The 57,325-nt window shown below is 58.9% G+C and carries 48 protein-coding genes (1 of these 48 running past the window's edge); 22 read left to right on the forward strand and 26 right to left on the reverse strand.

The genetic code is table 11. The annotated features are described in order from the left end of the window. Positions 1-76 precede the first annotated feature (76 nt). Positions 77-2,224, reverse strand: coding sequence for an AsmA family protein (locus HMPREF9371_RS00795; protein WP_009117881.1), 2,148 nt, complete (start codon positions 2,222-2,224; stop codon positions 77-79). Positions 2,225-2,610: 386 nt separating this feature from the next. Between HMPREF9371_RS00795 and zupT the strand changes: the two genes are divergently transcribed. Both zupT and dnaE read left to right on the forward strand, forming a co-directional pair. Then, positions 2,611-3,420: a zinc transporter ZupT gene (gene zupT, locus HMPREF9371_RS00800; protein ID WP_040660576.1), complete on the forward strand. Its 810-nt coding sequence runs from the start codon at positions 2,611-2,613 to the stop codon at positions 3,418-3,420. Between the two features lie 105 nt (positions 3,421-3,525). Then, positions 3,526-6,963: a DNA polymerase III subunit alpha gene (gene dnaE / locus HMPREF9371_RS00805; protein ID WP_009117883.1), complete on the forward strand. Its 3,438-nt coding sequence runs from the start codon at positions 3,526-3,528 to the stop codon at positions 6,961-6,963. A gap of 146 nt (positions 6,964-7,109) precedes the next feature. Here the strand turns inward: dnaE and HMPREF9371_RS00810 are convergent, their stop codons facing one another. Beyond that, on the reverse strand, positions 7,110-7,577 hold the full coding sequence (locus tag HMPREF9371_RS00810) for an Lrp/AsnC family transcriptional regulator (protein ID WP_009117884.1): 468 nt from the start codon (positions 7,575-7,577) through the stop codon (positions 7,110-7,112). 167 nt (positions 7,578-7,744) lie between these two features. Here HMPREF9371_RS00810 and rarD point away from each other — a divergent pair, with 167 nt between their 5' ends. The 3 genes from rarD (at position 7,745) to HMPREF9371_RS00825 (ending at position 10,633) form a co-directional block, all read left to right on the forward strand. Further along, entirely contained in the window at positions 7,745-8,641 is an 897-nt protein-coding gene (gene rarD, locus HMPREF9371_RS00815) for an EamA family transporter RarD (protein ID WP_009117885.1), read from the forward strand. Positions 8,642-8,898: 257 nt separating this feature from the next. Next, positions 8,899-10,071 carry a radical SAM family heme chaperone HemW gene (gene hemW, locus HMPREF9371_RS00820; protein WP_009117887.1) on the forward strand — a complete coding sequence of 391 codons (1,173 nt, stop codon included), beginning with the start codon at positions 8,899-8,901 and terminating at the stop codon, positions 10,069-10,071. A 37-nt stretch (positions 10,072-10,108) separates the two neighbouring features. Then, complete coding sequence (locus HMPREF9371_RS00825) at positions 10,109-10,633, forward strand: hypothetical protein (RefSeq protein ID WP_009117888.1); 525 nt, start codon at positions 10,109-10,111, stop codon at positions 10,631-10,633. A gap of 382 nt (positions 10,634-11,015) precedes the next feature. Here HMPREF9371_RS00825 and miaB read toward each other — a convergent pair whose 3' ends face one another. Further along, a complete protein-coding gene (gene miaB / locus HMPREF9371_RS00830; RefSeq protein ID WP_009117890.1) occupies positions 11,016-12,347 on the reverse strand; it encodes a tRNA (N6-isopentenyl adenosine(37)-C2)-methylthiotransferase MiaB in 1,332 nt (443 codons plus the stop codon). A 416-nt stretch (positions 12,348-12,763) separates the two neighbouring features. On the opposite strand from miaB, the gene sucC reads away from it, so the two are divergent. Continuing rightward, the gene (gene sucC / locus HMPREF9371_RS00835; protein ID WP_009117892.1) at positions 12,764-13,930 is read left to right on the forward strand and encodes an ADP-forming succinate--CoA ligase subunit beta; all 1,167 of its coding nucleotides are present in this window, start codon (positions 12,764-12,766) and stop codon (positions 13,928-13,930) included. Between the two features lie 10 nt (positions 13,931-13,940). After that, positions 13,941-14,831: a succinate--CoA ligase subunit alpha gene (gene sucD, locus HMPREF9371_RS00840; RefSeq protein ID WP_009117893.1), complete on the forward strand. Its 891-nt coding sequence runs from the start codon at positions 13,941-13,943 to the stop codon at positions 14,829-14,831. Positions 14,832-14,897: 66 nt separating this feature from the next. On the opposite strand, the gene HMPREF9371_RS00845 is transcribed toward sucD, so the two are convergent. The 4 genes from HMPREF9371_RS00845 to greB form a co-directional block, all read right to left on the reverse strand. Next, positions 14,898-16,334: an efflux transporter outer membrane subunit gene (locus HMPREF9371_RS00845; protein ID WP_232203058.1), complete on the reverse strand. Its 1,437-nt coding sequence runs from the start codon at positions 16,332-16,334 to the stop codon at positions 14,898-14,900. 86 nt (positions 16,335-16,420) lie between these two features. After that, the gene (locus HMPREF9371_RS12355; RefSeq protein WP_009117895.1) at positions 16,421-17,518 is read right to left on the reverse strand and encodes an HlyD family secretion protein; all 1,098 of its coding nucleotides are present in this window, start codon (positions 17,516-17,518) and stop codon (positions 16,421-16,423) included. A 66-nt stretch (positions 17,519-17,584) separates the two neighbouring features. Next, entirely contained in the window at positions 17,585-19,249 is a 1,665-nt protein-coding gene (locus HMPREF9371_RS12360; RefSeq protein WP_009117896.1) for an MFS transporter, read from the reverse strand. Between the two features lie 27 nt (positions 19,250-19,276). Then, positions 19,277-19,765 (reverse strand): transcription elongation factor GreB, encoded by a 489-nt coding sequence (gene greB, locus HMPREF9371_RS00860; protein WP_009117897.1) that lies wholly within the window; start codon positions 19,763-19,765, stop codon positions 19,277-19,279. A gap of 438 nt (positions 19,766-20,203) precedes the next feature. Between greB and HMPREF9371_RS00865 the strand changes: the two genes are divergently transcribed. The 6 genes from HMPREF9371_RS00865 to HMPREF9371_RS00890 all read left to right on the forward strand — a co-directional run bounded on the left by HMPREF9371_RS00865 (position 20,204) and on the right by HMPREF9371_RS00890 (position 28,931). Then, complete coding sequence (locus HMPREF9371_RS00865) at positions 20,204-21,937, forward strand: AMP-binding protein (RefSeq protein ID WP_009117899.1); 1,734 nt, start codon at positions 20,204-20,206, stop codon at positions 21,935-21,937. Positions 21,938-22,097: 160 nt separating this feature from the next. Next, positions 22,098-23,708, forward strand: coding sequence for a carboxyl transferase domain-containing protein (locus tag HMPREF9371_RS00870; RefSeq protein ID WP_009117900.1), 1,611 nt, complete (start codon positions 22,098-22,100; stop codon positions 23,706-23,708). Between the two features lie 88 nt (positions 23,709-23,796). After that, complete coding sequence (locus HMPREF9371_RS00875) at positions 23,797-24,597, forward strand: enoyl-CoA hydratase/isomerase family protein (RefSeq protein WP_009117901.1); 801 nt, start codon at positions 23,797-23,799, stop codon at positions 24,595-24,597. 103 nt (positions 24,598-24,700) lie between these two features. Continuing rightward, positions 24,701-26,713 (forward strand): acetyl-CoA carboxylase biotin carboxylase subunit, encoded by a 2,013-nt coding sequence (locus HMPREF9371_RS00880; RefSeq protein WP_009117902.1) that lies wholly within the window; start codon positions 24,701-24,703, stop codon positions 26,711-26,713. Positions 26,714-26,780: 67 nt separating this feature from the next. Next, positions 26,781-27,692, forward strand: a complete 912-nt coding sequence (locus HMPREF9371_RS00885) for a hydroxymethylglutaryl-CoA lyase (protein WP_009117903.1) — start codon at positions 26,781-26,783, stop codon at positions 27,690-27,692. A gap of 57 nt (positions 27,693-27,749) precedes the next feature. Continuing rightward, positions 27,750-28,931 (forward strand): isovaleryl-CoA dehydrogenase, encoded by a 1,182-nt coding sequence (locus HMPREF9371_RS00890; protein ID WP_009117904.1) that lies wholly within the window; start codon positions 27,750-27,752, stop codon positions 28,929-28,931. Positions 28,932-29,093: 162 nt separating this feature from the next. On the opposite strand, the gene HMPREF9371_RS00895 is transcribed toward HMPREF9371_RS00890, so the two are convergent. The 3 genes from HMPREF9371_RS00895 to HMPREF9371_RS00905 form a co-directional block, all read right to left on the reverse strand. Beyond that, on the reverse strand, positions 29,094-29,654 hold the full coding sequence (locus tag HMPREF9371_RS00895) for a hypothetical protein (protein ID WP_009117905.1): 561 nt from the start codon (positions 29,652-29,654) through the stop codon (positions 29,094-29,096). A 142-nt stretch (positions 29,655-29,796) separates the two neighbouring features. After that, a complete protein-coding gene (locus HMPREF9371_RS00900) occupies positions 29,797-30,606 on the reverse strand; it encodes a symmetrical bis(5'-nucleosyl)-tetraphosphatase (RefSeq protein ID WP_009117907.1) in 810 nt (269 codons plus the stop codon). 80 nt (positions 30,607-30,686) lie between these two features. Then, entirely contained in the window at positions 30,687-31,073 is a 387-nt protein-coding gene (locus HMPREF9371_RS00905; RefSeq protein ID WP_009117908.1) for a RidA family protein, read from the reverse strand. A gap of 115 nt (positions 31,074-31,188) precedes the next feature. Here HMPREF9371_RS00905 and HMPREF9371_RS12935 point away from each other — a divergent pair, with 115 nt between their 5' ends. Further along, entirely contained in the window at positions 31,189-31,374 is a 186-nt protein-coding gene (locus tag HMPREF9371_RS12935; protein WP_232203107.1) for a lipoprotein signal peptidase, read from the forward strand. 23 nt (positions 31,375-31,397) lie between these two features. Here the strand turns inward: HMPREF9371_RS12935 and HMPREF9371_RS00910 are convergent, their stop codons facing one another. The 6 genes from HMPREF9371_RS00910 to ilvE form a co-directional block, all read right to left on the reverse strand. Continuing rightward, a complete protein-coding gene (locus HMPREF9371_RS00910; protein WP_009117910.1) occupies positions 31,398-32,564 on the reverse strand; it encodes an NAD(P)H-dependent flavin oxidoreductase in 1,167 nt (388 codons plus the stop codon). Positions 32,565-32,839: 275 nt separating this feature from the next. Next, positions 32,840-33,193 (reverse strand): hypothetical protein, encoded by a 354-nt coding sequence (locus HMPREF9371_RS00915; RefSeq protein WP_009117911.1) that lies wholly within the window; start codon positions 33,191-33,193, stop codon positions 32,840-32,842. Between the two features lie 354 nt (positions 33,194-33,547). After that, a complete protein-coding gene (locus HMPREF9371_RS00920) occupies positions 33,548-34,183 on the reverse strand; it encodes a 7-carboxy-7-deazaguanine synthase QueE (protein ID WP_009117913.1) in 636 nt (211 codons plus the stop codon). After that, positions 34,180-34,608 carry a 6-carboxytetrahydropterin synthase QueD gene (queD, locus tag HMPREF9371_RS00925; protein ID WP_009117914.1) on the reverse strand — a complete coding sequence of 143 codons (429 nt, stop codon included), beginning with the start codon at positions 34,606-34,608 and terminating at the stop codon, positions 34,180-34,182. The genes HMPREF9371_RS00920 and queD overlap by 4 nt, the downstream gene beginning before the upstream one ends. After that, positions 34,605-35,273 (reverse strand): 7-cyano-7-deazaguanine synthase QueC, encoded by a 669-nt coding sequence (gene queC / locus HMPREF9371_RS00930; protein ID WP_009117915.1) that lies wholly within the window; start codon positions 35,271-35,273, stop codon positions 34,605-34,607. Before queC ends, queD begins: the two co-directional genes overlap by 4 nt. Positions 35,274-35,542: 269 nt before the next feature. Then, positions 35,543-36,544, reverse strand: a complete 1,002-nt coding sequence (ilvE, locus tag HMPREF9371_RS00935; protein WP_009117916.1) for a branched-chain-amino-acid transaminase — start codon at positions 36,542-36,544, stop codon at positions 35,543-35,545. Positions 36,545-36,833: 289 nt separating this feature from the next. Between ilvE and HMPREF9371_RS00940 the strand changes: the two genes are divergently transcribed. From HMPREF9371_RS00940 to HMPREF9371_RS00965, 6 genes are all read left to right on the forward strand, one after another. Next, the gene (locus HMPREF9371_RS00940) at positions 36,834-38,264 is read left to right on the forward strand and encodes an alanine/glycine:cation symporter family protein (RefSeq protein WP_040659902.1); all 1,431 of its coding nucleotides are present in this window, start codon (positions 36,834-36,836) and stop codon (positions 38,262-38,264) included. Between the two features lie 152 nt (positions 38,265-38,416). Further along, entirely contained in the window at positions 38,417-39,637 is a 1,221-nt protein-coding gene (locus HMPREF9371_RS00945) for a uracil-xanthine permease family protein (RefSeq protein ID WP_009117918.1), read from the forward strand. An 84-nt stretch (positions 39,638-39,721) separates the two neighbouring features. After that, complete coding sequence (locus HMPREF9371_RS10945; protein ID WP_009117919.1) at positions 39,722-40,156, forward strand: DUF6636 domain-containing protein; 435 nt, start codon at positions 39,722-39,724, stop codon at positions 40,154-40,156. 63 nt (positions 40,157-40,219) lie between these two features. Next, positions 40,220-40,696 (forward strand): DUF3465 domain-containing protein, encoded by a 477-nt coding sequence (locus HMPREF9371_RS00955; RefSeq protein ID WP_156786958.1) that lies wholly within the window; start codon positions 40,220-40,222, stop codon positions 40,694-40,696. A gap of 11 nt (positions 40,697-40,707) precedes the next feature. Further along, complete coding sequence (locus HMPREF9371_RS00960) at positions 40,708-41,214, forward strand: DUF1841 family protein (protein ID WP_009117921.1); 507 nt, start codon at positions 40,708-40,710, stop codon at positions 41,212-41,214. A 170-nt stretch (positions 41,215-41,384) separates the two neighbouring features. Continuing rightward, entirely contained in the window at positions 41,385-41,777 is a 393-nt protein-coding gene (locus HMPREF9371_RS00965) for a hypothetical protein (RefSeq protein WP_009117922.1), read from the forward strand. Between the two features lie 79 nt (positions 41,778-41,856). Here HMPREF9371_RS00965 and hemH read toward each other — a convergent pair whose 3' ends face one another. The 7 genes from hemH to ccoG form a co-directional block, all read right to left on the reverse strand. Next, positions 41,857-42,867, reverse strand: coding sequence for a ferrochelatase (hemH, locus tag HMPREF9371_RS00970; RefSeq protein WP_009117923.1), 1,011 nt, complete (start codon positions 42,865-42,867; stop codon positions 41,857-41,859). A 66-nt stretch (positions 42,868-42,933) separates the two neighbouring features. After that, positions 42,934-43,380, reverse strand: coding sequence for a methyltransferase family protein (locus HMPREF9371_RS00975; RefSeq protein WP_009117924.1), 447 nt, complete (start codon positions 43,378-43,380; stop codon positions 42,934-42,936). A 54-nt stretch (positions 43,381-43,434) separates the two neighbouring features. Further along, entirely contained in the window at positions 43,435-45,828 is a 2,394-nt protein-coding gene (locus HMPREF9371_RS00980; protein ID WP_040660583.1) for a DNA translocase FtsK, read from the reverse strand. A gap of 357 nt (positions 45,829-46,185) precedes the next feature. Further along, complete coding sequence (locus HMPREF9371_RS00985; protein ID WP_009117926.1) at positions 46,186-46,887, reverse strand: class I SAM-dependent methyltransferase; 702 nt, start codon at positions 46,885-46,887, stop codon at positions 46,186-46,188. Between the two features lie 78 nt (positions 46,888-46,965). Next, positions 46,966-49,251, reverse strand: coding sequence for an NADP-dependent malic enzyme (locus tag HMPREF9371_RS00990; RefSeq protein WP_009117927.1), 2,286 nt, complete (start codon positions 49,249-49,251; stop codon positions 46,966-46,968). Positions 49,252-49,326: 75 nt separating this feature from the next. Next, complete coding sequence (locus HMPREF9371_RS00995; protein WP_009117928.1) at positions 49,327-49,887, reverse strand: FixH family protein; 561 nt, start codon at positions 49,885-49,887, stop codon at positions 49,327-49,329. After that, the gene (ccoG, locus tag HMPREF9371_RS01000; protein ID WP_009117929.1) at positions 49,884-51,323 is read right to left on the reverse strand and encodes a cytochrome c oxidase accessory protein CcoG; all 1,440 of its coding nucleotides are present in this window, start codon (positions 51,321-51,323) and stop codon (positions 49,884-49,886) included. Before ccoG ends, HMPREF9371_RS00995 begins: the two co-directional genes overlap by 4 nt. Positions 51,324-51,560: 237 nt before the next feature. Between ccoG and argC the strand changes: the two genes are divergently transcribed. Then, positions 51,561-52,607, forward strand: a complete 1,047-nt coding sequence (gene argC, locus HMPREF9371_RS01005) for an N-acetyl-gamma-glutamyl-phosphate reductase (RefSeq protein ID WP_009117931.1) — start codon at positions 51,561-51,563, stop codon at positions 52,605-52,607. 68 nt (positions 52,608-52,675) lie between these two features. On the opposite strand, the gene HMPREF9371_RS01010 is transcribed toward argC, so the two are convergent. Then, positions 52,676-53,563, reverse strand: a complete 888-nt coding sequence (locus HMPREF9371_RS01010; RefSeq protein WP_009117932.1) for a hypothetical protein — start codon at positions 53,561-53,563, stop codon at positions 52,676-52,678. A gap of 22 nt (positions 53,564-53,585) precedes the next feature. Continuing rightward, the gene (locus HMPREF9371_RS01015) at positions 53,586-54,446 is read right to left on the reverse strand and encodes a BPSS1780 family membrane protein (RefSeq protein ID WP_009117933.1); all 861 of its coding nucleotides are present in this window, start codon (positions 54,444-54,446) and stop codon (positions 53,586-53,588) included. Positions 54,447-54,733: 287 nt separating this feature from the next. Between HMPREF9371_RS01015 and HMPREF9371_RS01020 the strand changes: the two genes are divergently transcribed. After that, the gene (locus HMPREF9371_RS01020; protein WP_009117934.1) at positions 54,734-56,524 is read left to right on the forward strand and encodes a 2-isopropylmalate synthase; all 1,791 of its coding nucleotides are present in this window, start codon (positions 54,734-54,736) and stop codon (positions 56,522-56,524) included. A gap of 241 nt (positions 56,525-56,765) precedes the next feature. Here HMPREF9371_RS01020 and HMPREF9371_RS01025 read toward each other — a convergent pair whose 3' ends face one another. Then, positions 56,766-57,325, reverse strand: the final stretch of a protein-coding gene (locus HMPREF9371_RS01025; protein WP_009117936.1) for an adenylosuccinate synthase. 739 nt of this gene lie beyond the right edge of the window; the window shows 560 of its 1,299 coding nt (coding positions 740-1,299); its start codon lies beyond the right edge, outside the window; it ends in the stop codon at positions 56,766-56,768.

Raw genomic sequence — 57,325 nt, forward strand, 5'->3', positions numbered from 1 at the left:
GCAAAGGTCTCAGGCGGACAACACGGCTTTGCGGTTCATGGCGCGCTCCTAAGGACGATTCATTTTGAGGGGGAGATTAGGGTTGCGGCTGGCCGGTTTTGGCTGCGGGAGCCGGTTCGGGCAGCTTCTGTATCCATTGCCACTGTTGGTTGAACACTTCCTGCAGGGCTTGGCGTTTCTGCTCCGGGGTTTGCAGGCCGCCGGTGATGCGATCGTAATCGAGGGCGAAACTGGGGCGGTTGATGCTGCCGCCGATTTTAAACGGCAGCCACAGATTGCGGCCGGCGCTGGCCAGCAGGGCGTAGTTCAAAGTTTGTGCGCGAATGTCGAAGCTGCCTTGGCCGCTGAGGTTGAGGCTGCTGCTGCTCAGGCTGAGGGCGGGCGTGTGGCCGACGCCGTTTTTGAGGTCGGCTTCGATGCGGAAGCGGTTGAAGGGCGTGCGGCTGTCGGCGTTGTAGAAAAACAGGTTTTGCTCGGGCGCGCCTTCGGGGCGGTCGAGCAGCTTGCCCAGGTTGATGCCCTGCCAGGCGCCGTGTTCGAGGCTGAGCTCGGCGCGGCCGCCCAAGCCGGCCAGCCATTCTTGCGAGTTCAAGCCGGCGGAACTGAGGCTGAAGCGGGCTTCGCCGCGGCCGCTGAGGTGGTTGAAACGGAAGGCATCTTGCAGCAGGGGTTTGATTTGGATGTCGGAGAAGTGGATTTCTCCGGCCCATTCAGGAACGGGGCGGTTGTGCAAGACGGCATGGCCGAGTGCGCGCCCTTCGTACAGCGCCATCTCCACCGCCTCGGCCCGGATGTGTTCGGCATCGGCACTCAAGCGTGCTTGGAAGTCTTGGATGTGCAGGCCGGAGGTTTCCAACACGCCGATGTCGGCGGCCAGCTGCAGCCGGCGGCGGCCCATCAATTGGCGCCAAGATTGGAAGGTATCGGCAGAAAGGCTCACGGCGCGGGTGTTTTCAGGCAAATAGGGGGTGAGCGCCAATTTGTCCAGTTGCAGCCTACCGTCGAAGACCGGCAGGCCTTCTTGCTGGCGTGCGTGCAGTTGGAATTGGGCGGGTTGGTGGTCGAAACTGCCCTGTAGCTGCAGCTGCCAAACGTCGGCTGCCGGCCCTTCTATCTGTCCCTGCCAATGGCCGACGAAGGCGGGCAGGCTGCCGGGGCCTGCGGTGTGGCGGGTGTCGATGTGCAGATTGCCGATGCGGAAACGGCCTTCGGGGTAGCGGGTGAAGCTGCCGCTCAGATTGAGTGCGGTTTGGCTGTCGTGCTGGCTGAGGGCGGTTTCGGCTTGGAAACTGTCGATGTGGAGAATGTCGTTGTGGTAGGCGGCGCGGCGGATTTTGCCGCTGCCGTTGTGTTCCAGCGCTCCGTAGGCGGTGTGGAAGACGAAGCGGGTTTCGGGCAGCTCGGCGCCGGCGGCGGAAAGTTGCCAGCCTTGGGTTTGGGCATCCAAGTTGAAACCGGTGTCGGGAAGGTGAAAATTGAGGCTGCCGTTGCGGCTGGTCAGGCGGCCTGCTTCCGCCTCAATGTCGGCCGTTCCCTGCCAACGGAGGGTAAAGGGATGGCCGTTGGGCAGGAAAGAAGCGGCTTGGAACGCTACTTCTGCGCTTTGATCCACCAAGCGCCCGGACAGACTGAGGCGGGCTTCTTGCGGTGAAAACAGGCCGGCCTCCCAATGGAAGCTGCCGTCAGAGCGGTCGAAATGGCCTTCGGTTTGCAGCAGGCTGAAGCGTTGGTGTTGGGTTTGCAGGTGTAGCGTAGATTGGATCAGTTCGATGCGCTGCGGCAGGATAGTTTCGGTATCGTCGGCACTCAGCGGACGGTCGGCGATCTGCCAAGCACCTTGCTCGGTTTGGCGCAGATAAAGGTCGGCATCTTCGGCCCGTATGCGGCGGATGCTTGGATCGCCCCAAAGCGAGGACCAACTGAAGGCTACCTGAAGGGAGTCGGCACGGAAGGCGGTTTCGTTTGGCTGGTGCGGGCGACTGAGGCGCACGTCGTGCAGGGTAAAGAAAGGGTGGGGGAACCAGCCGCGTGTGATGTGCGTGCCGTTGAAGCTGAGTTCTTGGCCGGTGTCGGCAAAGGCTGCGGCGGCGGCTTCGCGAATGCGGGTTTCGCTGAAGAAGTAGTGCAGGCCGGAGTGCATACCGGCGATGAGGAGCAGCGGCAGCAACAGGCCCCAAGTCAGGCTTTTTAGCCAAAATTTACCGGATTGCAGCAGTCGGGTCATGGACGATGGCACATGGTGAAAACAGTAAACTAGGGTAACGGCCTTGAAGGTGTCTGGCAAGGCATTTGGTGTTTTTTGGCCGCTTTGGCTGGGCTGATCCGGCTTTCAGGTGGCCTGAGACCTGTGCAAAATCCCTGCGGAGCATTTGCGCCTTGTGCCTTGATACCCTCGGGATACTGCTCACTCGCTTGCGCATCTATTATGATGATATGTCTGTTTCACCGGGATTTCTGGTGTTCACGCTCATTGTGCCGTTACGCCTTAAACGGCATTCCTATCTGGGGGTTGTAAAGCCCGCCGCCTGCGCGGTTGTGCGGCGGCGAAATTCTGCTTGCCGAATTAAATGATAAAAATTATCATTTATATATTTAAGCATGGTGTATTTTATGGGCGATTTTTCTTCCGTGCAATTGGCGACGGCTTTCGGCATCACGCTGGCGGCGGGTTTGGCCACCGTGTTGGGCAGTATTTGGGTGTTTTTGTCGCGCGGGCCGAATCCGCGCCTTTTGGCTTTCGGTTTGGCGTTTGCCGGCGGCGCGATGGTGTATGTGTCGCTGACGGAGATTTTCGGCAAGTCGGTGGAGGCGTTTGCCGAGGCCTACGGGCAGCAGTCGGGCTTGGCCTATGCCACGCTTGCTTTCTTGGCCGGCTTGGCGGCGGTGGCGCTGATCGACAGGCTGATACCCAATCCGCACGCCAGCCTGGATGCCGGAGATCCGGCCTTTATGCAGCAGAGCCGCGGACATGTGGGCCGGGTGGGCATGATGGCGGCGCTGGCGATCACGGCACACAATTTTCCGGAAGGCTTGGCCACGTTTTTTGCCACGCTGGAAAACCCGGCCGTGGGCCTGCCGCTGGCTTTGGCGATTGCGGTGCACAATATTCCGGAGGGCATTTCGATTGCGGCGCCGGTGTATTTTGCCACCCGTAACCGTCTGCTCACGGTGTCGCTGTGTTTGCTGTCGGGCTTGGCCGAGCCATTGGGCGCGCTGCTGGGCTATGCGGTTTTGCAGCCGTATTTGTCGCCGGCGGTGTTCGGCAGCGTATTCGGCATGATTGCGGGGGTGATGGTGTTTCTGGCCTTGGACGAGTTGTTGCCGGCAGCCAAGCAATATGCGGACGGCCATGAAACGGTGTACGGCCTCACCACCGGCATGGCGGTGATTGCGGTGAGCTTGGTGTTGTTTCAGTTTTGAGCAACGGCTTTCAGGTAGCCTAAACGGCAGAAAATGGTGGCTCGGCAGGGGATGCGGTAAAATGCGTCCCTTTTTTGCGTCTCCCCGATAAGGCTACCTGAAAACATGACCGCGCCCCTGTATATCCCCTTGCGACAGCACACCGAATTTTCGATTACCGACGGCACTTTGCGCATCAAAGAGCTGGTGAAAAAAGCAGCGGCTTTCGGTTTGCCGGCTTTGGGCATCAGCGATTTGATGAACACTTTCGGCTTGGTCAAGTTTTACAAAGCCTGCCGCGGCGCCGGCATCAAGCCGGTGATGGGGGCGGATGTGTGGCTGGCGAACGCGGCGCAGCCGGAGCAGCCTTTCCGCGCCCTGCTGCTGGTGAAAAACGAAGCCGGCTACCGCCGTCTGTGCGAACTGCTGACCCGCGCCTATGTGGGCGAAGACCGCAACCGCAGCCATGCCGAGCTGGAGCCGGCCTGGCTGGCGGAGGGCGACAACAGCGGCCTGATTTGTTTGTCCGGCGCGCATTTGGGCGAAGTCGGCCGGCTGCTGCTCAACGGCCATGCGGCCGAAGCGAAGGCGGCGGCGCAGAAATACGCGGCCTGGTTTCCTGATGCGTTTTATCTGGAGCTGCAGCGGTTGCCGGAGCGGCCGGAATGGGAAGCGGCGGTGTCGGGCAGCGTGGCATTGGCGGCGGAATTGAATTTGCCGGTGGTGGCCACCCATCCGGCGCAGTTTCTCAACCCCGATGACTTCAAGGCCCACGATGCGCGGGTGTGCATTGCCGGCGGCTGGGTGCTGTCCGACAAAAAAAGGCCGCGCGATTTCGCGCCCGGCCAGTATTTCGCTTCGCCGGAAGAAGTCACCGCCCGTTTTGCCGATTTGCCCGAGGCGTTGCAGAACACGGTGGAGATTGCCAAACGCTGCAATCTCACGCTCACTTTGGGCAAAAACTTCCTGCCCCAGTTTCCCACGCCCGACGGCATGAGCTTGGACGATTATCTGATCCAGCTGGCCAACGAGGGCCTGCAGCAGCGCATGGCGCAGCTGTATCCTAACGAACAGGAGCGCGCCGACAGGCTACCTGAATACCAACAGCGCCTTGATTTCGAGCTGAAAACCATTATCCAGATGGGTTTTCCGGGCTATTTCCTCATCGTGCAGGACTTCATCAACTGGGCCAAACAAAACGGTTGCCCGGTGGGGCCCGGCCGCGGCTCGGGCGCCGGCTCGCTGGTGGCTTATGCCCTGAACATCACCGATTTGGATCCGCTCAAATACGCGCTGCTGTTCGAGCGCTTTCTCAATCCGGAGCGGGTGTCGATGCCCGACTTCGATATTGACTTCTGCCAGAGCAACCGCGGGCGGGTAATCGAGTATGTGCGCGACAAATACGGTTTTGCCGCGGTAAGCCAGATTGTGACTTTCGGCACGCTGTCGTCGAAAGCGGTGATCCGCGACGTCGGCCGGGTGCTGGAGCTGCCTTTCGGCCTGTGCGACAAACTCTCGAAGCTGATTCCTTTGGAGGCCAACAAACCGCTGAGTCTGGAAAAGGCGATGGCAGCTGAGCCGGAAATCGCCCAGCTGATTGAGGAAGAAGAAGCCGAAGAGCTGATGGAGCTGGCGAAAAAGCTGGAAGACCTCACGCGCGGGCTGGGCATGCACGCGGGTGGGGTGTTGATTGCGCCGGGAAAAATCGCCGATTTCTGCCCGGTGTATCAGGCCGACGAATCCGCCTCGCCGGTGTCGATGTACGACAAGGGCGACGTGGAAGACATCGGCTTGGTGAAGTTCGACTTCCTCGGCCTGCGCAACCTCACCATCATCGAGATGGCGCAGGAATTCATCCGCAGCACCACCGGCGAGGAGGTGGACGTCAACCGCATTTCGCTGGAAGACCAAACCGCTTACGAGGTATTCCGCAAAGCCAATACCACCGCCGTGTTTCAGTTTGAATCCACCGGCATGAAAAAAATGCTGAAAACGGCGCGCACCACCAAGTTTGAAGAGCTGATTGCCTTTGTGTCGCTCTACCGCCCCGGCCCGATGGACAATATCCCCGACTTTGTCGCCCGCATGAAGGGCGGGAAATTCGAATACCTGCACCCGCTGTTGGAGCCGGTGTTGGCACCCACTTACGGCATTATGGTGTATCAGGAACAGGTGATGCAGGCCGCGCAGGTGATCGGCGGTTATTCGCTCGGCGGCGCCGACCTGTTGCGCCGCGCGATGGGCAAGAAAAAGCCGGAAGAAATGGCCAAGCACCGCGAAATTTTTGCCGAGGGCGCGGCCAAGCAGGGCATCGACCGCGCAAAGGCCGACGAAATTTTCGACTACATGGAAAAGTTCGCCGGCTACGGCTTCAATAAATCGCATGCCGCCGCCTACGCGCTGATTTCCTACCAAACCGCCTGGCTGAAAGCGCATTATCCGGCCGAGTTTATGGCGGCCACCATGTCGAGCGAATTGGACAACACCGACCAGCTCAAGCATTTCTACGACGATGCCTGCGCCAACGGCATCCGCTTCCTGCCGCCGGATGTCAATGCTTCCGGCTACCGCTTTATCCCCAACAACCGCCGTGAAATCCGCTATGCGCTCGGCGCCATCAAAGGCACGGGCGAGGCGGCAGTGGAGGCGATTGTGGCGGCGCGCGACAGCGGCGGGCCGTTTGCCGGCCTGTTCGACTTCTGCGAGCGGGTGGGCAAGCAGCACATCAACCGCCGCACCATCGAAGCTTTGGTGCGCGCCGGCGCATTCGACCGTTTGGAGCCCAACCGCGCCAAGCTGCTGGCCAATATCGATCTGGCGATGACGCAGGCCGAGCAGAAAGCCGACAATGCCAACCAAGGCGGCCTGTTCGATTTCATCGAAGACGCGATTGCACCGGTGGAAATGGCGGAGGTACCGGCTTGGAGCGAGGCCACCCAGCTGATGGAAGAAAAGCAGGCCATGGGCTTTTATTTTTCCGGCCACCCCTTCGGGCCCTTTGCCGCCGAAGTCCGCCAGTTGGCGCCCACGCCCTTGGCCAAGCTCGAACCGAAAGACGGCGTGCGGGTGGCCGGTTTCGCCACTGCGGTGCGCAGCATGATGGGCAAGCGCGGCAAGATCACTTTTGTGACTTTGGAAGACGAAGGCGGCCGGGTGGAAGTGATGGTAACCGGCGAAACCTTGGAGCAAATCGGCCGCGACACCTTACGCGCCGACCAAGTGCTGATTGCCGAATGCCGGGTGAGTAAAGACGATTACGGCGGTGAGGACGGGCTGCGCATCGTGGCGAACCAAGTGCACACCCTGCAGGAAGCCCGCAGCCGTTACGCCCGCGTGTTGACCTTGAAACTGGAGCCGCAGCACGACATCCGCCGTTTGGCCGGCCTGTTGCGCGAACATCAGGGCGGCGAAGGCAAGCGCGTGCCGCTGCGTTTGCAATACTGTAACGCCACCGCCCGCGGCGAACTGATCCCGCAGGTGGAATGGCAGCCGGCGCTGACGCCCGAATTATTGGCGGCTCTCAGCGGCCTGTTGGGCGAACGGCAGGTGGGCGTGGGCTGGTAGCGGTTTTCAGGTAGCCCCAACATCGCAGTAAGCAATACAAACGGCGTGGTTTCCTTATATCAGGAGCCACGCCGTTTTATGAATGTGACTGAGGCTGGCCCTGCGGCTTTCAGGTCTCAGGCTACCTGAAAGCCGCAGGGCCAATCTTATAAACTGATTTTGGTTTCCACTTTGTTGAAATTCATCACAAACTGGCTTTTGAAGCTGCGCACATTGTTTTCGGATACCAACACGCGGCGGGTAAAGCGGTGGTAGTCGGCCATGTCGCGGGCGTGCACCAAAAGCATATAGTCGTGTTCGCCGGAGATTTCGTAGCAGCTTACCACATCGGCTTCTTTTTCCATGCTGCGCACAAAAGCGTCTTGGCGAGCAGCGCTTTGGCTGTCCATTTCCACTGCCACAAACACGCTCAGGCTGCGGCCGACCGCGGCAGGATTCACCAACACCACCTGTTTGGTGATCACGCCGTCGGCCTGCATGCGGCTGATACGGCGCTGGCAGGTGGCCACGGAAGAATTGAGCTGTTCGGCCAACACCTTCAGCGGCACGGTGGCATCGCTTTGCAGGGCGTTGAGAATCTGGCGGTCGAGTTTGTCTAATTCGTATTGGCTCATTTTCGGTAAATTTTTTCATCAGGTTTGAAAGATGGGGAAATTATTTCATAAATTGTCAGAATGAGAAAAATTTTCTCTGTTGTCCGCTTCTATAATGCCGCCTTTCCTAAGCAGCCGCTGCAGGCTACCTGAAAGCACACGGCTTCGGCATTGAAGATTGAGAAAACATGGATGTAATCAAACAAGGCGTTTGGGCGGCTTTATTGTCCAATATTCTGTTCGGCGTGCTGTATCTCTACAGCGGCTGGATGGCTCCGATGAACGGCACCGATGTGTTTGCCTGGCGTATGCTGGCCATGCTCGGCGCTTTGTGGCTGCTGCTGTTTGCCACCCGTTCGCAGGGCGACTTTTTCCGCTTTATCCGTCAAACCGGCTGCAATTGGCGCAAATGGCTGTTGATTGTGTTGCCCACGCCGATTATTGCCAGCCAGCTGTGGCTGTTTATGTGGGGGCCGGTAAACGGTTACGGTGTGGACGTGGCAATGGGCTATTTTCTGTTTCCGCTGATGATGGTGTTGTGCGGCTGGCTGTTTTTGCGCCAACAGGTGACGCCGGTGCAGTGGTTGGCGGTGGCCTTGGCCGGCGCGGGGGTGGCGCACGAATTGTGGCAGACCCATGCGTTTTCTTGGGCCACGCTGTGGGTGTGCCTTACCTATCCGGTGTATTATCTGCTGCGCCGCCAGCAGGGCGTGCCGGCTTTAACCGGCTTGTTGATTGATTTGAGCCTGATTGCGCCGTTTGCCTTGGTTTATCTGGTTCAGCAGGGCAGCTTGGGGCAGTTGGCCGCGCCGTCGAAATATTGGCTGTTGGTGCCGCTGCTGGGCCTGATCAGTGCCGCTTCCATGCAGTTGAACCTGCACGCCAGCCGGCTGCTGCCGGTGCCGCTGTTCGGCATGCTGAGCTATTTGGAGCCGGCGCTGTTGTTTGCCTTGTCGGTGACCTTGCTGAAAGTGCCGGTGGCCGAGCAGTCGCTGCTGACTTACGGTCTGATTTGGCTAGCCTTGTGCGTGAGCCTGTTTGACGGCTGGTTGAAAATGCGTCGGCCGCTGTGGCAGGCTACCTGAAGTCGGGCTATAATCGCTGCGTTTTTTAGTGCCTGTTCACAGTCTCGATGGCGGCGGTGTTTGGGGCGAAAATCTCCGCCTGCGGCTCGGGCAGGCTCGCAAGAAATTCCATCCTGCTGCGCCTTCTTTTTGGTATGCGTGGTTTTTGCCGCCTCAAACCGCTTTACAAGAAGACTGTGCACCGGCTCTTCAACAGATTGTTCCGGCAGGCTACCTGAAACTTTCAGGTAGCCTTTGCCGTTTTTCCAGAGTTTGTTATGCCGCTTTCCGCCGTTCACACGCCGCAACTGGCCGCCTTGCCGCCTTTGTCGCTGTATGTCCATATTCCTTGGTGCATCCAAAAATGCCCGTATTGCGACTTCAATTCGCACCAAATCCGGCAGGGCGTAGATGAGGCGGCTTATGTGCAGGCCTTGCTCACCGATTTGCAGCACGAGTTGCCCTATATCTGGGGCCGGGCGGTGGAGACGGTGTTTATCGGCGGCGGCACGCCCAGCGTGTTTTCCGCTGCGGCCATCGAGCACCTGCTCAACGGCATCCGTGCCTTGCTTAGGTTGCAGCCGGACGCGGAAATCACCATGGAGGCCAACCCCGGTACCTTTGAACGCGAGAAGTTCCGCGGTTTTGCAGACGCCGGCGTGACGCGGTTGTCCATCGGGGTGCAGAGTTTCGATTCCGCCAAGCTCGCCGCCCTCGGCCGCATCCACAACGGCGGCGAAGCGCTGGCGGCGGTTGAAGCGGCCTTAGGCATTTTTCCACAGGTCAACGCCGATTTGATGTATGCGCTGCCGGGGCAGAGCGTGGCCGAGGCGGTGCGTGATGTGGAAACGGCGGTGGCCACCGGCGTACGCCACATCAGCGCCTATCACCTGACCATGGAGCCGAATACCGCTTTCGGTCACCGGCCGCCGGCCGATCTGCCCGCCGACGATGCCGCCTTGGATATTGAAGAAGCCGTACACCGCACCTTGCTGCAGGCGGGTTTCGAACACTACGAAACCAGCGCCTTCGCCCGCGACGGCCAATACGGCCGTCACAATCTGAACTACTGGCAGTTCGGCGATTATGTGGGCATCGGTGCCGGTGCACACGGCAAAATCAGCAGCCATGCCGGCATCGAACGCACCACCCGCAGCCGCCACCCGAAAGACTATCTGGCCGCCATGCAGGGCCGCCCTGAAGCAGCGGTGGAGCGGTTTCAGGTAGCCGCAGGCGAGCTGCCATTTGAGTTCATGATGAACGCTTTGCGTCTGAAGCAAGGTGTGCCCGCCGCTCTGTTTGCCGAGCGCACCGGCCTGCCGTTGGCGGTGGTGGCGCACGCTTTGGGCACCGCCACCAGCCGCAGCCTGTTGGATGCCGACCCGACCGTATTGAGGCCGACGGCTTTGGGGCGGCGGTTTTTAAACGATTTGTTGGCCTTGTTTTTGTAGGCTGTGGCGGCACGGGTATGGAGGCTAATGAATCAAAATGAAAGATCAAGAAATTAGAATTGACAGTTTTGATGTGAAATATTCTTTTTGGGCAAGTGCGTTCACTATTTGTATGCTTTTTCCGATTGCATTATCCATATTGAAATGGATCAATATTGAAGACACGGTCAGTCAAACACGATTCATTATTTTATTGCTTTCTATAATATTCGGTTTTTTGATCATCGTTATGAAAAGTACGATGAAGAAAGTTTGTTTTCTAAAATCCGATGAAAATATTGTGATCAGAGATGGGAATAATATTGAAGTAAAGTTAGGCAAACAATTCAATTATAATTTATATCAATATAACTCTAGAAAAGTATTTATGATAAGAATTTCGGATAAGCATAAATCATATTTTTATTTGTCTCCCGATATGCACTTAAAAAATGATGTAGAAGCTTTTTTTCCTGAATCCAATAAACATCAAAATCACTTGGATTTTTATGCCCAAATTTTTCCGCCAGTGCTTTGCTTGGCCTATTTTATGATGTCTGTTGTTTTTATTATTTTAAAATAAATACAGTCGTTCCCTATATGCCAAAGAATAAGGATTTGTTTTTTTATCAGAATGAACGGCCATGATGAAAATATAGACGATAAAAACATAACGGAATGATTTTTATCGCAGACACAGCAGCATAACTCCCTAAAAGAACCAGCTACAGCATAGACAGACCTTAGCGTAGGTTTGAAGAATTGAAGGCCAAAATGCTCTCTTGTGGCATGAGTGTGGAGTCAAAGGGCTATTGAAAGGTTTCAGGTCATTTCTTTTCTTTGGGCTGAGTAGGCAAAGAAGAGGAAGCAAGCAAAATCCGAATTAAGCCGTTAATCAAGCAGGGGCTACCTGAAAGAGATGTTTTCAGGTAGCCCCTGCTTGATTGCGATGGCATGTGGCGGGTTTATTCGTCTCGGGTGACGATTTTGCCGCGCAGGGAGAAGGTGAAGGCTTCGGTGATTTCCAGGTCCACCATTTGGTTGATCAGGCGCGGGTGGCCGGTGAAGTTCACCACGCGGTTGTTGGCGGTGCGTGCTTGCAGTTGGTCGGGGTCTTTTTTGGAAATGCCTTCCACCAAGCAGCGTTGCACCGTGCCGAGCATGCTTTGGTTGATGCGGGCGGTTTCGGCTTCGATCACTTCGTTTAAGGCTTCCAGACGGCGCACTTTTTCTTCATGCGGGGTGTCGTCGGGCAGATTGGCGGCCGGCGTGCCGGGGCGGGGGCTGTAAATGAAGACGAAGCTCAAATCGAAGGCCACATCTTTCACCAGCTTCAGCGTTTGCTCGAATTCGCGTTCGGTTTCACCGGGGAAGCCGACGATAAAGTCGGAGCTTAAGCACAAATCGGGGCGGATGGCGCGCAGTTTGCGGATGATGGATTTGTATTCCAGCGCGGTATAGCCGCGTTTCATCGCGCTCAACACGCGGTCGGAACCGCTTTGCACCGGCAAATGCAGGTGCGATACCAGCTTGGGCAGGTCGCGGTAGCACTCGATAATGGCATCGGAAAACTCGCGCGGGTGGCTGGTGGTGAAACGCATGCGCTCGATGCCGGGGATTTCATGCACGATGCGCAGCAGGGTGGCGAAGTCGCAAATGCCGCCGTCGTCCATTGCGCCGCGGTAGGCATTCACGTTTTGCCCCAGCAGATTGATTTCTTTCACGCCTTGTTGGGCGAGATTGGCGATTTCGGTGAGCACGTCGTTTAAGGGGCGCGAAAACTCTTCGCCGCGGGTGTAGGGTACCACGCAGAAGCTGCAATATTTCGAACAGCCTTCCATAATCGAGACGAATGCGGAACCGCCTTCCACGCGGGCGGGGGGCAGGTGGTCGAATTTTTCGATTTCGGGGAAAGAAATATCCACTTGCGAGAGGCCGGTGGTTTCCTTGTCCACAATCATCTGCGGCAGGCGGTGCAGGGTTTGCGGGCCGAACACCACGTCCACATAAGGTGCGCGTTTCACAATCGCTTCGCCTTCTTGAGACGCCACGCAGCCGCCCACGCCGATGATGAGGTTGGGGTTTTTGGCTTTTAGCGGTTTGATGCGGCCTAAGTCGGAAAACACTTTTTCCTGCGCTTTTTCGCGCACGGAGCAGGTGTTGAACAGAATGATGTCGGCTTCTTCGGCTTCGCTCACTTGCACGAGGTCGTCGCCTTCGGCCAGCACCGACAGCATTTTTTCGCTGTCGTATTCGTTCATTTGGCAGCCGAAGGTGCGGATAAATACTTTTTTCATGGTGTGGTTTTCTTTCAGGTAACCCGTAATTGCGGGGCTGAGGTGGACAAAAAATGGCGGATTATACGCAGTATTGTTTTGCCTGAACAGGCGCTTAGACGGTCGGGAAGGCGGGTAAAGCTTGCGGGCGCCATGCAGCGGCTGCTTGGCTTGCGGACGGGCGCATAAGATAGGGCCGCAAGCCGCCGTTGGCGGGGAATCAGACTGCCCAAAAGGTTTTCAAGCGAAAACATTGTTTTGCTTTTGCGGCCGGCCTCCGAGAGGGAAAGCCGTACCGATTCGGGCGTGAAATCGCCCGCTTTTTGGTCTATACTGCGCCGTGCAGTGAAAGATTATGTCTTGTATCAGATTGGCGTGGCCGCCGCACGACGGCTGCGCATTTGTGTTTAACCGAAACCTTTGATGAGGAAGCTCTGATGAATTTACATGAGTATCAGGCAAAAGAACTGCTGGCCAGCTACGGCCTGCCGGTTCAGGGCGGTATTTTGGCGGCCAACGGCGACGAGGCGGCGGCGGCTTACGATAAATTGGGCGGCAAATTCGCCGTGATCAAAGCCCAGGTGCATGCCGGCGGCCGCGGCAAAGCCGGCGGCGTGAAAGTGGTGAAAAGCCGCGAAGAGGCCAAAGAAGTGGCCGACAGCCTGATCGGCACCCACTTGGTGACCTACCAAACCGACGCCAACGGCCAGCCGGTGAACAGCGTTTTGGTATGCGAAGACATGTATCCGGTGCAAACCGAGCTCTATTTGGGCGCGGTGGTGGACCGCTCTACCCGCCGCGTGACCTTTATGGCTTCCACCGAAGGCGGCGTGGAAATCGAGAAAGTGGCCGAAGAAACCCCGGAAAAAATCTTTAAAGTCACCGTGGACCCGCTGGTGGGCCTGCAACCTTGCCAAGCGCGCGAAGTGGCGTTCCAACTCGGCCTGAAAGACAAACAAATTAACGCCTTTGTGAAGCTGATGACCGGCGCTTACCAAGCCTTTATCGAAAACGACTTCGCCCTGTTTGAAGTCAACCCGCTGGCGGTGCGCGAAAACGGCGAGCTGGCCTGCGTGGACGGCAAAATCGGCATCGACAGCAATGCGCTGTACCGCCTGCCGAAAATCGCCGCCCTGCGCGACAAATCGCAAGAAAACGAGCGCGAGCTGAAAGCCTCTGAATTCGACCTCAACTATGTGGCCCTGGAAGGCAATATCGGCTGTATGGTGAACGGCGCCGGCTTGGCCATGGCCACCATGGACATCATCAAACTGAAAGGCGGCCAACCGGCCAACTTCCTCGATGTGGGCGGCGGCGCCACCAAAGAGCGCGTGGTGGAAGCCTTCAAACTGATTTTGGAAGACAAATCGGTACAAGGCGTGCTGATCAACATCTTCGGCGGCATCGTGCGTTGCGACATGATTGCCGAGGCCATTGTGGCGGCGGTGAAAGAAGTGAACGTCACCGTGCCGGTGGTGGTGCGCCTGGAAGGCAACAATGCCGAGTTGGGCGCCCAAATTCTGAACGAATCCGGTTTGAAACTGACTTCTGCCGACGGCTTGAATGACGCCGCCGAAAAAATCGTGGCAGCCGTAAAAGCCTAAGGAGAACACAATGAGCGTATTGATTAATAAAGACACCAAAGTACTGGTACAGGGCTTTACCGGCAAAAACGGTACCTTCCACTCCGAGCAGGCGATTGCCTACGGCACCAAAGTGGTGGGCGGCGTGACCCCGGGCAAAGGCGGCCAAACCCATCTCAACCTGCCGGTGTTCAACACCATGAAAGAAGCGGTGAAAGAAACCGGCGCCGATGCTTCGGTGATTTACGTGCCGGCGCCGTTTGTGCTCGATTCCATCGTGGAAGCGGTGGATGCCGGCGTGCAGCTGGTGGTGGTGATTACCGAGGGCGTGCCCACGCTGGACATGCTCAAAGCCAAACGCTACCTGGAAACCAACGGCAACGGCACCCGCCTGGTGGGCCCGAACTGCCCCGGCGTGATTACCCCCGGCGAATGCAAAATCGGCATCATGCCCGGCCACATCCACCAACCCGGCCGTATCGGCATCATCTCCCGCTCCGGCACCCTGACTTACGAAGCCGTGGCGCAAACCACCAAGCTGGGCTTGGGCCAATCGACCTGTATCGGCATCGGCGGCGACCCGATTCCGGGCATGAACCAAATCGACGCCCTTAAGCTGTTCCAAGACGACCCGGACACCGACGCCATCATCATGATCGGTGAAATCGGCGGCACCGCCGAAGAAGAAGCGGCCGAGTTCATCCAAAGCAATGTGAGCAAACCGGTGGTGGGCTACATTGCCGGCGTAACCGCGCCCAAGGGCAAACGCATGGGCCACGCCGGCGCCATCATTTCCGGCGGCAAAGGCACGGCCGAAGAGAAATTCCGCGCTTTTGAAAAAGCCGGTATGGCCTACACCCGCAGCCCGGCCGAATTGGGCAGCACCATGCTGGAAGTGTTGAAAGCCAAAGGCATGCTGTAAAGCGGAAAGGTGAACGGCAAAGGCTACCTGAAAGGTTTCAGGTAGCCTTTATTTTTGCTGGCGGGTTTAGCGGGCGGTTTCGGCCGCTTGGGTATCGGGCGAGGAGAAGCCGCCGCCGAAGGCGGTATGCAGGCTGATCCAGGCCAGGCGCTGCTGCAAACGGCTTTGTTCGAGCTGGCTGCGCGTGTTGAGCACTTCATCCTGTGCGCTGAGCCAGGCCAGTTTGGTGTCCAGGCCGCCGCGGAAACGGTCGCGTGCGGCGGCGGCACTGCGTTCAGCCAGGCGGACGGTATCTTGCTGCAGCCGACCGGCGGTTTGGGCGGCTTGGTAATGGCTGAGTGCATCGGCCGCTTCGCGCAGGGCTTGGTAAACGGTTTTGTTGTAGCGGGCTACCTGTTCGTCGAATTCCGCCTGTTTTTGGGCCAGATTGGCCCGCAGGGCGCCGGAAGTGAAAATGGGCAGGCTGATGCTGGGCAGCAGGCCGGCAATCAGCGAGCGGGAGGAGGGCAGTTCGCCGATTTTGATGGTGGACCAGCCGGCCAGCGCGCTGATTTTGATGTCGGGGTAAAAACGGGCGCGGGCGGCATCCACCAAATGACCGCGCGCCAAAATGGCTGCGCGTTGCGCGGCGATGTCCGGCCGTTTGCCCAATAAATCGGCGCTGAGGGTGTGGGCCGGAGGCGGCGGCAGCGGGCGGGGCGATTCGGCGGTCAGCGCGGCCAGCGCAGTCGGGCTTTGGCCGCTGAGGGCGGCGAGGGCATGGCGGATTTGGGCTGCTTTGTGATCCAGATCGTGGATGGCTACCTGAAACTGCCGTTGTGCGGACTGCAGCGGGTAAAGCTGGCTGGCGGGCAGATAGCCGGCACGGATGCGGTCGCGCAACAGCGGCTCTTGTTCGTTTTTCACGGCCAGCCGTTGTTGCAGCAGCGCTTGCTGCGTTTGCAGGGCCTGCAGTTGCAGGTATTGCGCGGTCACGGCTTGGGCCAGCAGCAGGCGGGCATGGGCGGTTTCGTAAGCGGTGGCCCGCTCTTTGCCTAGGGCGGCTGCCGATTCGCTGCGGTGCTGCCCCCACAAATCGAGCGACCATTGGCCTTTCAGCTGCAGGCTGCCGCGCGAGATGGTTTCGCCGAACAGTTGGGAGACGATGGAGGCGCGCTGGGAGAGCGAGTCGTGGTAGATGGCGTTGCCGTCGGCGGCCAAAGCCGCTTGCGGCCCGAGTTGCGAATCGGCCAGTTCAATCGCGGCTTGTGCCTGCCGCAAACGGGCGGCGGCCACGTCTAAATCGGGCGACTGCTGCAGCGTGGTTTCCAGCAGGCGGTTGAGGGTGGGGTCGTTCAGGCCGCGCCACCAGTCGGCGGGAATCGGTGCCAGCGGCTGCCGGCTGAGACCGAGCGATTCGGCGGCGACAGGTTGGCGCAGCGCGGGTTGTTCGCCGGTGGCGGCACAGCCGGCCAGCAGCAGAAGGGCGGCGGCAAGGGGAAGGAGGCGGGGTGGCGGCATCATGGGCATCCGGTGTGGTAAGCAGGCTACCTGAAAGCAGGAACAGCAGGCTTTCAGGTAGCCCGACAGGCGGGGAAAATAGGGGCGGATCAGCGGGTGTCCACTTCGGCTTCTACCGACATACCGGGCAGCAGGCGTTCGACATCCGGCTGGCCGGCATCCAGCTCGATTTTGACGGCAATGCGTTGGGCGACTTTGACGAAGTTGCCGTTGCCGCTGTCGGCGCGGATGATGCTGAATTCGGCGGCGGTGGCGGGCGCCAGGTGGCTGACTTTGCCCTTGAAGGTGCGCCCGCCGAGGGCATCGACGCGGATGACGGCGGCTTGGCCGACGCGGATGTGTTCGGTATCGGCTTCTTTAAAGTTGGCCACCACCCAGCGCTGCGGCGGCACCAGGAACATCAGTTGGTTGCCGGCCGACACCAGCTGGCCGGGCTTCACGCCCAATTCGCCGAGTTTGCCGTCGGTAGGGGCGCGTACCACGGTGTGGGATAACTCTTGCTCGGCCAATTCCAACAGCGCGCGGGCGTTGTCCACACCGGCTTTCAGGCCGGATTGGCCGTTGTTCACACTGAGGCTGTCCTGTTGCGCCACGGTGTATTGGGCGCGGGCCTGAGCCAGGGCGGCTTCGGCCTGCTGCAGGTTGCGGGCGGCCGCATCGTATTCGCGTTCGGCGATGCCTTCGCTGCCGCGTACGCGGTTAAGGCGCTGCACATCGGCCTGAGCCAGGCGCAGCTGGTTTTCCGCATTGGCCAAGGCGGCCTGCCTGGCCTGAATCTGCGCTTGGGCCGAACGGCGGGTTTGGCCGACATTCGACAGGCTGGCTTCCTGCGCCGCCAGCCCGGCTTTGGCCTGTGCCACTTTGGCCTGATAGGGGGCGTCGTCGATGCGCACCAGCGGCTGGCCCTGCTTCACTTCGGCAAAATCGCTGACCAGCACTTCGCTCACATAGCCGTTGACCCGCGGGCTGATGACGGTGGTTTGGCCGCGCACATAAGCGTTTTCGGTAGAAACGGTGCTGCTGGTAAAAGGCGGCAGTTTCCAGGCATACAGGGCGCCGGCCACGCCGGCCAAAATGGCGGCGCTGAAGGCGAGCGTGCCGAACAAGCCGTGTTTTTTCGGCTGCCACTGCTCGGGAGGCAGTTCGGTTTCCTTTTCGGCGGCGGGGGGAGTGGGTTCGGGTTTCATCGGCTATCCAATCGGTATCCATGAATCGGGTTTGGGGGCGGGCGCTGTTTACAGGCTACCTGAAAGCTATTTTTGCGGCAGCAGCATGCTTTCCAAACGCTGGATTTCGTCTGCCAGCAGGTTGATGCCGCGCCGGCGGCGGTCAAGCCACAGCAGGCCGGTGCACACAAACGCGGCGGCGGCCAAAAGGCCGATTAAGGCGAACAAGTCGTTGTAGGCCATCACCATGGCCTGCGTAGCCGCTTGCTGCAACAAGGTGCCGACGGCCTGCTGTTGCAGCACGGCGGCATCGTTGCTAAGCGGCGCCAAGCTGAGGGCGAGGCCGTGCAGATGCAGGGCGACGTTGGGGTCGGTCAACGTGAGGTGGGGTGTGATGTCGGCCAGATGCGTGCGGGTGCGGACGGTGAGAAAGGCTGTGCACAGCGCCGCACCGGCCAAGCCGCCCAAGGTTTGCGACAGGCCGAAGACGGCGGAAAAACTCATGATGTAGTTCGGCCCGCGGGCCAAGGCGCGGATCATGCCTTCCAGCATCATCGGGCCGAGAAAATACATGGCCGAAAACGCAATCAGCGCCTGGCTGAAATACAGCTGTTCGGGTCGCGTGTCCACGCCGGAATGCATGTCGAGCCAAGCGCCGACGGCAATGCCCAGCAGCGCCACCACCACCGGGCGGCGGATGTCGTTCACGTCCAGCCGCACCAAGCTGAGTACCAAGCCGAAAACGGTAGCGGCCAACACCACGCCGTAAAACGCCACCATTTGGCGGCTGCCCACGCCCAAACCCGCCATCAGGCCGGCTGCGCCCACGGTTTGCTCTGAGGTCAGCAGGCGCACCACGGCGCCGGTGAGGCCGAAAGCCAGAATCTGCGGCGCCCCGATCCAGCGCAAGTCCAACATGGGTTTGCTGCGCCGCCATTCGATCAACAGCGCCGTGCCGGTGAGCGCGATGCCGCCGGCCAGCAGATAGCCCAGCCAGGAAGTGGTCCACCAGACAATGCGGCCCTGCACCAAAAACGCGCACAACAAAGCGATGCCGGAGGCAAACAGGGCAAAGCTGAACCAATCCAGCCAACTCATTACCCGGACGGTGGGGGCGGGCGGCAGCGGCAGACGGATGACCAGGCCGATGCAGAGCAGGGTGAGGGCCAGCTGCAGCGCGAACACCGCCGGCATGCCGCCGGCGGCAAACAGAAACGGCACCCACACTTGCGCCAGCGGCGTGCCGAACTGCATCACGCCCAAAGCCAGCGCCAAGCCGGCCAGCTTGGCTTGGCCGGTAAAGGCCTGCATCAGATAAAACACCGCCAATACCAACAGTCCGCTGGCCGCAATCCCCGAGGCCGAGCGCGCGAGCAGTTCGACCAAATAGCTTTCAAACACCACCTGCAACAGATTGCCGGCCAAAAGCAGCAGCAGGGTAAGCCGCACAAAACGCTGCAGGCCATAATGCTGGCGCACCCTAAACAGCAGAATACTCATGCAGGCATAAGTCATGTAATAGGCTACCTGAATCCAGCCGCCTTCCTGCGGCGACAAGCCGAGCAGCCCGCGCAACTGCGGCAGGGCGGCCATCAGCAAACCGTTTTGCAGGCCGGCCGTGGCGGCCAGCAAAAGGCCGATCAAGAGATAAGCCAAACGCCGCCGCGCCGGATGGTCGGGCGAGGCGGGCGAGCCGGCCATGATGGGCTGCTCGTGCGGTTTGAATAGATAACCGTCGGCTTGGAAATTCATGGGAGCGCTTTCTCGGTGGCGGCAGGATCAGTCGATTTTGACGTAAGCCACCGACAAGATTTCGATGTCTTCCCGTCCATCCGGGCCGTGGAACACCACTTCGTCGCCTTCGCGCGCTTTGAGCAGGGTGCGCGCCAGCGGCGAAATCCAGGAAATTTTGTTGCGGGCGGTGTCGATTTCGTCCACGCCGACAATGCGCACGGTTTGTTCCTGGCCGTCGCCGCGCAGAATCTCCACCGTGGCGCCGAAGAAAATCTGGTCGGTCGGTTCGCGGTTTTCGGGGTCAACCACTTGCGCGGCTTCCAAGCGTTTGGTGAGAAAACGGATGCGGCGGTCGATTTCGCGCATCCGCCGTTTGCCGTAAAGATAATCGCCGTTTTCGCTGCGGTCGCCGTTGCCGGCGGCCCAGTTGACGATTTGCACGATTTCGGGACGCTCTTTGTTCACCAGCTGATACAGCTCGTCTTTCAGGGCCTGCCAACCGACAGGCGTGAGGTAGTTGGGGGTGTGTTCCATACAGTTAGGCTAAAAACGGGGTAATCAGCGCACGATTGTAACGCCTACCGTTGGTCCAGACAAAGGCTTCAGGCTACCTGAAAGCGGCCGGCAGCATGGGGCTGTGGATTGGGCCAAGACAGGCGGAAGTCGACAGGGAATGCCGTATTTGGGCTGAAATTTCATATATTATCGATTGAAAAAAATCTGCGTTGGCCGGGCAGGCAAATCCATTGAAAAATTATTGAAAAAAATCGTTTGATTTTGATGATTCCGCCAGGCAGTACGTTTGGCGTTGACAGCCATCGGTAAAGTCGCTTTAATTTGTGTTGTAGAGTGAAAAAACCATTCTAAAAATAATATAAACAAACACACATTACTTCAGATATCGACCATCCAGCCTGTGCCGGCAGTTTTGCCGGCATTGAAGTAAACATCTGCACAAGGAGAAACCGCATTATGGCTTTGCCCACCCCGATTGCACGCTACGGCGACAAATCTGCCAATGCCCCCCTGAAACTCAGCTACGACAAAGGCCCGACTGATACGCCGCTGATCGAACAGACCATCGGCGAATTGTTTGACGAACTGGTGCAAACCTATCCCGACCGCGAAGCCTTGGTCAGCGTTCATCAAAACAAGCGGTTTACCTTCAAACAATTGCAGGCGGAAGCCAACCGTTTGGCCAGCGCCTTCATCAAAAGCGGCCTGCAAAAAGGCGACCGCATCGGCATTTGGTCGCACAACAATTACCAGTGGGTGGTGATGCTGCTGGCCTGCGCCAAAACCGGCGTGATTCTGGTCAACATCAACCCCGCCTACCGCCTGTTCGAGCTGGAATACGCGCTGAACAAAGTGGGCTGTAAAGCCATTGTGGCCATGCGCCGCTTCAAAACCAGCGATTATGTGGGCATGCTGCAGGAATTGGTGCCGGAAACCGCCAGCCAGCCTTCAGGTAGCCTGAAGCCGGAAAAAGCGCCGATGCTGGAGCGCATTGTGTGGTTTGACGAAGCGGGCGACAGCGAAACCTTCGCCGGCATCGACAAATTCTCCGACTGGATGGCCACCGGCGATGCCGACGATCCGGCCGTGGCCGAACGCATGGCCACGCTCGACCGCCACGACCCCATCAATATCCAATTCACCAGCGGCACCACCGGCGCACCCAAAGGGGCCACGCTGACCCACCGCAATATTCTGAACAACGGTTTCTTCATCGGCGAGGCCATGTACCTCACCCACGAAGACCGCCTGTGCATTCCCGTGCCGATGTACCACTGCTTCGGCATGGTGTTGGGCGTACTCGCCATCATGACCCACGGCGGCTGCATCGTGTACCCGAACGATGGTTTCGACCCGCTGACCGTGTTGGAAACGGTGGAGCAAGAAAAGTGTACCGGCCTGCACGGCGTGCCCACCATGTTTATCGCCGAATTCAACCATCCGCGTTTCAAAGAATTTGACTTGAGCAGCCTGCGCACCGGCATCATGGCCGGTTCCAGCTGCCCGATTGAAGTAATGAAGCGTGTGAATCAGGAAATGCACCTGGACGAAATCACCATTGCCTACGGCATGACCGAAACCAGCCCGGTATCCTGCCAAAGTTCGCCGGCCACCCCCATCGACAAGCGCGTGTCCACCGTGGGCTTGGTGCAGCCGCATCTGGAAGTGAAAATCGTCGATGTGATCACCGGCGAGATCGTGCCCTGCGGCGAATCCGGCGAACTGTGCACCAAAGGCTACTCCGTAATGCAAGGCTATTGGGGCAGCGAGGCGCAAACCCGTGACGCCATCCGCGACGGCTGGATGCACACCGGCGATTTGGCCACCATGGATGAAGACGGCTACGTGAAAATCGTCGGCCGCATCAAAGACATGGTGATCCGCGGCGGCGAAAACATCTACCCCACCGAAATCGAAGGCTTCCTCTACCGCCATGAATCCATTCAAGACGTACAAATCGTCGGCGTGCCCGATGCCCACTTCGGCGAAGTGCTGGCCGCTTGGATCATCGTGAAGGAAGGCCATACGCTCGACGAAGAAGGCGTGCGCGAATTCTGCAAAGGCAATATTGCCCACTACAAAGTGCCGCAATACATCCGTTTCGTGAAAGAGTTTCCGATGACGGTTTCCGGCAAAATCCAAAAATTCAAGATTGTTCAAGCGATGAAAGAGGAACTGGGGCTGGAGTAGGCTTCAGGTAGCCTGCCGTTTCCGAGCGAAGCGGCAGGCCGTCTTTTTCTGCCGTCTCTGCCGGCTGAAGGCTACCTGAAACCTCTGATTTCCGATAAGATGTAAACGAGTCCGGCCGCTCCGGTTGATACCATCATAAAAAGAGAGAAACACAGCAATTATGAGCCATTCCATTGTCAGCAAACTCAATCCCCGTTCCGCCGATTTCCAACAAAACGCCGCCGCCATGCAGGCATTGGTGGACGATCTCCACGCCCATCTGAGCCGCATCGCCTTGGGCGGCAGCGAAGCGTCCCGCCAAAAACATTTGTCCCGCGGCAAACTGCTGCCGCGCGAGCGTGTGGAACGCCTGCTGGACCCGGGTACACCCTTCCTCGAACTGTCGCCGCTGGCCGCTTTCGGCATGTACGGCGCCGACATTCCCGCCGCCGGCGTGATTGCCGGCATCGGCCGCATCAATGGCATCGAATGCATGATTGTCTGCAACGACGCCACCGTGAAAGGCGGCACCTACTACCCGATGACGGTGAAAAAACACCTGCGCGCCCAGGAAATCGCCCGCGAAAACCGCCTGCCTTGCGTGTATCTGGTGGATTCCGGCGGCGCCAACCTGCCCAATCAAGACGACGTGTTTCCCGACAAAGAACACTTCGGCCGTATTTTCTACAACCAGGCCAATATGAGTGCCGACGGCATTGCCCAAATCGCCGTGGTAATGGGCAGCTGTACCGCCGGCGGCGCCTATGTGCCGGCCATGAGCGACGAATCCATTATCGTGAAAGAGCAGGGCACCATTTTCCTCGGCGGCCCGCCCTTGGTAAAAGCCGCCACCGGCGAAGAAGTGAGCGCCGAAGATTTGGGCGGTGGCGATGTGCACACCCGTCTCTCCGGCGTGGCCGACCATCTGGCGCAAAACGATTTGCATGCGTTGGCTTTGGCGCGCCAAGTGGTGGGCAACCTGAACAAACAGAAAGCCCCGCTGCCGAACCAGGCCGAGCCGGTGCCGCCCAAATACGACGCCAAAGAGCTGTACGGCATCATTCCCACCGACACCCGCAAGCCGTTTGACGTGCGTGAAATCATCGCCCGCATTGTGGACAACAGCGAATTGGACGAATTCAAAGCCCGTTTCGGCACCACGCTGGTGTGCGGTTTTGCCCGCATCGAGGGCATGAAGGTGGGCATCATCGCCAACAATGGCATTCTGTTCAGCGAATCGGCGCAGAAAGGCACCCACTTCATCGAGCTGTGCTGCCAACGCAAGATTCCGCTGGTGTTCCTGCAAAACATCACCGGCTTTATGGTGGGCCGCAAATACGAAAACGAAGGCATTGCCCGCCACGGCGCCAAAATGGTGATGGCGGTGGCCAACGCCAATGTGCCGAAATTCACCGTGATTGTGGGCGGCAGCTTCGGCGCCGGCAACTACGGCATGTGCGGACGCGCCTATTCGCCGCGCTTCCTGTGGATGTGGCCGAACGCCCGCATTTCCGTGATGGGCGGCGAACAGGCGGCTTCCGTGTTGGCCACCGTGAAGCGCGACAACATCGAGCGCAGCGGCGGCACGTGGAGCGCCGAGGAAGAGGAAGCCTTCAAAGCCCCGGTGCGCGAGCAATACGAGAAACAGGGCCATCCCTATTACGCCAGCGCCCGTTTGTGGGACGATGGCGTCATCGACCCGGCCGACACCCGCCGCGTGCTGGCGCTCGGCTTGAGCGCGGCCTACAACGCGCCCATCGGCGAGCCGAAATTCGGCGTCTTCCGTATGTAAACGGCTTTCAGGTAGCCTGCCGATGCATCGTGCAGGCTACCTGAAATACTGCCGTCAAACCGCAACCACCATACGCTAGGGAAGTATTATGTCTTACCAAACCCTGTTGATCGACATCAGCCGCCATGTGGCCACCATCACCCTCAACCGCCCCGACAAACGCAATGCCTTCAACGACGAAGTGATTGCCGAGCTGACCCGAGCCTTCACCGAATGCGGCCAAAACCCCGACGTGCGCGCCGTGGTGCTGGCGGCCGAAGGCAAAGCCTTCTGCGCCGGTGCCGACCTCAACTGGATGCGCCGCATGGCCGATTACACCCGCGAAGAAAACCTGGCCGACGCCGGCGCGCTGGCGGAAATGCTGCGCGTCATCTACACCTGCCCCAAACCCACGGTTGCCGCCGTTCAGGGCGACGTGTACGCCGGCGGCATGGGCTTGGTGTCCGCCTGCGACATCGCCATTGCGGTGGAAGACGCCCATTTCTGCCTGAGCGAAGTGAAGCTCGGTCTGGTGCCCGCTACCATCAGCCCCTATGTGATCCGCGCCATGGGGCCGCGCGCTGCCCATCGTTATTTCCTCACCGCCGAAGTGTTTGACGCCGCCAAAGCCGAACAAATCGGCTTCGTCCACCAAACTGTGCCCGCCGCCGGGCTGGCCGATGCTGTGGCTGCGGTCACCAAAGCGCTGGTCAACGCCGGCCCCGAAGCGGTGAAAACCTGCAAACAGCTGGTGCTGGACGTGGCCCATGCCGACATCACGCCCGATCTGATCGCGCAAACCGTGGCCGGTATTGCCGATATCCGCGCTTCCGACGAAGGCAAAGAAGGCGTGCAGTCTTTCTTGCAAAAGCGCAAGCCCAACTGGCTGCCCGAAAAGCCGGCCGAGTAAAACAACAGGCTACCTGAACGCCGCCCCAGCAAACCACCACGGGCTTTTCAGGTAGCCCGCCCGACCGAACGGACACAAGAAAAATCACCGACAAAGGAAAACCATGTTTAAAAAAATCCTGATTGCCAACCGCGGCGAAATCGCCTGCCGCGTGGCCGCCACTGCCCGCAAACTCGGGGTGCGCACCGTTGCCGTGTATTCCGATGCCGATGCGGAGGCCAAACACGTGGCCGCCTGCGACGAAGCCGTGCACATCGGCGGCAGCGCGCCCAAAGAAAGCTATTTGTTGTGGGAGCGCGTGATTCAGGCCGCTAAAGACACCGGCGCCGAAGCCATCCACCCCGGTTACGGCTTCCTCAGCGAAAACGAACAGTTTGCCCAGGCCTGTGCCGATGCTGGTTTGGTCTTCATCGGCCCGCCCGCATCCGCCATCAAAGCCATGGGTTTGAAAGCCGAATCCAAACAGCTGATGCAGCAGGCCGGCGTGCCGCTGGTGCCGGGCTACCACGAAAGCAATCAGGATGCGGATTTCCTCAAACAGCAGGCCGACGCCATCGGCTATCCGGTGCTGATCAAAGCCAGCTCCGGCGGCGGCGGCAAAGGCATGCGCATGGTGGAGCGCAGCGAAGACTTCCTCGCCAATCTCGAATCCTGCCGCCGCGAAGCGCAAAACAGCTTCGGCAACGATGCCGTGCTGGTAGAAAAATACGTGCTCAAACCGCGCCACATCGAAATCCAGATTTTCGGCGACACCCACGGCAACTACGTGCATCTTTTCGAGCGCGACTGCTCGGTGCAGCGCCGCCACCAAAAAGTGTTGGAAGAAGCGCCGGCGCCCGGCGTTTCCGAGCAGATGCGCGCCGAAATGGGCGCCGCCGCCGTGGCGGCGGCCAAAGCCGTGAACTATGTGGGCGCCGGCACGGTGGAATTCATCGTGGAGCAGCGTGACGGCCAGATGACTTTCTACTTCATGGAAATGAACACCCGCCTGCAGGTGGAACACCCGGTTACCGAAGCCATCACCGGCACCGATCTGGTGGAATGGCAGCTGCGGGTGGCGGCCGGCGAAAAGCTGCCGAAAACCCAAGAGGAGCTAAAAATCACCGGCCACGCCATCGAAGCGCGTATCTGCGCCGAAAACCCGGACAACCAATTCCTGCCGGCCACCGGCACGCTGGTGACCTACCGCAAACCCGAGCACGAGGCTTTTCAGGTAGCCTCCGTGCGGGTGGATGACGGCGTGCGCGAAGGCGACACCATCAGCCAGTATTACGATTCGATGATTGCCAAGCTCATCGTGCACGCGCCCAGCCGCGGCGAAGCGCTGGCTAAGCTCGACAATGCGCTGGCCGACACCCGCATTGTCGGTCTGCCCAACAACGTGGCTTTCCTGCGCCATATTCTCGCCACCGAGTCTTTCAGCGGCGCCAATCTCGATACCGCCCTGATCGAGCGCGAAAAAGCGGCGCTGTTCGACCAGCCCGGCCTCGACACCGAATGGGCCGTGGCCGCCGCGCTGACCCAGGCGCTCAGCCACGAGCATGCCGCACAAGGCCAAGACCCCTTCACCCACACCGACGGCTGGCGTCCGTATACCGATTATCTGCGCGGCTTCAGCTTAGACTACAACGGCGAAGCGCTGAAAGCCCAAGTCTGCTTCAACCACGACGGCAGCCAAAACCTGAGCATCAGCCGCAACGGCGAAACCGTGTTTGAAGGTCGCTATGCCTTCCGCGCCAGCAACGACCACACCGCCACCATCACCCTCAACAAGGCCCAGCGCCGCCTGCAATACTGGACGCACGGCGAAGACGTGCATGTGTTCAGCATGTACGGCAGCAGCCGCATCCGCCTCATTGACGACATGGCGCACACCGGCGAAGAAGCGCAAGACGGCGGCCGCCTCACCTCGCCGATGCCGGGCAAAGTGGTGTCGTTTGCCGTGCAGCCGGGCGACAAAGTGAGCAAAGGCCAGCCGCTTGCCGTCATCGAAGCCATGAAAATCGAGCACACCATTTCCGCGCCGGCCGACGGCGTGGTGGCCGAAATCCTGTTTGCCGCCGGCGATTTGGTGGCCGACGGCGACGAATTGCTGAAACTGAGCCAGGCCGAATAAAGGCTACCTGAAAGCCGGCGGCGCCTTACAGCAAACGCCTGCCGCCGGCCCCATAAGGAACACCCATATGAACTACCCGAAAACAGTCCAACTCATCGATGTCGGCCCGCGCGACGGCCTGCAAAACGAAAAGCAGACCGTGCCCGCCGACATCAAAATCCGTCTGATCGAAATGCTGGAAGCGGCCGGCATCCGCAAGCTGGAAGCCACCAGTTTCGTGTCGCCCAAATGGGTGCCGCAAATGGGCGACAACGCCGAAGTGATGGGCGGCCTCAAACGCCGTTCAGACGTGTGTTACTCGGTACTGACGCCGAATATGAAGGGCTTTGAAGCCGCGTTGCCGTTCCGCCCCGACGAAGTGGTGATTTTCGGCGCGGCCAGCGAAGCGTTCAGCCAGAAAAACATCAATTGCAGCATCGCCGAGAGCATCGAGCGTTTCGCGCCGGTGGCCGCAGCGGCCAAGCAGCACGGCATCAAGGTGCGCGGCGTGATTTCCTGCACCGTCGGCTGCCCTTATGAAGGCGACATCGCGCCGGAAAAAGTGGCCTATGTCACCAAGCTGATGCGCGACATCGGCGCCGAGCACATCGGCATTGCCGACACCATCGGCGTGGGCACGCCGCTGAAAATCCAACGCGCTTTGGAGGCGGCGCTGCAATATGTTGACCTCGACCATCTTTCCGGCCACTTCCACGATACTTACGGTCAGGCGCTGGCCAACACGCTGGCCGCCCTGCAGCTGGGCGTGTGGCAGTTTGATACTTCGGTGGCCGGTTTGGGCGGCTGTCCCTACGCCAAAGGCGCCACCGGCAACGTGGCCACCGAAGACGTGGTCTATATGCTGCACGGCATGGGCATCGACACCGGCATCGATCTGGACAAACTGATCGACGCCGGCCAGATGATCAGCGACTTCTTAGGCCGCCCCAGCCCATCCCGCGTGGCCCGTGCGGTGCTCAACAAGCGTCAGGCTGCCTGAAGCCCCGATTTTCACAGTTACCCCCGCAAACTTGACTACTGATTCAAGGAGAAACCTATGCAACACATTCCCGGCTTAGACTTCCAATTAGGCGACGACATCAATGCCCTGCGCGAAGCCGTGCGCGATTTCGCCCAAGCGGAAATCGCCCCCCGCGCCACTGAAATCGACCATTCCGACCAATTCCCGATGGATTTGTGGCAGAAATTCGGCGAGCTGGGCGTGCTCGGCATCACCGTGCCCGAAGCCTACGGCGGCGTGGACATGGGCTATTTGGCCCACATGGTGGCGATGGAGGAAATCACCCGCGCTTCCGCCTCGGTAGGCCTGAGCTACGGCGCACATTCCAATCTGTGCGTGAACCAAATCAAACGCAACGGTAGCGAAGAGCAGAAACAGAAATTCCTGTCCAAGCTGATCAGCGGCGAGTTCGTCGGCGCCTTGGCGATGAGCGAAACCGGCTCCGGCTCCGACGTCACCTCCATGAGCCTGCGCGCCGAAGACAAAGGCGGCTACTATCTGCTCAACGGCAGCAAAATGTGGATCACCAACGGCCCGGATGCCGACGTGATGGTGGTGTACGCCAAAACCAATCCCGAGCTGGGCGCCAAAGGCATCACCGCTTTCTTGGTGGAAAAAGGCATGAAAGGCTTCTCTACCGCGCAAAAACTCGACAAATTGGGCATGCGCGGCAGCCACACCGGCGAGATGGTGTTTGAAAACGTGGAAGTGCCCGCCGAAAACATCATGGGCGGCCTGAACAAAGGCGTGCAGGTGTTGATGAGCGGTTTGGACTACGAACGCGCCGTGTTGGCAGCCGGCCCCATCGGCATCATGCAGGCGGTCATGGACAATGTGGTGCCCTATATCCACGACCGCAAACAGTTCGGCCAATCCATCGGCGAATTCCAGCTGATTCAGGGCAAAGTGGCCGATATGTACACCGTATTGCAGGCCGGTCGCAGCTTTTTGTACACCATCGGCAAAAACCTCGACCTCTTGGGCGCCGACCATGTTCGCCAAGTGCGCAAAGACTGCGCCAGCGTGATTTTGTGGTGTGCGGAAAAAGCCACTTGGATGGCCGGCGAAGGCATTCAGATTTTCGGCGGCAACGGCTATACCAACGAATACCCGCTGGGCCGTTTGTGGCGCGATGCGAAATTGTATGAAATCGGCGCCGGCACCAGCGAAATCCGCCGCATGCTGATCGGCCGCGAGCTGTTTAACGAAACCAAATAAGCGGATTGCGCTAAGGGCGCTGCCGTGACAGCCGATTGAAAAACCATCCTCTGCTTTGATGCCAAGGCAGAGGATTTTTTCTGCGCCCTCGGGCAGCACGGCGGCTGGTGCGGGCAAAAGAAAACCGCCCCGTATCGAGGGCGGTTTTGCCTGTGGCCAGGATTATTGGCGGCGGCGGTTGTTGCGTTGCTGTTGGCCGCGTTGGCGGGCAGGAGCGGCGGTGCGTTCCACCGCACAGTCGCGCAAGAGCACGTTTTGTTGGCCGACCGGGGTGCCGTTGCTGTCGAGGCTTTGTGCCTGCAGCAGCACATTGGCGTTCACGCGGACCACGTTTTCGGGAGAGGCTTTGCCGGTAATCCAGGTCAGGCCCTCGCCGTAGAAGCTGTTTTGGCTGTTGCCGTTGGCGTCATTCAATACGCGCCACAGGCCGGGAGAAGCTTGGTCGTTGACTTTGAGCTGCGCTACCACCAGGGTGCCGTCTTTCACGCCGTACATGGCAGACATTTTCTGTTCGCCGCTGGGAGAGGTGCATTTGTAAGATACTTCTACGGTTTTGTCGATGCTGTCCACTTGGGCTACCTGAATGGCCGGCGTGGTGGCCGGTGCGGGCCCGCCGGCACCTTGTTGTCCTTGGGCGGGGGTGTTGCTTTTCGGGGCGCTGCTGCTGGCGCAGCCGGCCAATGCCAACACCATCACGGCGGCAGGGATAAACACTTTTTTCATGAAGTACTCCTAAAATAAGGGGAAAAATCGGCACCGCCCGCAGGCGGCAGCGGCGGACATTGTAACAAAAGCCTTGCCGCGCCGCTGCCGGGTTTACGTTCCGCAACATTCGGCACGGGGGTTAGAAAGCCATCAAACAGCCTCAAAACCGTTTCGCCTGCTTGGAGGCTACCTGAAACACTTCGCCGTTATCCAGATTGAGGGCGGTGAGTTGGCCGCCCCACAGCGCACCGGTGTCGATGCCGCAGGTTTGGTTTTCGGCGTGCAGGCCCAAGGCCGACCAATGGCCGAACACAATGCGGTGGCTCAGGTGCTGCCGGTTCGGCGCGCGGAACCAGGGCAGCAGGTGCGCGGGCAGGTCGGCCAGGGTGGATTTGAAATCGAAGTCCATGCGGCCGTCGGCGGTGAGGGCGCGCATGCGGGTGAACACATTGGTGGCAAAGCGCAGGCGCTCGGCGGTGTCGGCGGGGTGGTCGCTGTCCGGCCGGTTGCCGTACATATGGGCGAAATAGGCGGGCGCTTCGTGTTGCAGGGCGTGGGCCACTTCATCGGCACGTTTTTGTGCTTCGGCCACCGTCCATTGCGGCCACAGGCCGGCGTGCACCAGTACGAAGGTGTCGTCGTGCACCATCAGGGGCTGGCGGCGCAGCCAGTCGAGCAAGATTTGGCTGTCGGGCGCGGCGAGGATGTCGGATACGGTGTCTTGCCGCTTGAGCCGGCCGTGCCCGTGGGCGACGGCCAAGAGATGCAGGTCGTGGTTGCCCAAAACGGTTTGGATGCTGTGCTCGTGCTGTTTGATGTAGCGCAGGCAGGCCAGCGATTGCGGGCCGCGGTTGACAATGTCGCCCACCAGCCAAAGGGTGTCGCGGCCGTGGCAGAAACCGATGTGGGCGAGCAGTTCTTGAAACTCTTCGAAGCAACCTTGCAGGTCGCCGATGGCGTAGCGGGTCATGTTTGGGAGACGGATGAAACAGCGGTGAAGAAAGATGAAGAAAAGGCTACCTGAAACGGTTTCAGGTAGCCTTTTGGTGATTAGGCGTTCAAGACCACCACGCCTTCCACTTCTACCAGCACGCCTTTGGGCAGGGCGGATACCTGTACGGCGGCGCGGGCGGGGAAGGGCTGGCTGCAGTATTCGCCCATGATTTGGTTGAAGGTGGCGAAGTTGCTCAGGTCGGTGAGGTAGGCATTCAGTTTCACCACATCGTCGAAGCTGCCGCCGGCCGCTTCGATCACGGCTTTCAGGTTTTTGAACACTTGGTGGGTCTGCTCGGCAAAACCGCCGTCCACCACTTCCATGGTTTCCGGATTCAGCGGAATTTGGCCGCTCAGGTAAACGGTGTCGCCGGCGCGCACGGCTTGGGAATAGGCGCCGATGGCGGCAGGGGCTTTGTCGGTGTGGATGATGGTTTTGGCCATATGTTTGCTCCGTTGTGCGGTGGATAAAAGAAAGCGGGGATTATAGCGGAAGACGGCAGGGGATAACAGGCAGCCGCCGGAGCGGGGAGAGACGGCAACAGGGCAGAGAGAAGCTCTGCCCTGTTGGCAAGCACCTGTTTTCAGGCTGAGACCTTTGCAAATCCCCCATCTGCGGCGCATTTCTGCGTTGTGCGCTGCTCGCTCGCTTGCCTATCTTCATGATATGTCTGCGCTCGCTGCGCTGCTACGCCTTGAACTGCATCCACATCTGGGAGTTTTGCAAAGGTCTCAGGCTACCTGAAAACAGGTGTGGCTGGTGCGGATTTATTTTGAAGATGCGGCCAGTTTGCCGGTGAGCAGGTATTCGATGGTCTCCTGCACGCTTTTCATGGTTTTGCCGAATGGCAGCGGGTCTTTGCCCCGGAAAAACAGGCCCTTGTCCACCTCGCCGCGGAAAGCGGCGGCCAGTTTGAGATCGATGCAGAATTGGCCTACTTTTTCCAAACCGTCGCGCAAACCACAGACCGACAGACAGTTGATGCCTTGGGTACAGCGGCGCGGGTCGGCCTTGGCGTTGGCTTGCAGAATGCTTTCGCGTTTCAGGTAGCCGTCGAGGAATTTGGTGCGCACGCCGCGTGCAGGCAGGCCGGCCACCGACATGAATTCCACAATTTGCTCGCCTTCGGCGCCGGACAGGGTTTTTTTGAAATTGATGTGGGCGTCGCCCTCGTGGGTGACGGCGAAGGCGGTGCCGATTTGCACGGCGGAAGCCCCCCAGTCTTTCAGGGCGGTGGTGATTTTCTGGAAGTTGGCCATGCCGCCGGCCAATACCAGCGGGATTTTTTCACTTTCCAAGCCCAATTTTTTGAACACTTCGAAAGTTTCTTCAATCACGCGCTTGAATTCGAAACGCTCGTCTTGGATGCCGTCCACCGTGGCCGCACCCAGGTGGCCGGCGGCGTGGGCGGGATGCTCGATCACAATGGCATCGGGCAGAATGCCTTTTTTCATCCAGCGTTTCAGCACGATGCCGATGCCGCGCGACTCCGACAAAATCGGAAACAGCGCCACGTCTTTGAAGCCCTCGGTCATTTCGGGCAGGTCGAGGGGCAAGCCCGCGCCCATCACAATCGCATCGGCGCCGGATTCGCACGCTTGACGCACCAAGGCCGGATGGTCTTTCACGGCTTTCATCACGTTAACCGCAATCATGCCGCGCCCTTCGGCCCGTTGTTTGGCGGTTTGGATTTCGCGGTCGAGCGCAATCAGGTTGAGGCGGGTGTATTTTTCGTCGCTGGGATGGATTTTGGATTCGGCCAGCAAGTCTTCGTGCAGGTGGCGCAAATCCACGCTGGCGATGGTGCCGATGCCGTTTTCGCGGGCCACCGCGCTGGAGAGGCTGGAGGCGGAAATGCCCACACCCATGCCGCCTTGCACAATGGGAATCAGCTCGCGGCCACGAATGGTGAGGGGGGCGAATGGATGTTGCATGGGATGTCCTCTGCTGTGTTGTGTGTGTTTGAGCGGCCTGTTTGCTGGCGGGTAAAGCAAGTATGCAGGCTGGGTGTTTTATTGATTTTCTGATTATAGAATCAACTATATTTAGTGTCTAGATTCTATTTTATTCTTTACGTTTTCAGGAGAGGGCTTTACGTTGGCTTAGTGGTAACTATCTGTTTTTACTTTTCTTGTTAAGGAGTCATCGGCATTGGTGGATAAAACAACACCCCGCCTGTGCAGGGTGTTGTTGTGGATGCCGATCCGGATTATTTGCTGGCTTCGCTGGCGGCTTCGCTGATTTTGTCGGCAGCGCCTTGAACGGCTTCTTTGACTTCGGTGGCCGCGCCTTGAACGGCAGATTTCACTTCTGAAGCGGCATTTTCAACAGCAGGGGCAGCGTCTTGGGCGGCTTCTTTGACTTCGGAAGCGGCAGCATTAACCGCGCCTTTTACTTCAGACGCGGCATTGTCAACCGCATTGGCGGCATCGGAAGCCGGGGTGTGGGCTTCGGAAGCGGCTACGGCAGACGCATCGGAAGCAGCCGGGGCTTGGGCGGCTTGGTTGCCGCAAGCGGCCAAGAACAGAGACAGGGCGGCAACAGCCATCAGATTGTGTTTCATGCGATTACCTCGTATGGATCATGATTGGATATGGATAAATGTTTCCGCCCCAACAGCTCAGCCGCTAAGGGGGCGGATATTCTCTCAGATTGCAGAATCGGCGCGGATTATGCGCCGATTGGCAGCCCTTGGCAATTGCACTTCAACCGTCCGTCAACCGTTAATGGATGGTGGCGGACATTATTTTTGCGGCGGCGCAGCATTTTCAGGGCGGAATAGGACGAAGTTAACTGCCGGATTCAGGTTTTGATTTTGAAATACTGATTGAATTAAATAACTTATATTATTTACACAGTCTTACCTGCTTTCAGGTAGCCTGTTAAAGAAATTTGTTGCGTTTTTGTCATATCCGCATCATTCGATGCCGGCCCATTTATGGGTTTGTACCGAAAGCTGCCAGTGCGGGAAAGCGGAGCCGCGGGCGTTGAGCTGGCCGAGTTGGCGGATGGTGTGGTGGATATTCATTTCTCCGTCGCGCTCGCAAGGCGACAGATAATAGCGTTCGGCTTGGATGTTTTGTTCGATTGTGCTGCAAAACGCCAATACATCGCCGTCGGCCACAATGCGGACTTCGTCTGCCCGTTTGGTGCCGGCGGCGGCATATTTCTCGGCGTAAGCGGCTTTGGGGCTGACGGCGGCGTAGTCGATTTGTTCGGGGATGGCTTGCAGGCCGTTGCTTTCCAAATGCAGCCGGTAGCCGCGCGCTTTGAGGGCGTCGAGCAGCTGGTTGAGGTGCGGTTGGATGGTGGGTTCGCCGCCGGTAATGATGATGTTGCGGCTGGCGTAGGCGGCAACGGTGTTCAGGATGTCGTGCAGGCTCATCGGGCGGAAGTTGAGGTAGTCGGTGTCGCACCAGGCGCAGGCCAGATTGCATTTGCCCAAGCGGATAAACACGGCGGGCATGCCGGTGTGGTAGCCCTCGCCTTGCAGGCTCTCGAAGATTTCGACAATCCGGTAGCTCGGGTTGTCGGGCAGCAGGGGAAATTTCATGCGCTGTCTCCCGTGTATTCCACGCAGGAAGACGGTGTTTCCCACAGTTTGACGGCAGACACCGGCAGCTTGTGCTGGCAGAGGCTCTCGAAAATGTGCACGGCCAGGTTTTCGGCGGTGGTTCGGCAGGGCAGGGCCAGGGTTTTGCGTCCCCAGCCCTCCAGCAGCCGGCCCAGCTCGGCTTCGTGCGGATTGCGGGCGTCGTAGAGAAAGGCATGGTCGAATCGGCTCAGCACCCATTGCTGTACGCTGCTTTTGAGATCGGCAAAGTCGCATACCATGCCGTCTTTGGGGCCGCCTTGCAGCAGGCTACCTGAAAGGGTGACTTCCAAGCGGTAGGTGTGGCCGTGCAGATTGCGGCACTTGCCGTCGTGGGTGTCGAGCATGTGGGCGGCGTCGAATTCGAAAATTTTGCTGATTTTCATGGCTGCCGCTCCGCTTTCTGCGCCAGATATTCGGCTAAGCCGCGTTCGCGCAGGAGACAGGCGGGGCACTGGCCGCAGCCGCCGGCTACGCCTTGGTAGCAGGTGTGGGTGTGCTCGCGAACATAGTTCAGGTAGCCCAATTCGTCGGCCAGCGCCCAGGTTTGTGCTTTGGTCAGCCACATCAGCGGGGTATGGATTTCAAAGGGATAGTCCATGGCCAGGTTCAGCGTGGTGTTCATGGATCGGACAAATATATCGCGGCAGTCGGGATAGCCGGAAAAATCGGTTTCGCATACGCCCAAAATGAGGTGGCGGATGTTTTTCGATTTGGCAAAAATGGCGGCGTAGAGCAGAAACAGGGCATTGCGGCCGTCCACCAAGGTGTTCGGCACGGCATCGGGCGTGGCTTGTTCGATGGGCAGGGAGGCATCGGTGAGGGCGTTGCGGCTCAAGGTGTTGAGCGGCGGCAGGGTGAATTCGGTGTGTGCCACGCCTAAATCTTGGGCGATCCAGCGGGCGCGTTCCAACTCGATGGCGTGGCGTTGGCCGTATTGGAAAGTGAGGGCATGGACGGCCGGACGCCCGTAGCGGGCAATGGCCTGGAGCAGGCAGGTGGTCGAATCTTGGCCGCCTGAGAAGATGACCAAGGCTTGTGTTTGAGACATGAAGGGTTCCTAGTTTTGGTTTTGCGGCCGAAAGGCGGAGGCTTCTCGGCCGGCAGCGCGGGAGGTTTGCGAACCGCGCGGTGGAAAAAAGGCGGCATTATACGCACAACGGCAGGCTTGGGGTATCGGGTAGGCGCTGGGCCTGTCTGCCGCTTGGTTGTTTGGCTGATGAAAAAAGACTGAATCCGACGGATGCGGGACTCGGTCTTTTGGCTTGGATCGCTGCTTTTAACGAGGCAGCGGTTTTTTCAGGTAGCCTGCCGTGCGGTTTAGCCCACCACCGGCACCAGCCAGCCGTGGCGGTCTTCGGCCAGGCCGTATTGGATGTCGGTGACCGCTTTGCGGATGGCGGTGCCGCGCTCTTGGCTGCGGACGGTGATTTCTTGGCCGTCGATCACAAAAGAGGTAACGGGGGAAATCACGGCGGCGGTGCCGGTGAGGATGGCTTCGGCGCCGTCTTCCACCGCGGCTTTCAGTTCGGCCACGCTAAACGGGCGTTCGCTGACGGTGTAGCCGAGGTCGCGGGCGATGGTGAGTACGGAATCGCGGGTAACGCCGTGCAGAAACTCGTCGGTCAGCGGTTTGGTAATGATTTCATTGCCGTGAATCAGGGCGAAGTTGGAGGCGCCGGTTTCCTGCACGTCGCCGTTGGGGCAGAACAGCACTTGATGTGCGCCGTGTTCAGCTTTGGCTTTCAAGACCCACGGCAGGGCGGAGGCGTAGTTGCCGCCGCATTTGATGCGGCCCATGTGCGGGGCACAGCGCATGTGTTCGGTTTCCACCAACAGTTTCATCGGCGAACCGGTTTGGAAATAGTCGCCCACCGGTGAGGCCAAAATGTAGAGCAGGGCGCTTTCGGAAGGGGCGCCGGCTTTGCCGATTACCGGATCGGTGCCGATCAGGGTGGGGCGCAGGTAGAGGGAGGCCGGGGCATCGGGCACCGATTCGGCCGCGCGGGCCACCAGCCCGGTCAGCGCCTGCAGGAAGGCATCGGTTTCCGGTACCGGCAGATAGAGCAGGCGCGCACTTTGCTGCATGCGGGCAATGTTGGCTTGGGGGCGGAAAAGAACGATTTTACCGTCGGCCTGACGGAAGGCTTTCAGGCCTTCGAAACATTCGCTGCCGTAATGTAAGGCGTGGGCGCCGGGCGCCAGAGACAAATCTTGTGCGGATTGCCAGCGCACAGCTTGCCAGGCTTGGTTTTCATAAGCCAATACCGGCATTTCGGGGTGGAAAACGCTGCCGAAAACGGCAGGAACGGCTCTTGCCATGGTGTTCACCTTGTGGGGGAGTGGAGTGTGAAAGAGGGTAAAGATACTCTTGCGCCGGGGGAATTGGCAAGTGTTTTGCCGACTGTGCAAAAGTGCCCGCCGGAGAGGGCGTCGTCGGGATGGTCCTTTGGCTGGAAGCCGGGCCCATACTTTGTGATTAACACTCGCTTGCATATTTTAACGCTTTGTGCTGAAATGCGGCCTGTCTTTGTTCGGAGAATGGCCGGGCATATCAATTTAATCAACTGATTTTCATCAATAAAGGACGACAGAAATGGATGGACAAGAAATGACTTGGGTCCAATCTCTGGACAAGATTGTCGGCGACATCGGCGGTCTGGTCTGGGGGCCTTATATGCTGGCCCTGCTGGTGGGCACCGGCCTGCTGCTGACCGTGCGTTTGGGTTTGCTGCAGTTCCGTATGCTGCCTTATGCGCTCAAACAGGCGTTTATGCCGCACAAAAGAAATGCCGACGGCAGCGAGCCGGCCGGCGACGTGTCCCATTTCGGTGCGCTGATGACCGCGCTGTCTGCCACCATCGGTACCGGTAACATCGCCGGCGTGGCCACCGCTGTGGCTTTGGGCGGCCCGGGCGCGGTATTTTGGATGTGGATGACCGCTTTGGTGGGCATGGCCACCAAATACGGTGAGGGCGTCTTGGCGGTGAAATACCGTGAAGTGAACAGCAAAGGCGAAATGTCCGGCGGCCCGATGTATTACATCGAAAAAGGCCTGAAGCAAAAATGGCTGGCCGTGATGTTTGCCCTGTTTGCCGTGTTGGCTTCTTTCGGCATCGGCAGCTCTGTGCAGTCTAACTCGGTTGCCGACGCGGTCTATCACAGCTTTCAAGTCGATCCCTTGGTGACCGGCCTCATCCTGACCCTGCTGACCGGTATTGTGGTGTTGGGCGGCATCAAATGGATTTCCACCGCTTCTTCCTTGATTGTTCCTTTAATGGCCATTGGCTATGTGTTGGGCGGCCTGACCATCATCTTGCTCAATCTTGAGCTGGTGGTGCCGGCGGTGAAAATCATCCTGACCGATGCCTTCAGTGCCAGTGCCGTGGCCGGCGGTACCATCGGCTCGATGATCCGTTACGGCGTGGCCCGCGGCGTGTTCTCGAACGAAGCCGGTATGGGTTCGGCTCCGATTGCCGCTGCCGCTGCCAAAACCGACCACCCTGTACGTCAGGCTCTGGTGTCCATGACCGGCACTTTCCTCGATACCATCGTGGTGTGCAGCATCACCGGCATCGTATTGGTGATGGGCCTGTTGAAAATGAACGCCATCGATGCCGGCACCGGTGCGTATCTGACCGAAGTGGTGGGCGGCGCTCCGCTGACCGTTAACACCTTCAACAATATGTTGCCCGGCGAAGGGGGCATGATTGTGACCGTGGGCCTGATTTTCTTTGCCTACTCCACCATTTTGGGCTGGTGTTATTACGGTGAGAAATGCGCCTCCTATCTGATGGGCGACCGCATGGTGCCGTTCTACCGTTTCATTTATGTGATGACCGTATTGCTGGGCTGTTTGGCGGTACAAACCGGTGATCAGGCCGGAGACCAAGCCGGCGTCAAACTGGTGTGGAACATTGCCGATACCTTCAACGGTTTGATGGCGGCTCCCAACCTGATTGCTTTGCTGCTGCTGTCCGGTGTGATCGTGGCGGAAACCAAAGATTTTATTGCCAAGCGCAAAGCGGGTGAGTTGGAGTAATTCCGTAGCCGGCTTCTGATTCGTGCCTCTCCGCTAGCAAACGGAGAGGCACGATTTTGTTTATTGCTTGAGAATGTACAGTTTCGGCTTGGTATGAAAGCGCACTGTTCGCCGCTATAATCCGTGCCGTTTGCTTCTAGGAAAAATGCATCATGCAGTCATTGAAAACCGCCGTTGCCGGCGCGCAGATTTTGTTTGTGGCTTTCGGCGCCATGGTGTTGGTGCCCTTGCTGACCGGCCTCAATCCGGCCATGGCCCTGCTGGGCGCAGGTATCGGCACCCTGTTGTTCCAAGCCCTGACCGGATTTAAAGTGCCGATTTTCCTCGGCTCTTCTTTTGCCTTCATCGCGCCGATTATTTATGCCATGGGCGAATGGGGCATGGGCCCGACCATGTTCGGCCTGTTTGCCGCCGGTTTTATGTATTTCGTGTTCGCCGCCTTGGTGAAATGGCGCGGATTGGGCGCAGTACACCGTTTGCTGCCGGCGGTGGTGATCGGGCCGGTCATCATGGTGATCGGTTTGTCGGTGGCGGTGGTGGCCAGCAATATGGCGATGGGCCGCGCCGGCGATGCGCAGGTGGTGGATTACGGCCAAGCCTTGCTGTTGTCGGGCTTCACTTTTGCGGTCACCGTGATGGTGGCGGTGTTCGGCAGCAAAATGATGAAGCTGATCCCCATTCTCATCGGTGTGGCGGCCGGTTATGTGGCGGCACTGGCCATGGGTTTGGTGGACACGGCAAAAATCGTGGCGGCGCCGTGGTTTGCGGTACCCGACTTCCACGCGCCCGAAGTGCATTGGCAGGCCGCGCTGTTTATGCTGCCGGTGGCCATTGCGCCGGCCATCGAGCACATCGGCGGCGTGATGGCCATCGGTAAGGTGACCGGCAAAGATTACGCGGCCGACCCCGGCCTGCACCGCACGCTGGCGGGCGACGGCTTGGGTGTGTGCGCGGCCGGTTTGATCGGCGGCCCGCCGGTGACGACTTATGGCGAAGTAACCGGTGCGGTCATGCTCACCAAAAACAGCAATCCGTTCATCATGACTTGGGCGGCGGTGTTTGCCATCGGCATGGCGTTTTTCGGCAAATTCAATGCCTTTCTGGCTTCGATTCCGCTGCCGGTGATGGGCGGAGTGATGATTTTGCTGTTCGGCACCATCGCTTCTTTGGGCCTGAAAACCCTGATCGATGCCAAAGTGGATTTGATGCAGCCGAAGAATCTGGTGATTGTCAGCTCGGTGCTGACCATCGGCGTGGGCGGCATGGAAATGAAATTCGGCGGCCTCAGCTTTGCCGGCGTCGGTTTGTGCGCCATTTTGGCGATTGTGTTGAACCTGTTGTTGCCTGAGCGCACGTCGGTACGGGAAACATAAGCGGCAGAGGCTACCTGAAAACCTGTCCGGCTTTCAGGTAGCCTCTGCTTGTGATGACACCTGCGAAAGGAAAGGAATCAAGCGATGTTGAAACAATACTTGCCGGGTTTGGCTCTGTCTTTATTGACGCTGTCCGGCCCGCTGCACGCCGATTCGGGGGCGTCTGGAAGAGAAATCGAATTTTTAAGCCCCAGCCGAAACATCTATTGTACGTCCTGGCAAAACCGCGCAGCGGTTTCCTGCCTGGCCGTGCAGCACAGCCAAGCGGCTTCCGGCCGCCCGGCAAGCTGTGATTTGGATTGGACGCCAACTGTTGAGTTGGGCGGCAGGGGCGCGGCAAAACGAAGCGGTTTGTGCCATGGCGATTTGCCTTACAACCCGGATGCCGGTGTATTGGCGTACGGGCAAACCGTGCAGGGCAGAGACTGGCGCTGTCTGGTGGCGGAAAACGGCGTGCGCTGTGAAAACGCAAGCGGCCGCGGTTTTCATTTGAACCGCACAAGCAGACAATTATTCTGATGCCGTCGCGGCGGGTTTCAGGTAGCTTGAAGCCCGCCGTACAAAGGCATGGCGGATGTGTTGATGAAAAAGCCTTCCCTTCTTTTTGTGTTGCTGGTCATGGTGGCCGGCGGCATTCTGAGCCAGCAGTTCGGCTGGCGCTCGGAGGAAATACAGCGTATTCCTCTGGGCCGGCCGCAGGCGCCGCTGTCTGCCGAAGCTGGAGCCGGTGCCGACATCATCGCGCGCGCCTTTGCCGAGCAGCAAAGCGATGTGCAGGTGGCCGGCAGCGGGCGGGTGAAACGCACGCTGCCGGACGACAACAAAGGTTCGCGCCACCAGCGTTTTATTCTGGAGCTGGATAACGGCCACACCGTCTTGGTGGCGCACAACATCGATCTCGCACCGCGGATTCCCCGTTTGCAGCGCGGCGAGCGCGTCGGCTTCTACGGCGAATACGAATACAACCCGCAGGGCGGGGTAATCCATTGGACCCACCGCGACCCGGCCGGCCGCCATGCCCACGGCTGGCTGGAACACCAAGGCAAACGCTACCAATAAGGCTACCTGAAATGTATGACGTGAACACCCAAGACGTGCGCCGCTTTTTTGCCCACGTCTGGCAACACCGCCTCTCACCGCTGCAGCTGGACGCCTTGCAGCAGAAAGCCCTGCGCATCATCGAAGCCCACCCCGAATACCATCATTATTTGGACAACATCGAGCGCTACCTCGACCACACTTGGACGCCGGAACAGGGCGAAACCAATCCCTTCTTGCATTTGTCGCTGCATCTTTCGATTCAGGAGCAAAGCGGCATCGACCAGCCGCCGGGCATCCGCGCCATCCACGAAAAGCTGCAGGGCAAATACAGCGGCGATTGGGTGAAGGCCGAACACGATATGATGGACGCGCTGGCGGAAACCATTTGGGAAGCCCAGCGCCACGGCCGCGGTTTGGATGTCAACCAATACATGACCCGCCTGCGCAAACTGGTGGACTTGGGGCAGGAAGACCATGCCCGCCTGAATCCGCACGAAGTGGCGCAACAGCATCCGCCCAAACTGACGGAGCGCTGAGCGGGCTGGGCGGAGTAATTGGAATGCTCTTGATATCAATCAAACGGTTATCGGTTCTTCTGGCCGCAGACGGTTTATACTGAAGGCATCGGAACAGGCCGGATCAGCGGTTTGCCGCCAATCCGGCCGAGGTCTTTCCGATGCCTAAGTGACTTCAAGGAGCGGTAACCATGAAAAAAATCTGGATAGCGGCCCTGCTCGGGCTGTCTGCGGCCGCGGCGGCCGATTCTTTCTGGATGCACAACGGTTCGCTGATGCGCCTGCATGCCGACGGTAATCGGCGCGTGATCAGCTATGAACACCCGACTCAGCGGATGCAGAACGCGGGCGTGCGCCGCGGTACGGTGTTGTTTGAAGGCGAACGCCAAGGCAACCGTTATGTCGGCCAAGCGCGGGTGTTCTCCCGCCATTGCGGCGAGTTGGTTTACGCGGTGAGTGGCGATGTGCTCAGCGAACGCCGCGTGGAATTGGGCGGCGAGCGCGAGCAGCAGACCGCCGACTGCCGCCCCACCGGCCGCATGGTGCATGACCGTTTGGTGTTTACTTACCGTTATTCTGACTGAGGTATTTCAGTTTTTTTGTCAGCACCATGAAAAACGGGCGTTTCCGCCAGGAGGAAACGCCTGTTTTGCCGTGTTGGCTTCAGCGCCAGCCGTGCAGGTTTTCGCCGGCCAGGGCCGCCAGCATTTCGGTACAGGCGGGGCTGTCGTTGAGGCAGGGAATGAAGCGGTAGGTTTTGCCGCCGGCAGCGTGGAATTGCTCGCGGCCGGCAATGGCGATTTCTTCCAGAGTTTCCAAGCAGTCGCTCAGAAAACCGGGGCAGAAAATGTCGAGTTCGTCTGTCTGCTGTTTGGGCAGCTCGTCCAACAGCTGTTGGGTGGAGGGGCCGATCCAGCGGTTGCGGCCGAATTGGCTCTGGAAGGCCACCAGATAGTCCTCTTCGTTCAGTTGCAGGGCTTCGGCCAGCAGGCGGGCGGTGTGGCGGCACTCGTCGGGGTAGGGATCGCCCTGAATATGGGCGGACTCGGGAATGCCGTGGAAACTCAGCATCAACTTTTTCCCGCGCCCGTGTTGCCGCCAGTAGGCCTCGATATGGGTTTGCATCGCCCGGATGTAGGCGGGGTGGTCGTAGTAGCGGCTGACGGTGCGCAGGCTCAGTTGGTTGCGCTGTTTGAGTAAGACCTTCAATACTTTGTCGATGGCGGCGCCGCTGCTGCTGGCGGCGTATTGCGGATAAAGCGGTAAGACCAGCAGGCGGCCGATGCCTTGCGCTTTCAGTTCGGCTAAGGTGTCGGCCACCGACGGGCGGCCGTAAGTCATGGCAAAGCGCACGCTCACGTCGGGCAGCGCTTGTTGCAGGGCTTGGGCTTGACGGGCGGTGAATACGGCCAGCGGCGAACCTTCCTGCTGCCAGATTTGGCGGTAGGCGTGGGCGCTTTTGCGCGGGCGGAAAGGCAAGACGAAACCGCGCAAAATCGGCTGCCACAACAGTTTGGGCAATTCGACCACACGTTGGTCGGACAGGAATTCGCGCAGATAGGGGCGCACGGCCTCGGCGGTGGGCGCTTCGGGAGTGCCGAGGTTGATCAGCAGTACGGCGGTGCCGTGTTGTTGTTTGGCAGACAAGGGCGGTTCGGGCAGGAAGGCGGGCATATTGTTTCCTTGGGAGTGGTCGCTGCAGGCTACCTGAAAGCGGTTTCAGGTAGCCTGTTTCGGATTTTATAGCCAGCGGCGGGTTTGCCGGCAGTAGGCGCGGTAGCTGTCGCCGAACTTTTCAGTAAGAAAGCGCTCTTCCGGGCGGATTTGGAAGCGGTTGAGATACAGCACAAACAGCGGAATGCCGGCCAGTGCGGGCAGGCTGCCCAGGTAAATACCCCAGCTGGCCAAGAGCAGCGCCATGCCCAAATACATGGGGTTGCGGCTGTAACGGAAGATGCCGTGGCTGACTAAGGCTTGGGTTTGCTGCGGTTGAAGCGGGCTGAGCGTGGTGCGCCGGCGGCGGAAGGTGGCAGCGGCGGTGCCCGCCACCGCCAAGCCGGCGGCCGCCGGCAGCAGGGGCAGCCACCACGATGCTTGCCAGGCATGACCGGCCGGCAGGCGGCTGAGGCCGTACATCAGGGCGGCGCTTAGCACCACCAGTAAAAGCGGGGGGATTTTGAGTTCCATGCGGTGTGATCCTTGGGCTGAGGGCTACCTGAAAAATGGTTTCTAAACGGTGGCTTATGCATGATCCTGTTGTGCCAGAATTTTGCGGCTGCCGCCGACGTCGGGCGGCGACACCACGCCGGCGTCTTCCAGCGCCTGCATCAGATTGGCGGCGCGGTTGTAGCCGATGCGCAGCTGGCGTTGCAGCGAGGAAATCGAGGTTTTGCGCGACTCGAGCACGAAGGCTACGGCCTGGTCGAACATTTCGTCGCTGTTGGCATTGGGGTTGACCGCATTCACGGTTTCCTGCGCCGCTTCGCCGCTGAGCAGGCCTTCGACATAATCGGCCGGCTGTTGGCGTTTGGCAAAAGCCGCCACTTCGTGCACTTCGTGGTCGCTGACAAAAGCGCCCTGCAGGCGGGTGGGGTCGGCATTGCCCGGCTGCAGGAAGAGCAGGTCGCCGTATTTGAGCAGGTCTTCCGCGCCCATTTGGTCGAGAATGGTGCGGCTGTCGATGCGGCTTTGCACGGTAAAGGCCATGCGGGTGGGAATATTGGCCTTGATCAGGCCGGTTACCACATCCACGCTGGGGCGTTGGGTGGCCACAATCAGGTGGATGCCGGCGGCGCGTGCTTTTTGCGCCAAGCGGGCGATTTGGGTTTCCACCGCTTTGCGCTCCACCATCATCAGGTCGGCCAATTCGTCGATTACCACCACGATATAGGGCAGTTTTTCCAAAGGTTCGGGTTGGTCCGGGTTGAGGCTGAAGGGGTTGGGCAGCGGTTTGCCCGCCTGCTTGGCTTCGGCCACCTGGGTATTGAAGCCCTCCAGATTGCGCACGCCGACATGGGCCAGCAGGCGGTAGCGCTTTTCCATTTCCGCCACGCACCAGTTCAGCGCCTGGCCGGCCTCGCGCATATCGGTCACCACCGGACAGAGCAGGTGGGGGATGTCGGCATACACCGACAATTCCAGCATTTTGGGGTCGATCATGATGAAGCGCACTTCGTCGGGCGCGGCTTTATAGAGGATGGACATGATCATGGCGTTGACGCCCACCGATTTGCCCGAGCCGGTCATGCCGCCCACCAGCAGGTGCGGCATTTTGGCCAGATCGGCCACCACCGGCTGGCCGGCGATGTCTTTGCCCAAGGCCACGGTAAGTTTGGATTGGGCTTCGCTAAACACGGGGGACGACAGGATTTCGCGCAGCAGCACTTCCTGCCGTTTTTCGTTCGGTACTTCGATGCCCATGGTGTTTTTGCCGGGAATGGTTTCCACCACCCGCACCGACTGCATCGACAAAGAGCGGGCCAAATCTTTGGCCAGGTTGGTAATCTGGCTGCCTTTTACGCCTTGCGCCGGCTCGATTTCGAAGCGGGTAATGACCGGGCCGGAAATGGCGCTCACCACTTCCACGCGGATGCCGAACTCCGCCAATTTGGCTTCAATCCGTTCGGCCATGCGTTGCAGGGCTTCGGGATTGATTTCGGGTTTGCTGCCGACGGCTTGCGACAGCAGTTGGATGTCGGGCAGGCAGTAGCCGTCTTCTTCGGCAGCGGGTTTGTCGTCGAACAGGTCTTTCTGGCGTGCCGGTGCGGCGGTAGGCTCGTTGCTTGGCGGTGCAGAGACATCGCTGCCGAGCTGGACGGCAATCGATTTGCGGTTGCTGCTGGCGCCAGTTACGGTTTCCACTTTTTCCGCGGTGATGTTTTGCGCGTTACGCACCATGCGGCGGGTGAATTTGGCGTTGGGGATGTCTTTGATAAAGCGGTGCGGCTTGCGGATCAGGCGGTACCACAGCCATTCCGCCTGCGCGCCGGCTTTTTCCAGCAGGGTCAGCCAGGAAACCTGCAGCAACAGCGACAGACCGGCCACAATCAGCGCCAGCAGCACCAACAGGCTACCTGAAACACCCAGCAGGCGGGTGAATCCGCTGCCCAGCGATTGGCCCATCAGCCCGCCGGCGCCCACCGGCAGGCTGTTTTTCAGCTCTGCCGACCAAACGGCGGCCTCCAAAAGCGGACTGCCGAACAGCAGCAGCGCGCTACCGGCCAAGCCGAGTAGGGGGTTGTAGGGTTTGTCGCTGTTTTGCTTGACCGTGCGGAAATTGCGGTAGAGCCAAACCAAGGCGGCGGGCAGTAGCCACCACACCGAAAGGCCGAACAGGTAATAGGCGATGTCGGCGGTGTAGGCGCCGATCAGCCCGGCTAGATTATGCGGGACGGCGGTTTCCGGAATGCTGCGCGACCAGGCCGGATCGCTCATGCTGAAGCTGGCCAAAGCCAGGGCGGTACAAACGGTGATGAGCAGCACCAACAGCCACATCACGTCGGCCAGCAGATTAACGGCATCGGAAGGCGCCACCACGGGTTTGGCTTTGCCGCCGGTGTCGAGTTTGGGTTTGGCCGGCGCGGCTTTGGCGGCTCTCTTTTTGGCTGTGGCGGGGGAGGACGGTTTTCGGCTCATGTAGGCAGAGGCTGCGTTGGGCAGCGTTGGACGATCGGTGGCGTGCGGCAGCAGCGGCCGGCACGGCAAAGGGCGCATTATAGCACCGGACGGCCGGATATTTCGGTATTCGCTTGCCGACAGGCTACCTGAACAGCCCGGGTGTGTTTCAGGTAGCCTGAGATCTTTGCCAAACTCCATCTACGGCACATTTCTGCTTTGTATGTTGATGCCTTGGGGTTGCTTGCTTACTTGCCTATCTATCGATATGTCGTCTCACAGAGATTCTTGGCGTTCGCATTCGTTGCGCTGCGACGCCTTAAACGGCGCCCACATCGGGAGGGGAAGGTCCAGCCTAAGGGAGATTTTGAGCCGATTCTAAACAGTCTCCGTAGGAACAGATGGTGCGCGGCGTAAGCGCCAGGCGGTAAAGCCCAAGTTTTGCCAATACGGCTCGGGTGTTTCGAAACCGCATGTTGTGGCCAAATCGGCCAGATTGCCGGGTGTGAGTGGAAAAAAATCCTGTTGCAAACGCTGTTGTAAGCGGTCGAGTTGGTGATCGGGCAGGCCTTGGGTGCGGGCATATTGCACCAGGTATTCAGTCTGTCCGCTGCATTGCACGGCCAGATCGGCCAGCAGCAGGGGCGCACTCGGTTTCAAACGGCAGGCGGCTTGCCGCAGCAGCGCGCCCTTTTCCCTTATATCGGACAGGAAGTGCATCACAAATAGGCACAGGGCTGCATCGTATTGGGGCGCCTCCGGCAGTTCTTCCAGCAAACCGTGATGCCAACAGACGGTATTCGGCAAGCAGGCCGCTTTTCGCTTGGCTTGTTCCAGCATGGCCAATGAGGGGTCTAGGGCGGTGAAAGCGGATTGTGGCCGACTATCGGCAAGGGACAGCAGCTCGGTGCCGGTGCCGACGCCGATCAATAAGATGCGGGCATCGGCGGGCAGGGGATGCAAGATGGCGGCATTGAGGCGGTGCAGCTCGGTATAGCCGGGAATCAGGCGGGTAATCCGTTGGTCGTATTCGGCTGCGCCTGAGTCTTCGAAGCGTTTTTCGGGTAATGTGGCGTGCATAGGGAACCGTTGCTGGATGAAAAAAGGCTACCTGAACAGCCGTCGGCGGGTTTCAGGTAGCCTGATGGAAACGAATGATCAACCGTGTTGGCGTTGGGCGTCAACGGCGGCCAAGGCCACCATATTGACGATGCGGCGCACGGAGGAGATGGGGGTGACGATGTGCACCGGCTTGGCCATGCCCATCAGAATCGGGCCGATGGTCACGCCGTCGGAGGCGGACACGCGCAGCAGGTTGTAGCTGATGTTAGCGGTTTCCACATCGGGCATCACCAACAGATTGGCCGAGCCTTTCAGTGGGGAATCGGGCATGATTTGCTGGCGGATGTTTTCGTTCAGCGCGGCATCGCCTTGCATCTCGCCGTCGATTTCCAACTCGGGTTTGGCGGCCTGAATCAGACCCAGCGCGGTTTGCATTTTGCGGCTGGAGGGCGAATCGATGGAGCCGAAGTTGGAGTTGGCCAACAAGGCCACTTTGGGCACGATGCCGAAGCGTTCCATTTCTTCCACGCACATCAGGGTGCCGGCGGCCAATTGTTCGGCGTCGGGCTCGGCATTCACATAGGTGTCGGTAATGAAGATGCTGCCGCCGCTGAGAATCAGCGCGTTCATGGCGCAGGCGTTGCGCTCGGGATTGTTGTAGCCGATGATTTCTTCCATGATTTGGAAGTGGTCGCGGAAGCGGCCCATGGTGCCGCACACCAAGGCGTCGGCATGGCCCAGATGCACCATCATGGCGCCGATCAGAGTGGTGTTGCCGATCATGCGGCGGCGCGCCATTTCTTCAGTGACGCCCTGGCGTTTGCGCAGGCGGTAGTATTCTTCCCAGTACTCGCGGTAGCGCGGGTCGTTTTCATTGTTGACTAGCTCGAAGTCTTTGCCGGCTTGGATGGTGAGGCCGAGTTTTTTCAGGCGTGCTTCGATCACATTGGGACGGCCGATCAAAATCGGGAAAGCCAGTTTTTGCGACACGATTTGCTGGGCGGCGTGCAGTACGCGCTCGTCTTCGCCTTCGCTCAATACCACGCGCTTGATGTCTTTTTTCGCCTGATTGAACACCGGCTTCATGAACAGATTGGATTTGTAAACGAAGTGGTTGAGGGTTTCGACGTAGGCGTCGAAATCGGTAATCGGGCGGGTGGCGACGCCGGAGTCCATGGCCGCTTTGGCCACGGCGGGGGCGATGCGGGCGATTAAGCGCGGATCGAAGGGCTTGGGAATCAGGTATTCGGGGCCGAAGGAAAGCTCGGTGCCCATATAGGCGCTGGCGACTTCGTCGTTTTGCTCGGCCAGCGCCAAGTCGGCAATCGCACGCACGCAGGCCAGCTTCATTTCTTCGTTGATGGTGGTGGCACCCACGTCCATGGCGCCGCGGAAGATGAAGGGGAAGCAGAGCACGTTGTTGACTTGGTTGGGGAAGTCGGAACGGCCGGTGCCGATGATGACGTCGGGGCGGGCAGCTTTTGCTTCGGGCGGCCAGATTTCGGGCTGCGGGTTGGCCAAGGCGAACACCAGCGGTTTGTCGGCCATTTGCTTGAGCATATCGGTGCTCAATACATTGGGGCCGGAGAGGCCGAGGAAGATGTCTTTGCCCGGTACGGCATCGGCCAAGGTGCGTTGGCCGCAGTCGGCCACGGCATAGCGCACTTTGCTTTCGTCCATGCGCTCGCGGTCTTCGCGGGTTTGGAAGATGACGCCTTTGGAGTCGCAAACGGTGATGTGTTCGCGCTTCATGCCCAAGGCCACCAAGAGGTCGAGACAGGCGATGGCGGCCGCGCCGGCGCCGGAGCACACCAGTTTCACTTCGGCAATGTCTTTGCCCACCACGCGCAGGCCGTTCAGCACGGCGGCGGCGGTGATGATGGCGGTGCCGTGTTGGTCGTCATGGAAGACGGGGATGTTGCAGCGCTCGCGCAGTTTTTTCTCGATGTAGAAGCACTCGGGGGCTTTGATGTCTTCGAGGTTGATGCCGCCGAAGGTGGGCTCGAGGGAGGCGATGATGTCCACCAGTTTGTCGGGGTCGGTTTCGTTGACTTCGATGTCGAAGACGTCAATGCCGGCAAATTTTTTAAACAAAACGCCTTTGCCTTCCATCACCGGTTTGCTCGCCAGCGCGCCGATGTTGCCCAAGCCGAGCACGGCGGTGCCGTTGGAGATGACGGCCACCAAGTTGCCGCGGGCGGTGTATTTGTAGGAAGCGAGCGGATCTTCATGGATTTCCATGCAGGGCGCGGCCACGCCGGGTGAATACGCCAGAGAGAGGTCGTACTGGGTAGCCAAGGGTTTGGTGGGGGCCACCTGAATTTTGCCGGGACGCGGAAATTCGTGGAAGTCCAGCGCGGCTTGTTTGAGCATATCGTCCATGAGGAATCCTTTTCGGGGTAGGGTGCGGGGCGTTTCAGGTAGCCCTGAGAAACCAGAGGCTACCTGAAAGCCGGATTAGGGGGCCGGTTGGGGGGCGGCCTGATGCATGGGTTGCAGTGTAAGGCTTTGGCCTTGGTTGGTGTCCCACCGGCCCTGCACACGCCATTGGCCGGCTTCGTCTTCTACGCGCACATACCAGTGGTGGGTGGAGGGCAGTGTCTTGAAAACGGCGGTGTATTCTACCTGATTCCCGGACGGGGCGGCATCTCCCTGCCGCTGCAAGACCACGCTTTGGTCGTGTTCGCTGCGGGCAGGGTGCAGCCAAAGCAGGCGCAGTTTGCTGTCGGGCTCGATTTCGCCGCTGAGCAGCACTTTGGCGCGGTCGTTGTCGGGATTCACCAGCACTTGTGCGCGAATGCCGCGTGTGGCGGCGGTTTGGTCGCGCTCCAGCTGCAGGCCGATGTTTTTGCCTTCTTTATAGTAGTCGTCGGTGACCATGGAAGGCTTGTTGTAGTTGGCGGCCAGATGGTAGGTGTAGAGGGCGGCGAATACAACAATGATGGGGCCGGCGGCCAAAAGCCAGGGCCAGGGTTCGCGGTACCAGGGACGGGCCTTGCGGTTGTTGCTCAAAATCATTCTCCGATAAAGGTGCTTTTTTCGCTGATGGTGCTGCTGTCTTCAGGATTTTGCGCATCGGTGTAGCGGAAGGTGAAGCGGATGGGGTTGCTGCCTTTTTCCGCATACTCCGGAATCACGGCTACCTGAACCGGCACGGTAACGGTTTGGCCGCCTTCGAGGCGCAGGCCGTCGGCAGGCAGGCCGGACATCTTGATGTCTTCCAAGCCTTCCACTTCGGCGGTGAGGATTTTCACGTCTTCGCTGGCATTGATGATGCGCAGGTTGTAGGCGTTTTCCAGCCAGCCCTCTTTATTTTGGCGCACCATCACGCCGCGGTCTTTGATCACGTCCACGCGCACGGTTTGGCGGAAGAACAGGCTCACGATCAGGCCGGCGGCCACCAAGGCCAATACCGCGCCGTAACCCACTACGCGCGGGCGCAGCAGACGGCTGGGGATTTTGTTTTCCGGATATTCTTTCGCCAGTGCGCCTTCGGTGGTGTAGCGGATCAGGCCGCGCGGATAATTCATCTTATCCATGATCTCGTCGCAGGCATCGATACAGGCGGCACAGCCGATGCATTGGTATTGCAGGCCGTCGCGGATGTCGATGCCGGTCGGGCATACCTGCACGCACATGGTGCAGTTGATGCAGTCGCCCAGCTCGGTTTCTTCGCGGCTGACATTCTTTTTGCGTGCGCCGCGCGGTTCGCCGCGGGCGGTGTCGTAGGAAATGATCAGCGTGTCGTGGTCGAACATCGCGCTTTGGAAGCGGGCGTAGGGGCACATATGCAGGCACACCTGCTCGCGCATGATGTGACCCATCAGCCAGGTCATGAAGCCGTAGAAAGCGGCGGCAAACAGGGTGCCGCCCGAAATGGCGGCAAAGTTCAGGCTGAAAATATCGGCCGTCAGCTCGCGGATCGGCACAAACCAGCCGGCGAACGTGATGCCGGTCCAGGCGGCGACCAAGAAAATCAGCAGATACTTGGTGAGCTTGATGCGGATTTTGCGCGCATTCCACGGCTCTTTATCCAGTTTCAGCCGTTTGTTGCGGTCGCCTTCCACCAAATGGTCGATCCACAGCATGATTTCGGTATAGACCGTTTGCGGGCAAGCATAACCGCACCACAAACGGCCGGCAATGGTGGTCCACCAAAACAGGCCGAAAGCGGAAAGCAGCAGGATGCCGGTGAGATAGATCAGATCGCCCGGCACCAAGGTGAGGCCAAAAATATAGAAGTGGCGGCCGGGAATATCGAACCAGACGGCTTGGCGGTCGCCCCACATCAGCCAGGGGATGCCGTAAAACACCAGCTGGGTGGCCAGGACGACCAGAATGCGCCAATTGGCGAAGCGGCCTTTTGCCAGCTTGGGGTGGATGCGTTTGCTGCCTTGGTAGAGGCTGATAACTTGTTCTTTTGGCTGTGTCTTTTGCTCGGGTTGCTGACTCATGGCAAAGTGTTCCTAAAACGGTGCCGGTAGCATATATTATGATTTTCATGGTGATGCATGGTGTGGCCGCTCCGGCGATGCGCCGCGATTATACGCCCCTGTCAGGCCGCCTGCCAGCTTTGGGCGGTTTTGTTGTTGATGCCGGGCGAAAGGCTGCTGTGGCCGGGCTTTCAGGCTACCTGAAAAGCCGCTACACTCCGTTTTTTCATTAGATATTTAGATAAGGAACGCGGCATCATGAATCCCCCCTCTCTTCGTGTCGGTATTGTCGGCGCCACCGGCTACACCGGTGTCGAACTGTTGCGTCTGCTGGCCGGCCACCCGCATGCCCAAGTGACGGCGGTAACCAGCCGCAGTGAAGCCGGCGTGCACATTGCCGACTATTTCCCCTCCTTGCGCGGCGTGTACGACTTGGTATTCCAAGCGCCCGATGCCGCGGATTTAGCCGCTTGCGATGTGGTGTTTTTCGCCACCCCGCACGGTGTGGCGATGCGGGATGCGCCGGCTCTGATGGCACAGGGCGTGCGCGTGGTGGATTTGTCGGCCGACTACCGGCTCAAAGACATCCCCACTTGGGAGCATTGGTACGGGATGCCGTTTACCGCCGAAAAAGCTTTGCAGGAGGCGGTGTACGGTTTGTGCGAATTGAACCGGGATGCCATCCGAACCGCCCGCCTGGTGGCCAACCCCGGCTGCTATCCCACCTGCGTGAGCCTGCCGCTGATTCCGCTTTTGAAAGCCGGCGTGGTGAAAACCGGCCGCCCGCTGATTGCCGACTGCAAATCCGGCGTTTCCGGCGCAGGCCGCAAAGCGGCAGTAGGCACGTTGTTGTGCGAAGCGGGAGACAACTTCAAGGCTTATGGCGTAGGCGGCCACCGCCACCTGCCGGAAATCCGCCAAACCATTGCCGGCCTGCAAGCGGAGGTGGCCGAACATCTGGTATTCGTGCCGCACCTCACGCCGATGATTCGCGGCATGCACGCCACCACTTATGTGCATCTCGAAGACGGGGCAGATCCGCAGGCGCTGTTGGCGGCTTATTATGCGGACAGCCCTTTTGTCGATGTGATGCCGGCCGGCAGCACGCCGGAAACCCGCAGCGTGCGCGGCAGCAATGTTTGCCGCATCAGCGTGCAACGTGCGCCCGGCAGCGAGATATGGATTCTTTTGAGCGTGCAGGACAATCTGGTCAAAGGCGCGGCCGGGCAGGCGGTACAGAATATGAACATCATGTTCGGCTTCGACGAGTGCAGCGGTTTGAACAACGTGGCTTTGCTGCCTTAAACCGCCATCAATAGAACAGGCTACCTGAAAGCGTTTCAGGTAGCCTGTTTTGATATTTATGGTGTCGTTCAGCCTTCCAATTCCAGCTCCAATTCGGTATCCGTCCACACGCTGAGGTAGGCGGCATAAGCGATCAAACCGTTCCATACGCCGAGAAAAATCAGAATGGGCAGCCCGAGCCACCATTTCAGCACGGCGGTAACGGCTTGGGGAAATATGGTAACAAACAGCACGAATAGGGTAGCCAGCGCACATGTGAATACCAGCATAGTCAGTGCGTATATCAGCAAAGGCACCAGATTGGCCATGCCGCCACGCACATTCATGGCCAAAGCGCGCACAGGGGAAACATTGCCCAGCATCACCAAGGACGGGGTGAAGCCGATGCTCAGCATGATGCCCATCACGAAGACCAGACCGATAGCCAGCAGAGCGGCAATCTGCATGCTTGTGTTCTGCAGAAAGGCTTGCATGCTGGGGGAGGCGTCCAGCAAGCCGAATAGAACGGCAAGAGGCGCCGAGATGGCCATCAGCAAGACGAAGCAAATGATGAGCTGAATCAGCCCCAAAGCCAGCACTTGTTTGCCTTTTAAGCGAAAGCCGGCCAACAGGCTGCCGGCGGCCAATGTGCCGCTTGCCACTTGCGAAGCGGCGCCGTAAACCATGCCGCAGATGAGGAAGACATCCAGCAGGAAAGTGCCAACCGCACCAAGCCAATATAGATGGTTCGGCATAGGCATAGTTGTTGCCAACAGCTGAAACGGCAGATTGCACAACAATGCTGCCAGGCCGATGAGCATCCATTTGCCCCCTTGCGCATGGAAAAGCGACAAGGTTTGCCAAGTCCATGTCCAGCCGGCGGAAGCCGCGCAACGGTTTGGCCTGGCCAGCAGACCCCGTGTGCCGTCGGTTTCCGGTTCATGGCTGGATTGTGGAGGCTGATACAGATCGAACATATCGATTTAGTTGCCCAACCGGTCAGCTTTCCAATTCGGCATTGGTCCACACGCTGAGGTAAGACACATAGCTGATGATGCCGTTCCATACGCTGAAGAACAGGGTGACAGGGATGCCGATCAGCACCATCAGGGCCAGGGCAACCGACTGGGGCAGGATGCTGCCCAGCAGTGCGGCCAGCAGGCCGAAGGCGATGGCCAAGCCAATCAAGGCCAGCACATAAACCAGCAGCGGCAGCAGATTGGCCAAGCCGCCGCGCAAGCTCATGCCGATGGCGCGGGTGGGCGATATGTTATGCAGCATCACTAAAGGCGGGGTAAACCAAGTGAACAGGATAACGCCTACCCCAACCACTAAGCCGACCAAAATCAGGGCAAACAGAAGACCGCCCCAGTTCTGGTTTAAGGAGGCAAGGTTGAAGCTGACGCCTAACAGCAGGACAGTCGGTACGGCCACCGCCAGCAATAAGCCGAGAATGAGGAGGAATTGGAGCACGCCCAAAATCAACACTTCTTTGAATTTGAGTTGGAAGCCGGCAAACAGGCCGCTGATTTCCAGCTCGCCGTTTTCCACTTGCGAGGCGGCGCAATACACAATACCGCACATCAAAAACAAGCTGAAAATAAAGGAGAAAATTTGAACCAGCCAAGCCATTTTCTCTGGCACCAATCCGATCACCACGCTGACGGCAAAATTACACAGCAGAGCAATTAAGCCGATCAGCAGCCACATGCCCCAACGCTCGCGGAAAATCGAAAAGGCTTGCGGAATCCAAGCCCAGCCGGTGGCTGCCGGGCAGCGGTTGGGGGTAGCCAAAAGGCTCAGTTCGCCGCTGTCTTCCGGTTCACCGCCGGATTCGGGGGCACGGTACACATCATACATGGTTTACTTCTCCTGAAAAAAATTGACGGAATTTTAAAGAGTAAACGCTTGGAATTCAAGTAAGGGGTGGCGGCTCGACGGACGGTGAATGCTGCCGGAGATGCTTTCAGGTAGCCTGTTTTGCCGGGAATTTAATCAATGAAATCAGCAAAATTAGACAAAGTGTATATTTTGGCAAAATTAGCCAGCATTTCGGCTTGCGCATATGTCTAATTATGCGTATATTGCGGCCGATAAAACCGCAGCTACCTGCAGGCTAAGATAAATTTTTAGACAAAAGGTCTATTATGCAACTGGATATCGAACGCTTGATTGCGTACTTCGGCGGCGTGAACGCGCTGGCGGAAGCCTTGAAACAACAGCATCCCGAAGACGCCGCTTCGGCGGCGGCCATTTACAAATGGCGCACCCGCGGTTCGCTGCCGCTGAACCAACTGCAACGCCTGAGCGCATTGGCCGAAGCGCAAGGCCGGCCTTTGGATTTAAACGCTTTTCTGCAACAACAACCCACTTTGGAGCAAACCACCATGTCCAACCCCAATAACCGCGTCATTATTTTCGACACCACGCTGCGCGACGGCGAGCAGTCGCCCGGCGCCGCGATGACCAAAGAAGAAAAAATCCGCGTTGCCCGCCAGCTGGAAAAGCTGGGCGTGGATGTGATTGAAGCAGGTTTCGCCGCCGCCAGCCCGGGCGATTTCGAGGCGGTAAACGAAATCGCCAAAACCATTACCAAGGCAACCGTATGCTCATTAGCCCGCGCCAATGAGAAGGATGTGCGTGCTGCTGGCGAAGCGGTATCACCCGCCCCGAAAAAGCGCATCCACACCTTTATCGCCACCAGTCCGCTGCATATGGAGTATAAGTTGAAAATGAAGCCGCAACAGGTAATTGATGCGGCGGTAAAGGCAGTGAAAATTGCCAAAGAATATACCGATGATGTGGAATTTTCTGCTGAAGACGCCGTGCGTTCGGATTTGGACTTTTTGGCTAGAATTTTTACCGAAGTGATCGAGGCGGGTGCCACCACTATTAATATTCCCGATACCGTGGGCTATTCGATTCCTTCCGTTTGGTATGAGCGTATTTCGGAAATCATCCGCAGCGTGCCGAATGGCGACAAAGTCGTTTGGTCCACTCATTGCCACAATGATTTGGGCTTGGCCGTAGGAAATTCCCTAGCGGCGATTCAGGCGGGTGTGCGCCAGGTGGAGTGCACCATCAACGGTTTGGGCGAGCGGGCGGGCAATGCCAGCTTGGAAGAAATCGTGATGGCGCTGAAAGTTCGCCACGATGTGTTCGGATTGGAAACCGGCATCGACACCACCCAGATTGTGCCGGCTTCCAAATTGGTGTCCACCGTAACCGGCTACCCGATCCAGCCGAACAAGGCGATTGTGGGTGCCAATGCCTTTGCCCACGAGTCCGGTATTCACCAAGACGGCGTACTCAAACACCGCGAAACCTACGAAATCATGTCTGCCGAAAGCGTGGGCTGGAGCGCCAACCGTCTCACTTTGGGCAAATTGTCCGGCCGCAACGCCTTCAAAACCAAGCTGGCCGAGTTGGGCATCGAGTTGGGTAGCGAGGAAGCATTGAACGCCGCCTTCGCCCGTTTCAAAGAGCTGGCCGACAAAAAACGCGAAATTTTCGATGAAGACCTGCACGCCTTGGTGTCTGACGAAATGGTGAGCCTGTCGCAACAGGAGCATTTCAAATTCATTTCCCAGCACATCACCACCGAGACCGGCGAAGAGCCGCGCGCGGAAGTGGTGTTCAGCATGCACGGCGAAGAGAAGCACGCGCAGGCTACCGGTTCCGGCCCGGTGGATGCGATTTTCAAAGCCATCGAGAGTGTGGTCCAAAGCGGGGCGCAATTGCAGCTGTATTCGGTGAATGCGGTTACCGCCGGCACCGAGAGCCAGGGCGAAACCAGCGTGCGCCTGCTGCGCGACGGCCGCGTGGTGAACGGGCAGGGCGCGGACACCGATATTTTGGTGGCCACGGCCAAAGCCTATTTGTCTGCGCTGAGCAAATTCGAGGGTGCAGAGCGGGTGAAAGCACAAGGTACGATTTAAGTTGCTCAATGCCGTCTGAAGGCATGTTGTGAAATCAGCATCAGGCTACCTGAAACGGGTTTTCAGGTAGCCTGAAATCTTTTGTCCCCAATGTGACAGTATCTTCAGGGCATAAACACAATGCAGAAATGCGCCGCAAATGCAGTTTTTGCAAAAGTCTCGGTCTGGTTTTGCAAAGCATCAGGCTACCTGAAAACCCGTTTCAGGTAGCCTGATGCTTTGCTGCGGGATGATGCAAATATTAGTTGAAGGGGTGTTGCAGCAGAATGGTTTCGGTGCGGTCGGGGCCGGTGGAAACGATCGCAATCGGGGCGCCGCATACTTCTTCGATGCGTTTCAGGTAGGCTTTGGCGTTTTCCGGCAGGGCGTCGAAAGATTTGATGCCGACGGTGGATTCGCTCCAGCCGGGCAGGGTTTCGTAAATCGGTGTGCAGCCTGCTACCGCTTCGCTGCCGAAGGGCAGGATGTCGGTGGTGCTGCCGTCGGCCAAGGTGTAGCCCACGCCGATTTTGATTTCTTCGATGCCGTCCATCACGTCGAGTTTGGTGATGCACATGCCGCTGATGCCGTTGATTTGGATGGCGCGTTTCAGGGCGGCGGCGTCAAACCAGCCGCAACGGCGGGCGCGGCCGGTTACCGAACCGAATTCGTTGCCGCGCTGGGCCAGGCCGGCGCCGATGTCGTCGAACAATTCGGTGGGGAAGGGGCCGGAACCGACGCGGGTGGTGTAGGCTTTGACGATGCCGAGCACATAATCCAGCATTTGCGGTGGCACGCCGGCCCCGGCCGAGGCGGCGCCGG

This window comes from Neisseria shayeganii 871 (genome assembly GCF_000226875.1).
In the GTDB taxonomy this organism is placed as follows: Bacteria; Pseudomonadota; Gammaproteobacteria; order Burkholderiales; family Neisseriaceae; genus Eikenella; species Eikenella shayeganii.

What these genes read in the sequence shown, in the direction of transcription:
- HMPREF9371_RS00795 (WP_009117881.1), bottom strand. Translation starts at nt 2,224, where the DNA reads ATGACCCGACTGCTGCAATCCGGTAAATTTTGGCTAAAAAGCCTGACT.
- zupT (WP_040660576.1), top strand. Translation starts at nt 2,611, where the DNA reads ATGGGCGATTTTTCTTCCGTGCAATTGGCGACGGCTTTCGGCATCACG.
- dnaE (WP_009117883.1), top strand. Translation starts at nt 3,526, where the DNA reads ATGACCGCGCCCCTGTATATCCCCTTGCGACAGCACACCGAATTTTCG.
- HMPREF9371_RS00810 (WP_009117884.1), bottom strand. Translation starts at nt 7,577, where the DNA reads ATGAGCCAATACGAATTAGACAAACTCGACCGCCAGATTCTCAACGCC.
- rarD (WP_009117885.1), top strand. Translation starts at nt 7,745, where the DNA reads ATGGATGTAATCAAACAAGGCGTTTGGGCGGCTTTATTGTCCAATATT.
- hemW (WP_009117887.1), top strand. Translation starts at nt 8,899, where the DNA reads ATGCCGCTTTCCGCCGTTCACACGCCGCAACTGGCCGCCTTGCCGCCT.
- HMPREF9371_RS00825 (WP_009117888.1), top strand. Translation starts at nt 10,109, where the DNA reads ATGAAAGATCAAGAAATTAGAATTGACAGTTTTGATGTGAAATATTCT.
- miaB (WP_009117890.1), bottom strand. Translation starts at nt 12,347, where the DNA reads ATGAAAAAAGTATTTATCCGCACCTTCGGCTGCCAAATGAACGAATAC.
- sucC (WP_009117892.1), top strand. Translation starts at nt 12,764, where the DNA reads ATGAATTTACATGAGTATCAGGCAAAAGAACTGCTGGCCAGCTACGGC.
- sucD (WP_009117893.1), top strand. Translation starts at nt 13,941, where the DNA reads ATGAGCGTATTGATTAATAAAGACACCAAAGTACTGGTACAGGGCTTT.
- HMPREF9371_RS00845 (WP_232203058.1), bottom strand. Translation starts at nt 16,334, where the DNA reads ATGATGCCGCCACCCCGCCTCCTTCCCCTTGCCGCCGCCCTTCTGCTG.
- HMPREF9371_RS12355 (WP_009117895.1), bottom strand. Translation starts at nt 17,518, where the DNA reads ATGAAACCCGAACCCACTCCCCCCGCCGCCGAAAAGGAAACCGAACTG.
- HMPREF9371_RS12360 (WP_009117896.1), bottom strand. Translation starts at nt 19,249, where the DNA reads ATGAATTTCCAAGCCGACGGTTATCTATTCAAACCGCACGAGCAGCCC.
- greB (WP_009117897.1), bottom strand. Translation starts at nt 19,765, where the DNA reads ATGGAACACACCCCCAACTACCTCACGCCTGTCGGTTGGCAGGCCCTG.
- HMPREF9371_RS00865 (WP_009117899.1), top strand. Translation starts at nt 20,204, where the DNA reads ATGGCTTTGCCCACCCCGATTGCACGCTACGGCGACAAATCTGCCAAT.
- HMPREF9371_RS00870 (WP_009117900.1), top strand. Translation starts at nt 22,098, where the DNA reads ATGAGCCATTCCATTGTCAGCAAACTCAATCCCCGTTCCGCCGATTTC.
- HMPREF9371_RS00875 (WP_009117901.1), top strand. Translation starts at nt 23,797, where the DNA reads ATGTCTTACCAAACCCTGTTGATCGACATCAGCCGCCATGTGGCCACC.
- HMPREF9371_RS00880 (WP_009117902.1), top strand. Translation starts at nt 24,701, where the DNA reads ATGTTTAAAAAAATCCTGATTGCCAACCGCGGCGAAATCGCCTGCCGC.
- HMPREF9371_RS00885 (WP_009117903.1), top strand. Translation starts at nt 26,781, where the DNA reads ATGAACTACCCGAAAACAGTCCAACTCATCGATGTCGGCCCGCGCGAC.
- HMPREF9371_RS00890 (WP_009117904.1), top strand. Translation starts at nt 27,750, where the DNA reads ATGCAACACATTCCCGGCTTAGACTTCCAATTAGGCGACGACATCAAT.
- HMPREF9371_RS00895 (WP_009117905.1), bottom strand. Translation starts at nt 29,654, where the DNA reads ATGAAAAAAGTGTTTATCCCTGCCGCCGTGATGGTGTTGGCATTGGCC.
- HMPREF9371_RS00900 (WP_009117907.1), bottom strand. Translation starts at nt 30,606, where the DNA reads ATGACCCGCTACGCCATCGGCGACCTGCAAGGTTGCTTCGAAGAGTTT.
- HMPREF9371_RS00905 (WP_009117908.1), bottom strand. Translation starts at nt 31,073, where the DNA reads ATGGCCAAAACCATCATCCACACCGACAAAGCCCCTGCCGCCATCGGC.
- HMPREF9371_RS00910 (WP_009117910.1), bottom strand. Translation starts at nt 32,564, where the DNA reads ATGCAACATCCATTCGCCCCCCTCACCATTCGTGGCCGCGAGCTGATT.
- HMPREF9371_RS00915 (WP_009117911.1), bottom strand. Translation starts at nt 33,193, where the DNA reads ATGAAACACAATCTGATGGCTGTTGCCGCCCTGTCTCTGTTCTTGGCC.
- HMPREF9371_RS00920 (WP_009117913.1), bottom strand. Translation starts at nt 34,183, where the DNA reads ATGAAATTTCCCCTGCTGCCCGACAACCCGAGCTACCGGATTGTCGAA.
- queD (WP_009117914.1), bottom strand. Translation starts at nt 34,608, where the DNA reads ATGAAAATCAGCAAAATTTTCGAATTCGACGCCGCCCACATGCTCGAC.
- queC (WP_009117915.1), bottom strand. Translation starts at nt 35,273, where the DNA reads ATGTCTCAAACACAAGCCTTGGTCATCTTCTCAGGCGGCCAAGATTCG.
- ilvE (WP_009117916.1), bottom strand. Translation starts at nt 36,544, where the DNA reads ATGGCAAGAGCCGTTCCTGCCGTTTTCGGCAGCGTTTTCCACCCCGAA.
- HMPREF9371_RS00940 (WP_040659902.1), top strand. Translation starts at nt 36,834, where the DNA reads ATGACTTGGGTCCAATCTCTGGACAAGATTGTCGGCGACATCGGCGGT.
- HMPREF9371_RS00945 (WP_009117918.1), top strand. Translation starts at nt 38,417, where the DNA reads ATGCAGTCATTGAAAACCGCCGTTGCCGGCGCGCAGATTTTGTTTGTG.
- HMPREF9371_RS10945 (WP_009117919.1), top strand. Translation starts at nt 39,722, where the DNA reads ATGTTGAAACAATACTTGCCGGGTTTGGCTCTGTCTTTATTGACGCTG.
- HMPREF9371_RS00955 (WP_156786958.1), top strand. Translation starts at nt 40,220, where the DNA reads ATGAAAAAGCCTTCCCTTCTTTTTGTGTTGCTGGTCATGGTGGCCGGC.
- HMPREF9371_RS00960 (WP_009117921.1), top strand. Translation starts at nt 40,708, where the DNA reads ATGTATGACGTGAACACCCAAGACGTGCGCCGCTTTTTTGCCCACGTC.
- HMPREF9371_RS00965 (WP_009117922.1), top strand. Translation starts at nt 41,385, where the DNA reads ATGAAAAAAATCTGGATAGCGGCCCTGCTCGGGCTGTCTGCGGCCGCG.
- hemH (WP_009117923.1), bottom strand. Translation starts at nt 42,867, where the DNA reads ATGCCCGCCTTCCTGCCCGAACCGCCCTTGTCTGCCAAACAACAACAC.
- HMPREF9371_RS00975 (WP_009117924.1), bottom strand. Translation starts at nt 43,380, where the DNA reads ATGGAACTCAAAATCCCCCCGCTTTTACTGGTGGTGCTAAGCGCCGCC.
- HMPREF9371_RS00980 (WP_040660583.1), bottom strand. Translation starts at nt 45,828, where the DNA reads ATGAGCCGAAAACCGTCCTCCCCCGCCACAGCCAAAAAGAGAGCCGCC.
- HMPREF9371_RS00985 (WP_009117926.1), bottom strand. Translation starts at nt 46,887, where the DNA reads ATGCACGCCACATTACCCGAAAAACGCTTCGAAGACTCAGGCGCAGCC.
- HMPREF9371_RS00990 (WP_009117927.1), bottom strand. Translation starts at nt 49,251, where the DNA reads ATGGACGATATGCTCAAACAAGCCGCGCTGGACTTCCACGAATTTCCG.
- HMPREF9371_RS00995 (WP_009117928.1), bottom strand. Translation starts at nt 49,887, where the DNA reads ATGATTTTGAGCAACAACCGCAAGGCCCGTCCCTGGTACCGCGAACCC.
- ccoG (WP_009117929.1), bottom strand. Translation starts at nt 51,323, where the DNA reads ATGAGTCAGCAACCCGAGCAAAAGACACAGCCAAAAGAACAAGTTATC.
- argC (WP_009117931.1), top strand. Translation starts at nt 51,561, where the DNA reads ATGAATCCCCCCTCTCTTCGTGTCGGTATTGTCGGCGCCACCGGCTAC.
- HMPREF9371_RS01010 (WP_009117932.1), bottom strand. Translation starts at nt 53,563, where the DNA reads ATGTTCGATCTGTATCAGCCTCCACAATCCAGCCATGAACCGGAAACC.
- HMPREF9371_RS01015 (WP_009117933.1), bottom strand. Translation starts at nt 54,446, where the DNA reads ATGTATGATGTGTACCGTGCCCCCGAATCCGGCGGTGAACCGGAAGAC.
- HMPREF9371_RS01020 (WP_009117934.1), top strand. Translation starts at nt 54,734, where the DNA reads ATGCAACTGGATATCGAACGCTTGATTGCGTACTTCGGCGGCGTGAAC.